The 42,724-nt window shown below is 71.4% G+C and carries 38 protein-coding genes, 2 tRNA genes, 1 other RNA gene and 4 pseudogenes; 20 read left to right on the top strand and 25 right to left on the bottom strand.

Going from position 1 to position 42,724, the window contains the following annotated elements; translation table 11 throughout:
* Both ABD350_RS28530 and ABD350_RS28525 read left to right on the top strand, forming a co-directional pair.
* A partial coding sequence (locus ABD350_RS28530; RefSeq protein ID WP_344351517.1) for an NUDIX domain-containing protein occupies positions 1 to 455 on the top strand: 455 nt, incomplete at its 5' end.
* Positions 456 to 860: 405 nt separating this feature from the next.
* Positions 861 to 3,083: an nSTAND3 domain-containing NTPase gene (locus ABD350_RS28525; RefSeq protein ID WP_344351516.1), complete on the top strand. Its 2,223-nt coding sequence runs from the start codon at positions 861 to 863 to the stop codon at positions 3,081 to 3,083.
* 411 nt (positions 3,084 to 3,494) lie between these two features.
* Here the strand turns inward: ABD350_RS28525 and ABD350_RS28520 are convergent, their stop codons facing one another.
* The 3 genes and pseudogenes from ABD350_RS28520 to ABD350_RS28510 form a co-directional block, all read right to left on the bottom strand.
* A complete protein-coding gene (locus ABD350_RS28520) occupies positions 3,495 to 3,776 on the bottom strand; it encodes a site-specific integrase (RefSeq protein ID WP_344351520.1) in 282 nt (93 codons plus the stop codon).
* A gap of 350 nt (positions 3,777 to 4,126) precedes the next feature.
* Positions 4,127 to 4,333: pseudogene (locus tag ABD350_RS28515) on the bottom strand (DUF2637 domain-containing protein); the annotation flags it as partial.
* 89 nt (positions 4,334 to 4,422) lie between these two features.
* Positions 4,423 to 5,412, bottom strand: coding sequence for a cell division protein FtsK (locus tag ABD350_RS28510; RefSeq protein ID WP_344351515.1), 990 nt, complete (start codon positions 5,410 to 5,412; stop codon positions 4,423 to 4,425).
* Positions 5,413 to 5,903: 491 nt separating this feature from the next.
* Here ABD350_RS28510 and ABD350_RS28505 point away from each other — a divergent pair, with 491 nt between their 5' ends.
* Together ABD350_RS28505 and ABD350_RS28500 are read left to right on the top strand one after the other, a co-directional pair.
* Positions 5,904 to 6,590: a hypothetical protein gene (locus tag ABD350_RS28505; RefSeq protein WP_344351514.1), complete on the top strand. Its 687-nt coding sequence runs from the start codon at positions 5,904 to 5,906 to the stop codon at positions 6,588 to 6,590.
* A gap of 76 nt (positions 6,591 to 6,666) precedes the next feature.
* Positions 6,667 to 7,122, top strand: coding sequence for a hypothetical protein (locus tag ABD350_RS28500; protein ID WP_344351513.1), 456 nt, complete (start codon positions 6,667 to 6,669; stop codon positions 7,120 to 7,122).
* Between the two features lie 130 nt (positions 7,123 to 7,252).
* On the opposite strand, the pseudogene ABD350_RS28495 reads toward ABD350_RS28500, so the two are convergent.
* Positions 7,253 to 7,471: pseudogene (locus tag ABD350_RS28495) on the bottom strand (hypothetical protein); the annotation flags it as partial.
* Between the two features lie 71 nt (positions 7,472 to 7,542).
* Here ABD350_RS28495 and ABD350_RS28490 point away from each other — a divergent pair.
* The 8 genes and pseudogenes from ABD350_RS28490 to ABD350_RS28455 form a co-directional block, all read left to right on the top strand.
* Positions 7,543 to 7,764, top strand: a pseudogene (locus tag ABD350_RS28490) (NUDIX hydrolase); the annotation flags it as partial.
* Between the two features lie 198 nt (positions 7,765 to 7,962).
* Entirely contained in the window at positions 7,963 to 8,835 is an 873-nt protein-coding gene (locus tag ABD350_RS28485) for a DUF2797 domain-containing protein (RefSeq protein ID WP_344351512.1), read from the top strand.
* A gap of 107 nt (positions 8,836 to 8,942) precedes the next feature.
* Complete coding sequence (locus ABD350_RS28480; RefSeq protein WP_344351511.1) at positions 8,943 to 9,683, top strand: response regulator transcription factor; 741 nt, start codon at positions 8,943 to 8,945, stop codon at positions 9,681 to 9,683.
* Between the two features lie 95 nt (positions 9,684 to 9,778).
* Positions 9,779 to 11,401 (top strand): ATP-binding protein, encoded by a 1,623-nt coding sequence (locus tag ABD350_RS28475; protein WP_382467000.1) that lies wholly within the window; start codon positions 9,779 to 9,781, stop codon positions 11,399 to 11,401.
* A 277-nt stretch (positions 11,402 to 11,678) separates the two neighbouring features.
* A complete protein-coding gene (locus ABD350_RS28470) occupies positions 11,679 to 13,235 on the top strand; it encodes a bifunctional glycosyltransferase family 2/GtrA family protein (RefSeq protein ID WP_344351509.1) in 1,557 nt (518 codons plus the stop codon).
* Positions 13,232 to 15,415 carry a glycosyltransferase family 39 protein gene (locus ABD350_RS28465; RefSeq protein WP_344351508.1) on the top strand — a complete coding sequence of 728 codons (2,184 nt, stop codon included), beginning with the start codon at positions 13,232 to 13,234 and terminating at the stop codon, positions 15,413 to 15,415. Before ABD350_RS28470 ends, ABD350_RS28465 begins: the two co-directional genes overlap by 4 nt.
* Before the next feature lie 127 nt (positions 15,416 to 15,542).
* Positions 15,543 to 16,928, top strand: a complete 1,386-nt coding sequence (locus tag ABD350_RS28460; RefSeq protein WP_344351507.1) for an MFS transporter — start codon at positions 15,543 to 15,545, stop codon at positions 16,926 to 16,928.
* Positions 16,929 to 17,031: 103 nt separating this feature from the next.
* Positions 17,032 to 17,790 carry a TetR/AcrR family transcriptional regulator gene (locus ABD350_RS28455; RefSeq protein WP_344351506.1) on the top strand — a complete coding sequence of 253 codons (759 nt, stop codon included), beginning with the start codon at positions 17,032 to 17,034 and terminating at the stop codon, positions 17,788 to 17,790.
* A 51-nt stretch (positions 17,791 to 17,841) separates the two neighbouring features.
* On the opposite strand, the gene ABD350_RS28450 is transcribed toward ABD350_RS28455, so the two are convergent.
* The 4 genes from ABD350_RS28450 to ABD350_RS28435 form a co-directional block, all read right to left on the bottom strand.
* The gene (locus ABD350_RS28450) at positions 17,842 to 18,312 is read right to left on the bottom strand and encodes a PPOX class F420-dependent oxidoreductase (RefSeq protein ID WP_344351505.1); all 471 of its coding nucleotides are present in this window, start codon (positions 18,310 to 18,312) and stop codon (positions 17,842 to 17,844) included.
* Between the two features lie 49 nt (positions 18,313 to 18,361).
* Positions 18,362 to 19,183, bottom strand: coding sequence for a YceI family protein (locus ABD350_RS28445; RefSeq protein ID WP_344351504.1), 822 nt, complete (start codon positions 19,181 to 19,183; stop codon positions 18,362 to 18,364).
* Between the two features lie 103 nt (positions 19,184 to 19,286).
* Positions 19,287 to 21,746, bottom strand: coding sequence for an MFS transporter (locus ABD350_RS28440; protein ID WP_465270423.1), 2,460 nt, complete (start codon positions 21,744 to 21,746; stop codon positions 19,287 to 19,289).
* An 82-nt stretch (positions 21,747 to 21,828) separates the two neighbouring features.
* Complete coding sequence (locus tag ABD350_RS28435; RefSeq protein ID WP_030618503.1) at positions 21,829 to 22,323, bottom strand: MarR family winged helix-turn-helix transcriptional regulator; 495 nt, start codon at positions 22,321 to 22,323, stop codon at positions 21,829 to 21,831.
* Positions 22,324 to 22,528: 205 nt separating this feature from the next.
* On the opposite strand from ABD350_RS28435, the gene ABD350_RS28430 reads away from it, so the two are divergent.
* Positions 22,529 to 22,723 carry a hypothetical protein gene (locus ABD350_RS28430; RefSeq protein ID WP_344351502.1) on the top strand — a complete coding sequence of 65 codons (195 nt, stop codon included), beginning with the start codon at positions 22,529 to 22,531 and terminating at the stop codon, positions 22,721 to 22,723.
* Positions 22,724 to 23,223: 500 nt separating this feature from the next.
* On the opposite strand, the gene ABD350_RS28425 is transcribed toward ABD350_RS28430, so the two are convergent.
* The 8 genes from ABD350_RS28425 to ABD350_RS28390 form a co-directional block, all read right to left on the bottom strand.
* Positions 23,224 to 24,201, bottom strand: a complete 978-nt coding sequence (locus ABD350_RS28425) for an RNA polymerase sigma factor SigF (RefSeq protein WP_344351501.1) — start codon at positions 24,199 to 24,201, stop codon at positions 23,224 to 23,226.
* Positions 24,202 to 24,570: 369 nt separating this feature from the next.
* Positions 24,571 to 25,407 carry an RNA polymerase sigma factor SigF gene (locus ABD350_RS28420; protein ID WP_189995297.1) on the bottom strand — a complete coding sequence of 279 codons (837 nt, stop codon included), beginning with the start codon at positions 25,405 to 25,407 and terminating at the stop codon, positions 24,571 to 24,573.
* A 183-nt stretch (positions 25,408 to 25,590) separates the two neighbouring features.
* Positions 25,591 to 25,884: a Dabb family protein gene (locus ABD350_RS28415; RefSeq protein WP_344351500.1), complete on the bottom strand. Its 294-nt coding sequence runs from the start codon at positions 25,882 to 25,884 to the stop codon at positions 25,591 to 25,593.
* A 9-nt stretch (positions 25,885 to 25,893) separates the two neighbouring features.
* Positions 25,894 to 26,073 (bottom strand): hypothetical protein, encoded by a 180-nt coding sequence (locus tag ABD350_RS28410; RefSeq protein ID WP_344351499.1) that lies wholly within the window; start codon positions 26,071 to 26,073, stop codon positions 25,894 to 25,896.
* Positions 26,074 to 26,227: 154 nt separating this feature from the next.
* Positions 26,228 to 26,312 (bottom strand) — tRNA-Ser (locus tag ABD350_RS28405).
* A gap of 69 nt (positions 26,313 to 26,381) precedes the next feature.
* Complete coding sequence (gene tadA / locus ABD350_RS28400; RefSeq protein ID WP_344351498.1) at positions 26,382 to 26,843, bottom strand: tRNA adenosine(34) deaminase TadA; 462 nt, start codon at positions 26,841 to 26,843, stop codon at positions 26,382 to 26,384.
* A gap of 89 nt (positions 26,844 to 26,932) precedes the next feature.
* Entirely contained in the window at positions 26,933 to 27,460 is a 528-nt protein-coding gene (locus tag ABD350_RS28395) for a tRNA adenosine deaminase-associated protein (RefSeq protein WP_344351519.1), read from the bottom strand.
* A 302-nt stretch (positions 27,461 to 27,762) separates the two neighbouring features.
* Positions 27,763 to 27,957 carry a hypothetical protein gene (locus tag ABD350_RS28390; protein ID WP_037656004.1) on the bottom strand — a complete coding sequence of 65 codons (195 nt, stop codon included), beginning with the start codon at positions 27,955 to 27,957 and terminating at the stop codon, positions 27,763 to 27,765.
* An 80-nt stretch (positions 27,958 to 28,037) separates the two neighbouring features.
* Here ABD350_RS28390 and upp point away from each other — a divergent pair, with 80 nt between their 5' ends.
* Complete coding sequence (gene upp, locus ABD350_RS28385; RefSeq protein ID WP_344351497.1) at positions 28,038 to 28,673, top strand: uracil phosphoribosyltransferase; 636 nt, start codon at positions 28,038 to 28,040, stop codon at positions 28,671 to 28,673.
* Positions 28,674 to 28,698: 25 nt separating this feature from the next.
* Here upp and ABD350_RS28380 read toward each other — a convergent pair whose 3' ends face one another.
* From ABD350_RS28380 to ABD350_RS28350, 7 genes are all read right to left on the bottom strand, one after another.
* A complete protein-coding gene (locus ABD350_RS28380) occupies positions 28,699 to 29,355 on the bottom strand; it encodes a LytR C-terminal domain-containing protein (RefSeq protein ID WP_344351496.1) in 657 nt (218 codons plus the stop codon).
* A 97-nt stretch (positions 29,356 to 29,452) separates the two neighbouring features.
* A complete protein-coding gene (locus tag ABD350_RS28375) occupies positions 29,453 to 29,749 on the bottom strand; it encodes a type II toxin-antitoxin system VapB family antitoxin (RefSeq protein WP_004943146.1) in 297 nt (98 codons plus the stop codon).
* Positions 29,750 to 29,986: 237 nt separating this feature from the next.
* Complete coding sequence (locus tag ABD350_RS28370; protein ID WP_344351495.1) at positions 29,987 to 30,115, bottom strand: hypothetical protein; 129 nt, start codon at positions 30,113 to 30,115, stop codon at positions 29,987 to 29,989.
* Between the two features lie 54 nt (positions 30,116 to 30,169).
* A complete protein-coding gene (locus ABD350_RS28365; RefSeq protein ID WP_344351494.1) occupies positions 30,170 to 30,496 on the bottom strand; it encodes a hypothetical protein in 327 nt (108 codons plus the stop codon).
* A gap of 94 nt (positions 30,497 to 30,590) precedes the next feature.
* Positions 30,591 to 31,286 (bottom strand): HdeD family acid-resistance protein, encoded by a 696-nt coding sequence (locus ABD350_RS28360; RefSeq protein ID WP_344351493.1) that lies wholly within the window; start codon positions 31,284 to 31,286, stop codon positions 30,591 to 30,593.
* A gap of 82 nt (positions 31,287 to 31,368) precedes the next feature.
* Complete coding sequence (locus ABD350_RS28355) at positions 31,369 to 31,956, bottom strand: HhH-GPD-type base excision DNA repair protein (protein ID WP_344351492.1); 588 nt, start codon at positions 31,954 to 31,956, stop codon at positions 31,369 to 31,371.
* Between the two features lie 37 nt (positions 31,957 to 31,993).
* Positions 31,994 to 32,737, bottom strand: coding sequence for a siderophore-interacting protein (locus ABD350_RS28350; protein ID WP_344351491.1), 744 nt, complete (start codon positions 32,735 to 32,737; stop codon positions 31,994 to 31,996).
* A gap of 81 nt (positions 32,738 to 32,818) precedes the next feature.
* On the opposite strand from ABD350_RS28350, the gene ABD350_RS28345 reads away from it, so the two are divergent.
* The 4 genes from ABD350_RS28345 to ABD350_RS28330 all read left to right on the top strand — a co-directional run bounded on the left by ABD350_RS28345 (position 32,819) and on the right by ABD350_RS28330 (position 39,239).
* Positions 32,819 to 35,674: a GNAT family N-acetyltransferase gene (locus ABD350_RS28345; protein ID WP_344351490.1), complete on the top strand. Its 2,856-nt coding sequence runs from the start codon at positions 32,819 to 32,821 to the stop codon at positions 35,672 to 35,674.
* A complete protein-coding gene (locus ABD350_RS28340; protein WP_344351489.1) occupies positions 35,671 to 36,147 on the top strand; it encodes a cupin domain-containing protein in 477 nt (158 codons plus the stop codon). Before ABD350_RS28345 ends, ABD350_RS28340 begins: the two co-directional genes overlap by 4 nt.
* Before the next feature lie 37 nt (positions 36,148 to 36,184).
* Complete coding sequence (locus ABD350_RS28335; RefSeq protein WP_344351488.1) at positions 36,185 to 36,958, top strand: SDR family NAD(P)-dependent oxidoreductase; 774 nt, start codon at positions 36,185 to 36,187, stop codon at positions 36,956 to 36,958.
* A gap of 547 nt (positions 36,959 to 37,505) precedes the next feature.
* Complete coding sequence (locus tag ABD350_RS28330; RefSeq protein WP_344351518.1) at positions 37,506 to 39,239, top strand: copper resistance CopC/CopD family protein; 1,734 nt, start codon at positions 37,506 to 37,508, stop codon at positions 39,237 to 39,239.
* On the opposite strand, the pseudogene ABD350_RS28325 reads toward ABD350_RS28330, so the two are convergent.
* Both ABD350_RS28325 and ABD350_RS28320 read right to left on the bottom strand, forming a co-directional pair.
* Positions 39,222 to 39,407: pseudogene (locus ABD350_RS28325) on the bottom strand (AraC family transcriptional regulator); the annotation flags it as partial. The gene ABD350_RS28330 and the pseudogene ABD350_RS28325 overlap by 18 nt on opposite strands.
* Positions 39,408 to 39,508: 101 nt before the next feature.
* A tRNA-Ser gene (locus tag ABD350_RS28320) sits at positions 39,509 to 39,596 on the bottom strand.
* Positions 39,597 to 39,714: 118 nt separating this feature from the next.
* Between ABD350_RS28320 and ffs the strand changes: the two genes are divergently transcribed.
* Together ffs and ABD350_RS28310 are read left to right on the top strand one after the other, a co-directional pair.
* Positions 39,715 to 39,813, top strand: an RNA gene (gene ffs, locus ABD350_RS28315) — signal recognition particle sRNA small type.
* Between the two features lie 66 nt (positions 39,814 to 39,879).
* Positions 39,880 to 42,372 carry a DNA polymerase III subunit gamma and tau gene (locus tag ABD350_RS28310; RefSeq protein WP_344351487.1) on the top strand — a complete coding sequence of 831 codons (2,493 nt, stop codon included), beginning with the start codon at positions 39,880 to 39,882 and terminating at the stop codon, positions 42,370 to 42,372.
* The last annotated feature ends 352 nt before the right edge of the window (positions 42,373 to 42,724 follow it).

Below are 42,724 nucleotides of genomic sequence, written 5' to 3'. Positions count from 1 at the left end.
ACTACGACGACCCGGCGGCACCGGAGCCGAACAGCATGGTGGTCGCCGCGTCCGCCGTGGTGACTGACGACGAAGGACGCATTCTCCTCCAGCGCCGGCGGGACAACGATCTCTGGGCTCTGCCAGGGGGCGGTATGGAGATGACCGACTCACTCCCGGGAACAGCCGTCCGCGAGGTGAAGGAGGAAACGGGTCTGGACGTGGAGATCACCGGGCTCGTGGGCACGTACACCGACCCTCGCCACATCATCGCCTACTCGGACGGTGAGGTGCGCAGGCAGTTCAACGTCTGCTTCACGGCCCGTGTGGTCGGGGGCCGGCTCGCAATCTCGGACGAGTCCACGGAGTTGCGGTTCGCCCGGCCGGAGGAGATCGATCAGCTGCCGATGCACCACACGCAGCGGCTGCGGATCCGTCACTTTCTAGAACACCGTGAGCGGCCCTACCTCGGCTGATCGCATTCGCGGAGCGGCTTTAGAAGTTCATCCGACGCTCCCTGCTGGTCTGCTTGGCGCATCACCTGCGGAACCCTGAGGCCAGTTCTCCAGGCTTGGGCATGGTGGTCCTGGCGTCACAGATCGACGTGGGTGACCTGTGACTGGTGTTCGCTACAACCGTCGCTTGGTCGTCGCCGGTCGCCGGTGAGCGGTCTCTGACGGCCCAGACGATGATCACTCGTGGGCTAACCGCTTCTGGTCGAGCGGGGCCCTGACTTGGTGGTTGTGGGGTGCCCTAACACCCCCAATCCGGCTGTCGGCAGGAGCGGCATGTCAAGGTGAGTGAGCATGTTCCCCCACTCGAAGCGGTAGTGAAGGACTACGATCTTCCTTCGCAGTGCGGGACACCTTGGGGGGTGGGGCGTGGACTTGCTCGATCTGCAAAAGTTGTCTGACCTGGACTTCGAAGGTCTCTGCAAAGACATACTTGAGCGCCTACTAGGCGTGAGGCTTGAGATATTCTCAAGCGGGCCGGATGGCGGCATCGACCTACGATATTATGCCCCGAATCGGACAATCGTCATCCAATGCAAGCACTGGATGAAAAGCGGGCGCGCAAAACTTATTGCACACCTGTTTGACAGTGAACTCCCCAAACTGGATCGCATGCGCCCAAGGCCAATGCGTTACATTTTGGTTACCTCGGCCGGATTGACGCCAGCCGCCAAGGAAAAGATCTTTGACGGATTTCGGCCCTATATTCAAAGCACCGGGGACATCTACGGGCTAGCCGAGATCACGTCGTTTCTGCAGAATAACCCCGAAGTTGTTCGCAAGAACATGAGGCTATGGCTTAATGATGCCACGATCCTTGAGGCTATGATCTCGAAGAATGTGATCCAGCGTTCGCTGCATCTCGCCGATGACATCAAAGAAACATTGCGCACGTACGTGCCGAGTGCTAATTTGCGCAAAGCAATGAACCTCGTGGAGAAGAATCACGTGGTTTTGGTGTCAGGGCCACCGGGTGTAGGCAAGACGACATTGGCCCAGGTGATTTGCGCTCACTACGCGGATCGCGGATTCGAAGTCGTCGAAGTATCTGAAAATGTGGAAGACGTTTTTCGGGTCTGGCATGACGGAGAACCGCAGATTTTCATCTACGACGATTTTCTTGGTCAGACGTCACTAGATGACAAGTTGCACAAAAATGAAGACAGTAGACTTTTGTCCTTGATTCGACGCATCCGCAAGGATTCGACTAAAAGGTTCGTTTGCACAACGCGCGAATACGTTCTCCAGCAGGCGCGGCAAAGGTACGAGCGCATGGATCGAGCGGATCTCGATCCCCTCACGTTCACGGTCGATATAGATGTTCTCGGGCGGGAAGAGCGGGCCCAGATACTTTACAATCATGTCTACTGGTCTGAATGGCCGACGTCCGCAAAGCGAAATTTCTCTCATCCGGACGTATATCGTCCGATCATTAGGCATCGCAACTTCAATCCAAGGGCTATCGCAGACCTCCTATCTGCACCATTCGAGCCCGACTTGGGGGAACCCGGTACTCAAGTCGTAGCAGCCCTTGACGACCCTATGGGGTTGTGGAGGCACGTGTTTGACCACCAGTTGAAAGAGAGCGACAGAGACGTCCTCCGTCTCCTCTTCACCTTCGGTGGCAAGGTTGATCTCTCAGTTCTAGGGAAAGCATATCTAGCATTTGCTAATCGTGGCTCGTCTCATTTCAAAGCCAGTTTGAGAATCCTGAATGGCACACTCGTCCGGCTATTTGATGAAGGCGCTCATAGTTACGTAGAATTCAGTAACCCTTCCGTGAACGACTTCATGCTGATGAAGTTTTCGGAAGAGAGTGACCTCATCGTTAGGGTGCTGAAGAACCCGTATTCCTTCGACCAAGTGGCGCTTCTCTGGTCCTACCATGACGCACCAGCGGACGCGGGGTTGCCCGCTCGATTGAACCTCACTCCTTTTCGGGCGGAAGTTGAGGAGGCCGCAATGGCGACATTGGATTGCCATGAGACGGCCACACACTCCAAGGCAGGCAGAGCTGCGATCTGCCTGAACATCGCAGGATCAATGCACGTACCGAGTGTTGAGAATTGGGCAGTGCGAAGGCTGAAGCAACCAGGGTTCGTTTACGGAGGGTCGACTGGCGACATCATCTCGCTGATTCGAATCACGGACGTATCCGCCAATCGCAGGATTAGGCAGCTTCACGATTCAGTGAGGCTGGAAGGGCTCACTTCTCTGTTCAACAGGGATCGCGGTGACCATGGCCTGTTCATAGCAGCTAGCCATGCGATGGATCTCGCGGAATTCGTGGACGACGGAATTAGGGAGGACCTGTGCGGGCAAGCCGATGAAATGTTTGAAGCGCTGCTGGAGCAGTACTCTCGTGACCCTGACGGCGTGGACCCGGAGATGATCGATAGCGGCCTTGACTACATACTACGATATGACGATCTATGGCAACATAAGTGGCCGAGTGCCGCGACCTTGCTGGAAAGTTGGCTCCCGGAAGAGGCAGAGAGTTTGGAAGGGAGTGAAGAAGAGTCTGATATAGATCCAGAATATATTGACGGCGATGCTTATCTCACTATGAATTCCCTCAGTTTCCTGGAGTGATGGGTCGATGGTGGTGTCTCCACCCGCCCCAACACGACGGCGTTCTGACCCACCGCTTGGCCGTCCTGTCTCTGCGCCTACTCGGTGGCCCCCGGTGGGCGACCAACCGGCGCCGCCGCGCTGTGCGCGGCATGCTGCATGTCAGATCGGACGCTGCGAGCCGGTGCCATCGTTCAGAGGGCTGACGGCAACGCTGACGGCAACCACGGCACTCGGAGACCGACGATCACGCGCGTCAGCGATCAGTCCGACAGGAGGCGGGGCCTCCGCCCAACACGCTGCCCGATCCTACGGATCAGAAGGTTGCAGGTTCGAATCCTGCCGAGTGCACAGCAAACCAGAGGCCCTGTGGAGTGATCCACAGGGCCTCTGGCTTTTGCTTCGAGTGCGCCCGCCGTGCCGTCGTCATCGTCAATCGAAGGCGGAGCGCTGGGAGTAGAGCCGTACGAAGGTGTATATGTCCATGGTCACGCGCATGGAGCTGTGACCGAGGGCTTCCATGATCGTGTGGGCATCCGCGCCCTGTTCGGGGAGCAGGGATGCGCAGGTGTGGAGGGCTGCGTGGAGGGCGGTGGCCATCGGGAGCCCGATGCCGAGTCGCCTCTTGGGCTGGACCGCTGTGATGGGTTCGCCGTGCTCGGCGTGGTGGGACGCGGCGATGGAGCGTGCTTCGGCGAGCAGCGGCTCAGGCACCTTGACCCCAGGCACAGGCACAGACACAGGTGAGGGCATGGGTGCCGTGGCGGTGGGCGGAGCGAGTGGAGCCGGAGCGGGAACCGGTTCGGGCGTGATGGCCGGGGACGAGATCGAGGCGGGCACCGGATCTGCGGAGGAGCAGGGGTTTCGGCCGGTTCGGTCTCGGCGGCCGGTGTCGGGGTGATCGCGTCGACAGTGGCCCCGTGGAAGGAGCGCAGGAGCTGGGGGCCGACCGCTCCCCAGCCGAGGAGCAGCAGGGGTGCCACGGCGTCCACGGCGGCGCGGCCGTAGTGCCCGGCGACGATGGGTTCGGCGATGTTGAGGGCCAGGGTCAGCAGGCCGGAGACGTGCATCAGCCGGGTGGCCGCCGTCATCTGCTCGGGCGGGACGCCGCGCAGGGAGAGATAGCGCAGGGCGACCAGGAGACCGACCACGGACAGGTCGACCATGGGAGCGATCAGGGGCGCGATGGAGGCGGGGACGCCCAGGCGCAGGGCCAGGGTCCATACGTTGCCGAAGGAGAAGACGAACGCGAGCGCGGCGATGATGCCCATGACCACGGTCACGGTGCGCTGAGTGATCCGGTCCTCTGTCATGTGTATTCACCTCCCGGGTCTGACGGTGAGCGGTCGGGGCCAGCGGATCACGCGGCAAGCGGCGGAATGGCGTCGTCGTCCGAGTCGTCCTTCATGAGGTCGATACCGGGGAGCTGGGCGGCGAGCAGGTCAGCCGGGGCAGCGGTGAGGTGAGCGGTCCGAGCGGCGATGCCGGCGGAATCGGCTTCGCTGACGTACGGCGTCCGCACGCGGGTGAAACCTTTCTGCCCCTGGGTCTTCATGACCGCGACGCCCACGTACGCCGGTTCCTGCAACACGGTCGGGTTGGCGTCGGGCCACAGCCTGATGTCGTCGCCGCGGGCGTTCTTAGCCGCCAGGGCAGCGAGCTGCTTCGACTCCTTGTCGGAACCCTTGTGATCGCGGACGAAGGTGTGCGCCTCATCCACGATCAGCACCACCCACGGCCAGTCTGCGGACGGTCCGCCGTGCCACATGTCCTTACGGCCAAGGACCGTCTTGATCACGGAGGACCGGGCACGCCGCAACCTGACCAGCTTCCGGAACAGGGCGTTGGCTTCCGTCAGGTCGCTTCCGGTGAAGGCGAACAACCCCCCCATGAGGTCGGCGTAGTCACCCTCGTGGGCACCCAACACCTTGCCGTCCGCCACTGCGAACTGCACCGCGGGGGAGGGCGCGAAGTCACAGATGAAGCGGTTGATCAGGGAGGTCTTGCCGAAGCCGGGAAGGCCGGCCACGGTCACGCCCGGCACTTCGGCCAGATTCACGCTCACCGGCTGGGCGTACTCGTCCACGCCGACGTCCCACACGGCCATGCTCGCGGGGACCTTGCCCGTCGGCGTGTGCTCGGTCTTGGTGATCAGCGGATCCACCCGCACGCCACGGATGAGGACCTGTCCGGGCTTGTCCTGAGAGACCGCTACCCGTGTGCACCGCCAGGCATCGGCGATGTAGGGCGCGGCCTTCTGGAACTCCTCCTGCCCTACCTTCGGCAGGAAACCGGCCCTGGCGACGACGCCGAACCGGTCCGGCTTGACCTTCGGCGCGGGCGTCAGCACCCGAGGCTTGGGCGGCTTGCGGCCCGTCTTGGACAGTGACTCCGGGCGAGTTGGGCGTGCTTCACCCGTTTGTTGTGCTCGTGGAGGTGGCTCGTACCTTCGTGGTCGTTTGTTGGAGGTCCAGGAGGTGCGGCCCTTGAACCGGTCTGCGGAAGCTGCCTCCGTATCGGACAACCATCACCGGACCAAACGCGCATTTGCGAGGCCCGGCTGATACCTCCATGCAGGCGACCGGCTGTCCACAGTGTGGGTGGTTTTATGGAAAGGGGAACCCGTCCGCCCCCGTCATCCTCTATGTCAATACTCTTTCCTGCCTTGTTTGCGATGCGTCAGGTGCTCGCTCAGATGTTGCTCAACTCTCGTGATCGCTGACCATGGACATGATGTGCTTCACCTCAAATGCCAACTGTCCTTCACTGAGTTGGCGGAACTGAGGGGGATTCATGCAGAGAAGATCCAGCGTGCTCGTAGGCGTCACTGGGCTGCTCCTGATGGCAACTGCCGTGCCGGCCTTCGCCGCCGATGAGCCCACGGCCGGGACCAGCCGTGTGGCACCGCCTGTGGTCACGGACGATGCGCCTGTCGAGCCGGGGAGTGTGACCGGCAATCCGAGTGCAGGAGCGGTGACCGGATCGGACGCCAGCGGAGCGCTTGAGGAAGACGCCCCGATTCCGGGCGAGACCGAAGAGGTCATCGAGACCACTGATCCCGTATTTCCGGGCAAGCCCGGCGACGAGCTGTTCCCTGACGGACTAGTCTGCGAGAGGGAACGATTTGTGCACGTCACCAACAACACGCAGAACACGATGTCGGTCAAGTACAAGACCTTCGTGAAGAACGACCTGTCCTACTCGGTCGACTTCAAGTTCACGTCCAAGAAGTCGGGCACGACGACCATGGGTGCGTCGGTCACCGTCAGCGGTGAGATCAAGGTGTTGTGGCTCGGCAAGCTGAAGGTCGACGTCAACGGCAACGTCAGTAAGAGTTGGACATCTGAGCTCGGCATCGAGACCGGCGGCAAGGTGAAGGCCCACTCAACGGTCAAGGGTGACTACGGCATCATGAAGGAGAACGTGTACGGCTACGTCGCGACGCAGTACAGCAACTGCAAAATCGGCGACAAGCAATACATGAACGTATGGGCTCCGTATCGCGAGGGTTGGCGCATCTACAGCTGAACCGCACACCGCGATAGAGCGCCTCATTGTGACCGTTGGTACCGGGGCGCGCCCACTTACCTCAAGGAGTCATCGCATGCGCCGACATGTTGCCGCGCCGGTCCTGCTGGTCTTTCTGGTCTCGGCGTGCGCCGCCGCTAACAATAACGACGTCGGTTCGCAGGCCCCGGCCTCTTCGCCGTCGAGCGCTACAGCGGCGAACCCCAGCAAGGCCCCCCGAGGTCCGCTGGCCCTACCGGAGAAGCCTGATTTCCTGCTTCCGGTGACCAATGGTACGGACAGCCGAACCTTGCCGGTGTTCACACCGACCGAGAAGGTCTACACCGTCCACGCCCTCTGTACGGGCAGGGGCACCATGACGATCCAGTACGGACCCAAGGATTCAGACCCTTCCGAGATCACGTGCGATGACCCGGTGACCATCGGCCGCGTCTATACCGCCCCCGGCGAAGAGAAACACTTGTCCGTAAAGGTCAACGGCACCGATGTGCACTGGTCCATGGCCATCCTGTCTGGCACTCATGCCATGTGATGACCGGAGACGGTACTGCTCCGGGTGACGGCAACGCTGACGGCAACGACGGCACACGGTCGCTGACGCTCACGAGCGTCAGCGACCAGCCCGGAAGGGAGCGGAACCATCGCCTAACAGCTGCCCGATCCTACGGATCTTGCGTTTCAGGGGCGTACAGCAGCGAAGTACAGCAACCCTCGCTGGCTCCGGCGTAGATCTCCGTCGTCATGGCGATCCGGGAGTGCCGCAGGATTCGTTGGGCGACCTTCGGGTGCACCTTCAGGGCGCCGAGGAGCGAGCTGCACGTGTGGCGGGTGTTGCGGAGCGGGATCACCCGGACGCCGGCGCGGCGGGCGCGCAGCGCCCGAAGGAGGAACTCGGGGAGTGGAAGGAAGTCGTCGGACTCCTCGGCCTTGGTCCCCCGGTGGAGGATCTGTCGCGACCCTGACCGGCGTCTACGAGAACACGAAGGGCCTGATCGTCCAGCTGGTCTTCCGCTGCGAAGCCGCCGACGACGTGCCCACCACCGGCGTGGAGACCCGCACACTGCGCTGGGTCACCCATGAAAAGGTCATCGAGCTTGCCGACGAGGCATACGCGATACGCGTGCTCGACGCACTCGACGCGCAGGTCGGGAGTCACCCTCTCATGCCCTGCTGAGTTGACCTCCCGTTCCCTGGTGGCCGTCGCACGGCTCGCCGGCGGGGGTCAGCAGTCCTTGAACGCGGCTGCCCGGCTGGTGACCGGATACCGGGCTTCGCCCCGGAAGCGGTCGCACGAGTCTGTACGACGAGCCGCGGCCCCCGGGAAAAGCCGGGACCCGGCCGTTGTCAGACCCGGCCCTTACGCTCACAAGTGATGGCACGGGTCTGGAAATGCACGGGGCTGCGCTGGTCGCCGGACGGTCCGGTGCTGGTGTGGGACGGTGGGCGGCGCAGCGCGCTGTCCTGGGGGAAGCGGATCGCCTTCGCCGTGCCGGAGGGGGGTGTGCGGGCATGTGCGGGAGCGCGGGGGAACGACTGTCCGGTGTGGGCCGTCGTGCCGGGACGGAGTACGGGCGGCCGGTGCGAGGAGTGCGCGCGGCTGGAGCGGGCGCACTCGGTGGCCGCCGACACGATCGCGGACGACCCCCGGCCGTACCGGGTCTACCTGGCCTGGTTCGGGCCGGGAAGGGTGAAGGCCGGCATCACCGCCGTAGAACGGGGGCCGGCCCGGCTGCTCGAACAGGGCGCCGTCTGTTTCAGCTGGCTCGGCACCGGGCCGTTGATGGCCGCGCGGCGCGCCGAGGAGCTGCTGCGGGCCGCGCTGGGCGTGCCGGACCGGGTGCCGTACACCGACAAGCGGGCGGTGCGGTCGGCGCTGCCGGGCACGGAGGCGGAGCGTGCCGCCGAGGTGCGGGAGCTGCACGCGCGGGCTGTCGCGCTCCCCGGCTGGCCGGAGTCGCTACGGCCCGAACCCTGCCGTGTCGTGGACCATGTGGGGGCGTTCGGGCTCGCGGGAGCCCCGGAGGCGTTCGGTGAGGTGCTGGAACTGGTGCCGGGCGGGGCCGTGCGCGGAGAGCTGGTCGCGGCTGCCGGGCCCGATCTCCACCTGGCCGTCGGCGGGCGCGGGGCCGTCGTCCTGGACACCCGGCTGATGACGGGATGGGAGCTGGTGCCGGTCGAGCCGGCGGTGGACGGATGCGCCTTCCCCGTCCGGGAGTTCGGCAGGGAACCGGACGGGTTGTTCTGACCGGGAAGGCACCTCCGGTATCCAACTCCCGGACGCCCGGGCGTTTCTCAGAGAAATCACAGACTCTGGAAAGCCTCTTCTCAGAGCGCCCCGACAGGGTGGCCGTCATGACCACGACCTCGCCCCGGGGGCGCACCGAACTGCTGAGGCCGGACGGGAGCCCCGTCCGGGTGCTTGTGGTGGACGACGAGCTGTCGATCACCGAACTGCTGAGCATGGCCCTGCGTTACGAGGGCTGGCAGATCAGGAGCGCGGGGGACGGACAGGGCGCCATCCAGGCGGCCCGCGAGTTCCGGCCCGACGCCGTCGTGCTCGACATGATGCTGCCGGACATGGACGGCCTGTCCGTGCTCGGGCGGCTGCGGCGCGAGCTGCCGGACGTGCCCGTGCTGTTCCTGACGGCGAAGGACGCGCTGGAGGACCGTATCGCCGGGCTCACCGCCGGCGGCGACGACTACGTCACCAAGCCGTTCAGCCTGGAGGAGGTCGTCGCCCGGCTGCGCGGGCTGATCCGCCGGTCGGGCGCCGCCGACCGGCGGTCCGACTCCGTGCTCGTCGTGGGCGACCTGACCCTGGACGAGGACAGTCACGAGGTCTGCCGGGGCGGTGAGTCCATCCACCTCACCGCCACCGAGTTCGAGCTGCTGCGCTTCCTCATGCGCAACCCCCGGCGGGTGCTCAGCAAGGCGCAGATCCTGGACCGCGTGTGGTCCTACGACTTCGGCGGCCAGGCCAATGTCGTGGAGCTGTACATCTCCTACCTGCGGCGGAAGATCGACGCCGGTCGCGAGCCGATGATCCACACGCGGCGGGGGGCCGGTTATCTGATCAAGCCCGGCGTGTCGTGAGCGGGCGGCGCCGCCCGGGTCCACGACCGCGCCGCCCGGGTCCGCTACGGCGTCGGCCGGGTTCGCTATGGCGCTGGCCGGGTTCGCTACGGCGCCTGGCGGCTCAGCCGCGTACCCTGCGGACGCGGCTCGTCGTCGCCTCCGTGACGCTGATCGCGGTGGTGTGCGCGGTGATCGGGACGGTGACCACGCTGGCGCTGCGCTCACATCTGTACGGCCAACTGGACCGGCAGCTCGGTGAGGCGTCCGCGCGTGCGGCCGGTGGTTTCGCGGAGCCGCCGGACGGGCCGAGGAAGAACATCGTCCCGCCGGACCGGCAGAGCGCCCAGCCGGACGGCCGCGGCCTTCCGAAGCAGACGGACCTCACCGAGTTCGTCACCCGGGGCCCGCAGCCCAGCGGCACCATCGCCGCGAAGGTGGAGAAGGGCGTCGTCACGGACGCCAAGGCCGGTTTCAAGTCCAGGGACGACAACAACGTCCCGCAGCTGGACGCCAAGTCGTTGACCGCGGCGCAGGTCGAGGCGCTGACTGCCGTCACCAAGGACGGCGAGACGCACAGCGCCACGATTCCCGGGCTGGGCGACTACCGCGTGCGGTACGTGGACGGCAACAACGGCACCTACTACGTCGCCGTCCCCACCACCGAGGTCGACGGCACCATCAGCACCCTGATCCTCGTCGAGATCAGCGTCACCGCCGCCGGGCTCGTCGCCGCCGCCATCGCCGGCTATGTGCTCGTCGGCGTCGCCACCCGGCCCCTGCGCAGGGTCGCCGCCACCGCCACCCGGGTCTCCGAACTGCCGCTGCACACCGGCGAGGTGAACCTCAGCGAACGGGTCCCGGAGGCGGAGTGCGACCCGCATACGGAGGTCGGCCGGGTCGGCGCCGCGCTCAACCGGATGCTCGACCACGTCCACGGCGCCCTGCACGCCCGGCAGCGGAGCGAGACACGGGTACGCCGGTTCGTGGCCGACGCCAGCCATGAGCTGCGCACCCCGCTCGCCTCCATCCGCGGGTACGCCGAACTCACCCGGCGCGGTCGCGAGGAGGTCGGGCCCGACACCCGGCACGCCCTCGGGCGGATCGAGTCCGAGGCCGGGCGGATGACCCTGCTCGTGGAGGACCTGCTGCTGCTCGCCCGGCTGGACGCGGGCCGCCCGCTCCGGTGGGAGCACACCGATCTGGTTCCGCTGGTCGTCGACACGGTCAGCGACTCCCGCGCGGCCGGGCCCGGCCACACCTGGCGGCTCGACCTGCCCGACGTGCCGGCGCTGGTCTCGGCGGACCCGGACCGGATCCAGCAGGTGCTGGTCAACCTGCTGGGCAACGCCCGCAAGCACACCCCGCCCGGTACGACCGTCACCGCGCGCGTGCGCCGGCGCGGGCCGTGGGTGTGCGTGGACGTGGCGGACGACGGGCCGGGGATCCCGGCCCGGCTGCTGCCGCACGTCTTCGAGCGGTTCGCCCGGGGGGACTCCGCGCGCTCCCGCGCGACCGGGTCCACGGGTCTCGGGCTCGCCATCGTGCAGGCCGTGGCCGCCGCGCACGGGGGCACCGTGACCGTGGACAGCGTGCCCGGCCGCACCGTGTTCACCCTGCACCTCCCGGCCCTCACCACCCCGGCCGCCGCCTGCCACGCACCGGAAGCGTGTCGGCCTTCCGCCGCCGGCCAGGTGACGGAAACCCGTCGGCCGTCCGCAGCCGGTCACGTGCCGTAGGCCTGTCTGCCTTCCGCCGCCGGCCCGTCACGGGAGGCCTGTCTGCCTTCCGCCGCCGTCCACGTGCCGGGGGTCCGTCGGTCCTCCGCAGCCGGCCCGTCACCGGAAGCCCGACGTTCCTCCGCCGCCGCCCCGTCGCCGGCAGCGTGTCGGCCCCCGGCAGTCCCCCGGCCGTCCCAGCCGAATGCGTGCCGGTAACCCACCCGAAACCCCACTCACAGCCGCAGCACAGTGCCACCACATGGCTGCGACAGGGGACCTGAGGAGAGTCGGTGCCATGCGAACCGACTCTTCTCCCGGCGCCCTGCCGGCGCGGGAGCACCTCCCGGCCGGAGACGCCGGTACGCCTGTCCTGGACGTAGTGATCCCCGTCTACAACGAGGAGAAGGACCTCCCGCCGTGCGTGCGCCGGCTGCACGAGCACCTCGCGCGCACCTTCCCGTACGCGTTCCGCATCACCATCGCGGACAACGCCTCCACGGACACCACCCCCCTGGTGGCGGCACGGCTGGCGGCCGAGATTCCCGAGGTGGGCACCGTACGGATGGAGCAGAAGGGCCGGGGACGGGCGCTGCGGACCGTGTGGTCGGCCTCCGACGCCCCGGTCCTCGCCTACATGGACGTCGACCTGTCCACCGACCTCAACGCCCTGCTGCCGCTGGTGGCGCCGCTGATCTCCGGCCACTCGGACCTGGCGATCGGCTCCCGGCTGGCCCGCGCCTCCCGGGTCGTACGCGGCCCCAAGCGGGAGTTCGTCAGCCGGGCCTACAACCTGATCCTGCGCGGCTCGCTCCAGGCCCGCTTCTCGGACGCGCAGTGCGGGTTCAAGGCGATCCGCCGGGACGTGGCCCAGGCGCTGCTGCCGCTGGTGGAGGACACCGGCTGGTTCTTCGACACCGAACTGCTGGTGCTCGCCGAACGGGCGGGCCTGCGCATCCACGAGGTGCCGGTCGACTGGGTCGACGACCCCGACTCCACCGTGCACATCGTCAGGACGGCCGCCGACGACCTCAAGGGCGTGTGGCGGGTCGGCAAGGCCCTGGCCACCGGTTCGCTGCCGCTGGACCGGCTGGCCCGGCCCTTCGGTGACGACCCGCGCGACCGCGAGCTGACCGACGTGCCGCACGGCCTGGCCCGTCAGCTCGTCGGCTTCTGCGTGGTCGGCGGCCTGTCCACCCTCTTCTACCTGGTGCTGTACAGCGCCTTCCGGCAGGCCGTCGGCCCCCAGACCGCCAACGCGCTCGCGCTGCTGGTCTCCGCCGTGGCCAACACGGCCGCCAACCGCCGGCTCACCTTCGGGGTGCGGGGCCGGGGCGGCGCGGTCCGGCACCAGGCGCAGGGCCTGGTCGTCTTCGGCATCGGTCTCGCCCTGACCAGCGGCTCGCTCGCCGCGCTGAACGCGGCCGGCGACAGCCCGGCGCACTCCACCGAACTGGCGGTGCTCGTCGCCGCGAACCTCGCCGCGACCGTGCTGCGGTTCCTGCTCTTCCGCGCCTGGGTCTTCCCGGACGGGGCGGGGACCGGCCCGGTCACCTCGGCCGCCACGGGACCGGATGGGTCCGCCCCCGCCCCCGCCCCGTCCCCGTACGCGTGGCCGCACCAGACCACCACCAGCCACCGCGCCACCGACGCCACCGCCCACCTCCACGCCACCGACGCCACGGCCGCCTCCGCCCACCTCCACGCCACCGACGCCACCACCCGCCTCCGCCCCGCCGAGGCCGCGGACGCCACCTCGCGGCCGGAGCCGATGCACCCGGAGCCGATGCACCCGCAGCCGGCGTGCCCGCAGCCGGTGCGCCCGCACTACACCGACCCGGGGGACACCCGATGACCACCCATGACGCCCCGCCGGCGACCGCGCCCGGCGCCACGACCGTACGGGAGCCGGCCGCCGGGCCGCGGCAGCCCTTGGTACGACGGCTGTGGCGCGGCCGGCCCGAGGACCCCCGCTGGGCGCGCCCGGCCCTGCTGGTCCTGCTGGCCGCCACCCTCCTCCTCTACCTGTACGGCCTCGGCTCCTCCGGCTACGCCAACTCCTTCTACTCGGCGGCCGTCCAGGCGGGCAGCGTGTCCTGGAAGGCGTTCTTCTTCGGCTCGCTGGACGCGGGCAACGCCATCACCGTCGACAAGCCGCCGGCCGCGCTGTGGCCGATGGCGCTGTCCGTGCGCCTCTTCGGCCTGAACTCCTGGGCGATCCTGGCGCCCGAGGTGCTCATGGGCGTGGCGACCGTCGCCGTCGTCTGCGCGGCCGTACACCGCCGGTTCAGCCCGGTGGCCGGTCTGGTCGCGGGGACGGTGCTGGCGCTCACCCCGGTCGCGGCGCTGATGTTCCGGTTCAACAACCCCGACGCGCTGCTGGCCCTGCTGATGTCGGCGGCCTGCTACCTGATCATCCGCGCCCTGGAGGACGGCCGTACGAAGTGGCTGGTGTGGGCCGGCACCGCGGTCGGTTTCGCGTTCCTCGCCAAGACGCTCCAGGCGTTCCTGATCCTGCCGGCGCTGGCGGTCGTCTACGCCGTGTGCGCCCCGGTGCCGCCGCGGAAGCGTGTCGCCCAGCTGGCCGCGGCGACGCTCGCGCTGGTCGTCTCGGGCGGCTGGTGGGTCGCGGTCGTCGAGCTGTGGCCGGCCTCCTCCCGTCCGTACATCGGCGGCTCGCAGCACGACAGCTTCCTGGAGCTGACCTTCGGCTACAACGGCCTCGGCCGGCTGAACGGCGAGGAGACCGGCAGCGTCGGCGGCGGGGGCGGCCCGGGCGGGGGCGGCAGGTGGGGCGAGACCGGCTGGGACCGGATGTTCAACGCCGAGATCGGCGGCCAGATCTCCTGGCTGCTGCCCACCGCGCTGATCCTGCTCGCCGCCGGCCTGGTGGCCACGCGGAGGGCCCGCCGGACCTCGGTCACCCGCGCCTCGTTCCTGGTCTGGGGCGGCTCGCTGCTGACGACCATGGTGGTGTTCAGCTACATGGCGGGCATCTTCCACCAGTACTACACCGTGGCCCTGGCCCCCTACCTCGCGGCCGTGACCGGCATGGGCGCCGGGCTGCTGTGGGAGCGGCGGCGCGCGGGGTGGGCGGCCGTCACGCTCGCCGCGTCCCTCGTCGCGGCGGCGGCCTGGGGCTACGTCCTGCTCCACCGCACCCCCGACTACCTGCCCTGGCTGCGGTGGCTGGTCCTGGTCGGCGGGCTGGCCGCGGCGCTCGGCCTGGTCTTCGCCGGCCGGCTGCCCCGGCGGCTCGCCCGCGCGACGGCGGCCGTGGGTCTCGTGGCCGCGCTGGCCGGACCGGCCGCGTACACCCTCAGCACCGTCCGGCAGGGCCACACCGGTTCGATCGTCACGGCCGGTCCGGCGGGCGCGAGCATGATGGGCGGCCGGGGCGGCGGACCCGGCGTCGGCCGCACAGGGGAGGGCCCGCCCGGACAGGCACAGCCGAACCAACAGGGCCGGCAGGGCGGACCCGATGGCCAGGGCAACGGTTTCCCGGGCGGCGGCGGCTTCCCCGGCGGCACGCCGGGCCGGACCCCGCAGAACGGCAACGGCCGGACCCCGCAGAACGGCACCCCCCAGAACGGCACCCCCCAGAACGGCAACGGCTTCCCCGGTGGCGGCCGGGTCCGTGAGGGCGGCATGGGCGGTGCCGGCGGCCTGCTGAACGGCGCGAGCGTGCCGGCCGGGGCCAGGAAGCTGCTGGAGAAGGACGCCGGTGACTACACCTGGGTGGCCGCCTCCATCGGTTCGCAGAACGCGGCGAGCTACCAGTTGGCCACGGGCGAGGCGGTGATGGCGATCGGCGGCTTCAACGGCACCGACCCGTCACCGACGCTCGCCGAGTTCAAGAAGTACGTCGAGGACGGCAGGATCCACTACTTCATCGCGGGCGGCGGCATGGGCGGCGGCATGGGCGGCGACAGCGGCACCGCCTCCCGGATCAGCTCCTGGGTGCAAAACACGTTCACGAAGGTGACGGTGGGCTCGGCGACGTTCTACGACCTGACGCGGAAGGCGGGCGCCTGAGACCCGGCGCCTGAGACCCGGCGCCTGAGACCGGGCAACCGAGCCCGGCGATGCAGTCCGGGAGCGGACCAGAAGCCGACCGGAAAATATGTTGTACACCGTATAGCACCGCTATACGGTGTACGGCATGTCCACACCCCAAGGCCACCCCCAACGCTGGCTGATTCTCGGCGTCATCTGTCTCGCGCAGCTCACCGTGCTGCTCGACAACACCGTCCTGAACGTGGCCATCCCCTCGCTCACCCGCGAGCTGCACGCGACGACCTCCGACATCCAGTGGATGATCAACGCGTACTCGCTGGTCCAGTCCGGCCTGCTGCTCACCGCGGGCAGCGCCGCCGACCGCTACGGCCGCAAGAAGATGCTGATCACCGGCCTGGTCCTGTTCGGAGCCGGGTCGCTGGTGGCCGGCCTCGCCGACAGCACCGGCCAGCTGATCGCCGCGCGGGCCGGCATGGGCATCGGCGGCGCGCTGCTGATGACCACCACACTGGCCGTGGCGATGCAGATCTTCGCGCCCGGGGAGCAGGCGAAGGCGATCGGCATCTGGAGCGCGGTCAACGCGCTCGGGTTCGCCGGCGGCCCGCTGATCGGCGGTTTCGTGCTCGACCACTTCTGGTGGGGCGCGATCTTCCTGATCAACCTGCCGGTCGCGGCGCTGGCCGTGGTCGCGGTGGTGATCCTCGTCCCCGAGTCCAAGAACCCGCGCGGTGACCGGCCGGACCTGATCGGGGCGGTGCTGTCCACCATCGGCATGGCCTCGCTCGTCTACGCCATCATCTCCGGGCCCGGCCACGGCTGGACGTCGGCGCGGGTGCTGGTCACGGCGGCCGTCGCGGTGCTGGTGCTGGGCGCCTTCGCCTGGTGGGAGAGCCGGATCGACGACCCGATGCTCGACATCCACTTCTTCCGGGACCGGCGGTTCACGGGCGCGGTCGCCGGGGCCGTGCTCATCGTGTTCGGCATGGGCGGCGCGCTGTTCCTGCTGACCCAGCACCTCCAGTTCGTCCTCGGCTACGAGCCGCTGGAGGCCGGTCTGCGGACCGCTCCGCTGGCGCTGACCGTCGTGGCGCTCAACTTCAGCGGGCTGTCCGCGAAGTGGTCGGCGCGGCTGGGCACGCCGGCGTCGATCGCGCTGGGGATGGTGTGCATGTCCGCGGGCCTGGTGTCGATCGCGGAGGTGGACTCCGGCGGCTACGCGGGCACGCTCGTCGGGTTGCTGCTGATCGGCGCGGGCTGCGCGGTGGCCAACCCGGCGATGGCGCACGCCATCATGAGCGCCATCCCTCCGGAGAAGGCGGGGGTGGGCGCCGGGATCAACGGGACGCTGGCCGAATTCGGCAACGGTCTCGGGGTGGCCGTCCTCGGCGCCGTGCTCAGCTCTTCCGTGGCCTCGGGGGAGTCGTTGTCCGCGGGGCTGGGCACGGGGCAGTTGGTGGGCGCCGTCGCCGTGCTGGTCGGGGGATTCGTGGCGGCCGGGCTCTTGCGGCGGGCGGAGCGGGTGTCCGCCTGACAGCGCGGCGCTGACCTGCACGTCGGCGCGGCCCCGCGCCCCCGTGAGGCGGCCGCGGTCCTAGCATCTTGGCAAGCGATCCGAGTTCGAGAGAGGTGCGCCGGTGGCGAAGGCGGCAGGTCGGTCGGCGCGGGACAGTGTCTGGCGGGAGCGCGCGGTCCGGCGCGGGGGACGCGGCGGGCAGCCCTCCGGGCTGGACCGGGAGCGGATCACCGAGGCGTCGGTGCGCCTGCTGGACGCCGAGGGGCTCGCCAAGTTCTCCATGCGCCGGCTGGCCGCCGAGCTGAACGTCACCGCGATGTCCCTGTACTGGTACGTCGACACCAAGGACGACCTGCTGGAACTCGCCCTGGACGCGGTCTACGCCGAGCTGCGGCTGCCCGACCCGGACGACACCGGCGAGGACTGGCGGGAGCAGCTGCGGGGGCTGGCCACCGCCTACCGGCAGCTGCTGGTCCGCCACCCCTGGCTGTCGCCGCTGGCCGGGCGCTACCTCAACATCGGCCCGAAGTCGCTCGCGTTCGTCCGGGTGATCCAGCAGGTCGTGCGCCGGGCGGGGCTGCCCGCGCACGGGGTGACCGGGGCGATCTCGGCCGTCTTCCAGTTCGTGTACGGCTACGGCACGATCGAGAGCCACTTCCTCAGCCGGATCGCGGACACCGGGCTGTCCCCGGAGGAGTACTTCGAGCAGTCCATGTCCCTGGTGGACGAGGTCCCCGGCACCGCCGAAGTGATCAGGGAGTCGAAGAACCTGATGAAGGCGCGCGGCGGTGACACGGTGGCCGAGATGCTGGACCGCGACTTCACCTTCGCGCTGGACCTGCTGATCGCCGGCATCGAGGCGATGGTCGCCCGGGGCTGACCCGCCGCCCTGTGCCGACCACCGCGCCGTACCGACCACCGCCCGGGCCGGCTACCCCTCCTCGACCAGCCGCGCCGGGAACCCGCCGGTCGCCACCGGCCCCCACCGCTCGGGGGTCACCCGGATGATGGACTTGCCCTGCCTGATCATGGCCTGCCGGTACTCGTCCCAGTCGGGGTGCTCGCCGGCGATGTTGCGGTAGTACTCGACCAGGGGCTCGACGGAGTCCGGGGCGTCGAGGACCTCCGCCGTGCCGTCGATCTGCACCCAGGGGCCGTTCCAGTCGTCGCTGAGGACGACCAGGCCGACCCGCGGATCGCGCTTGGCGTTGCGGGTCTTGGCCCGCTCCGGGTAGGTGGACACCACGATCCGCCCGGAGTCGTCCACCCCGCAGGTCAGCGGGGATGCCTGCGGGGAGCCGTCGGCCCGGCGGGTGATCAGCAGGGCACGGTGCCGGGGGCGTACGAAGTCCAGCAACTCGTTCAGCGGTACACGGGTGGTGGTAGCGATGTTCGGTGCCATGGGGGCAGCCTAGGGGCAGCGGGTGCCCCGGTGGCTGACCCCGCTGTGCCTACGCCTGGGGGAGCGAGTCGCCCTGCACGGCCTGGATGTCCAGCTCCACCTTCAGGGTGGTGCCGATGGCGGCGATGCCCGCCTGGAGGACCTGGTTGTAGTTCATCGCGAAGTCCTCGCGGCGCAGTTCGGCGGTGGCCCGGAACGCGGCACGGGTGCCGCCCCAGGGGTCGGCGCCGGTGCCCAGGTAGGCCAGGTCCAGGTCCACCGGTCGTACGACACCGTGCAGGGACAGTTCGCCGTGCACCGTCCAGCGGTCGGAGCCGGCCTGGGTCAGGCCCGTCGAACGGTAGGTGATCTCCGGGTGCCGCTCGACGTCCAGGAAGTCCGCGGAGCGCAGGTGCGTGTCGCGCATGCCGTTGCCGGTGTCGACGGAGGCCGCCCGGATCACCGCCTCCACCCGGGACTTGGCGATGTCGTCGGGGGCGATCTCGATCGTGCCGCCGAACTCCGTGAACCGGCCGTGCACGCTGGAGATGCCCAGGTGCTGGGCGACCGCGGCGACGGAGGAGTGCGCCGGGTCGATGGTCCAGGGGCCGGGCGGCGGCAGCTCGGTGCCGCCCTGCCGGGCCAGCGTGACCGTGCCGACCTCGGCCCGGCCGCTCGCGGTGACGATCGCCGAGGAGGCCGCGGGCGCGTAGCCGACGGCCGTGACGATCACGGTGTACGCCCCCGGCGCCAGCTCGGTGGCGTCCCGTACGGCGCCCTCGTGATCCGCCTCGGCGCGCAGTACCTGCGTACCGGTCATGTCGGTCACCGTGACGACCGCGTGCGACACGGCCCACCCGTCCCGCGTACGGATCTTCGCGGTCAGTCCCATCCCGTTTCTCCCTGAAAAAGGCTCAAAAATTGCTCGTATGAGACCGGCCCGCGGCGGGCGCGCCCTCCGCTCAGGGCGCGCGCCGCCACGGGCCGGGGTGTGCCTACTCGCCGGGGTGGGCGAGTTCGATGTCGTGGCCGTCCACGCCGGGGCCGGCCACGGTCAGCGCGGTGGCCACCGGCGGGTAGCCGGTCGCGATGACGGTGTACTCGCCGCCGTCCAGGTCGGTGAAGGCGTACGCGCCGTCCGACCCGGTGGTGGCGGTGCCGACCACGTTGCCCGCCTGGTCGACCAGGGTGACCCGGGCGTCGGCCAGCGGGCCGTGCGGGGCCCGGACGACACCCTGGAGCCGGGCGCCGGCGTCCAGGTCGACCTCGATCCGGGTGACGCCGGTGGCGCCGACCTCGACCGGCAGGGCCCGCGGCCGGTATCCGCTCGCGTTGACCGCGACGGTCACCGTGCCGGGCACCAGGTCGGTGAGGGCGAAGTCGCCCTGCTCCCCGGTGGCGGCGGTGGCCAGCAGGTCACCACGCACATCGGTGACGATCACCATCGCGTCCTTGACCGGCAGCGCGCTCCCGGCGGCCCGGACCACACCGGTCAGCCCGCTGGTGCCGCTGAGCAGGATGTCGTACGACACCGGCTCCTCGCCCACCACGATGGTGGAGGCCTGCGGCTGGTAGCCGTCGGCGGAGGCGATCAGGACGTAGCTGCCGGTGCCCGGGGCGTCGAGCGCGTAGGAACCGTCGGCCTGGGCGACCGAGCGGCCCAGCTGGCGGCCGGACAGCGAGATCAGGGTGACCGCGGCCTGCGGGACCGGGGCGCTCTCGGCGTCGCGGACGAAGCCGTGCACCGGGGTGCCGCCGTGGCCGGTGCCGGGTTCGGCGACCGTGGCGACGGCCGCCATGGGCCGGGTGACGGCGGCGGTGCCGTCGGACGCGGCCGGGGTGGCCTGGGCGACCGCGGCCGGGACCGGGGCCTGGGCCGGGGCCGAAGCGGCCTCGGCGGCGGCCGGGGCGGCCTGGGCCGGGGTGTCGCCGTCGGCGGACTGCGCGAGCGCGCCCTTGGTCTTCAGCGGGACCTCCTTGATGAACAGCGTGATCAGGAAGGCGACGGCGGCGAGGCAGCCGGCGATGAAGAAGACGTCGGCGATGCCGTGGCCGTAGGCGCTCTCCATCAGCGTCCGGATGGGCGCCGGGAGCTTGTCCATGTCCGGGATGCTGTCGGTCGAGCCGGAGCCGCCGGCCAGCGCGGCCTGGGACTTGGGGTCCAGCGCGGCGACGCCGTCCTGGACGTAGTGGGTGATCCGGCGGGACATCACGGCACCGAGCGCGGAGACGCCGACCGCACCGCCGAGGGAGCGGAAGAAGGTGACCGTGGAGCTGGCCGAGCCGAGGTCGGAGGGCGCCACCTGGTTCTGCGTGGCGAGCACCAGGTTCTGCATCATCATGCCGATGCCGAGACCCAGCAGGGCCATGAAGACGGCCATCTTCCAGTAGTCCGTGTCGTACCGGATGCCGCCGAGCAGCATCAGCCCGGCCGTTACCAGCACGCCACCGCTGACCAGCCACGCCTTCCAGCGGCCGGTGCGGGTGATGAACTGACCCGAGACGGTCGAGGAGATGAACAGACCGCCGATCATCGGGATCGTCATGACGCCCGACATGGTCGGGGACTTGTCGCGGGCCAGCTGGAAGTACTGGCTGAAGAACACGGTGCCGGAGAACATCGCGATACCGACGAACAGCGAGGCGAGCGAGGCCAGCGTGATCGTGCGGTTCCGGAACAGGCGCAGCGGGATGATCGGCTCGCTCGCCTTGGACTCCGCGAGCACGAACAGCGCGCCGAGGACGATCGAACCGCCGACCATCGCGTAGGTCTGCCAGGACAGCCAGTCGTACTTGTCACCGGCGAAGGTGACCCAGACCAGCAGCAGGGAGACGGCGGCGGCGATCAGGGTGGCGCCGCCCCAGTCGACCTTGACCTGGCGCTTGACCACGGGCAGGTGCAGGGTCTTCTGCAGCACGATCAGCGCGATGATCGCGAAGGGGACGCCGACGTAGAAGCACCAGCGCCAGCCCAGCCAGGAGGTGTCGGTGATGACACCGCCGAGCAGCGGGCCGCCGACGGTGGCCACGGCGAAGGTGGCGCCGAGGTAGCCGGAGTACCGGCCGCGCTCGCGCGGGGAGATCATCGCCGCCATGACGATCTGCGCCAGGGCGGACAGACCGCCGACGCCGATGCCCTGGAACACCCGGAAGGTGATGAGCATGCCGGGGTTCTGCGACAGGCCGGCCGCCATGGAGGCGACCACGTAGATGACGAGGGCTATCTGGACGAGAGCCTTCTTGCTGTACAGGTCGGCGAGCTTGCCCCACAGGGGAGTGGCCGCGGTCATCGACAGCAGGGCGGCCGTGACCACCCAGGTGTAGGCGGACTGGCCGCCACCGAGGTCCCCGATGATCTCCGGCAGGGCGTTGGAGACGATCGTGGACGACAGGATCGCCACGAACATGCCGAGCAGCAGCCCGGACAGGGCCTCCATGATCTGCCGGTGCGTCATCGGGGCGTCGCCTTGGCCTCCCCCGTGCTTGGCGTGAGCCCGCACACCGGCTGGTGTGGTCGTTGCCATGGGCTTCCTTTACTTACGTGCTTGCGGGTGTACGGGTGGTCTCTTCGACTACGGGGGCGGGGAGCCGGACCGGGGCGGACCGGCAGTCGCCGAACGAGTCGCGCAGGCGCGTCATCAGCCGGATCAGCTGACCGACCTCGTCGTCGGTCCAGTCCGCCAGCCGCTCGGCGAGCAGATGCGTGGTCCGCCGGGACAGCTCGTCGAGCTGCTCCAGACCCTCCGGGGTCAGGCGCAGGATGCGCGACCGTTTGTCCGCGGGGTCCGGAAGCCGTTCGATCCAGCCGCGTGCCGCCACGTGCGCGACATGCCGGCTGGTGACCGACATGTCCACGGCGAGCAGTTCCGCGAGCTTGCTCATGCGCATGTCGCCGTGGCGGCCGAGCAGGGTCAGCACGGCGGCCGAGCCTGCCGGGCAGTCGGGCGGCAGGATCCGCCCCATGTCCCGTTTCACGGCTCCGACGGCACTGAGCTGACGCGCCAGCTCTTCAAACTGCGCCCGCTCGGCCATCCCACCTCCCGTATTCGTTGCTTGGGGCAACCATAAGACTGTTTGGTTGCTGAAGGCAAACAATCATGGGGGTGAGCGCGCAAAAACTTGGCAAAGGCAAGTATTGCGAACGTAAATGTGCAGGTGAGTGCGGGTGGGGTGCCCCCGTCTGTCCCGAAGGCCCCGCACTTGGGCCGGTCACCTGGATTCGCTAGGGTCTCGGGGCATGGCTAACACCCAGGGCCCCCAGGGCAATTACGACCCCGCAGGCAGCACCCAGATGTTCCGCGCCTTCGTCGACGAGGCGCCGCAGGGGCGGCGGCAGCAGGCGGCCCCCTCCGGCCCCCGGGTCGGTCTGATCGTCGGCGTCATCGTGGCGCTCGTCGTGGTGGCCGGCGTCGCCTGGCTGGCGCTGAAGTAGGCGCCGGACCACAAAGGCCCGGCCCCACTCGACCGAGACCTCACGCTCCCGAACGCCGCCGAGCCCGAACGCACCGCCGGATCACGCGAGTTACGGAGGCGAGGGTCACCTCTGGGGATCGCGTCACTCGGCCTGCCGTGCGGGACGGCCGAGGCATGCGGGGTGGCCGGGGGCGGCGGTGCCGTCGTGCGGCCACCGCGCTCGCGTGACCGGCCGGAACCTCCGTGCCCGCCGTCGAGCCGTTCGCGTGCGGGACCTCCCCTCCGCTCGCCCCGCCCGCCATGGGACCGTCCGGCGTCACCGGCTCCGCCGCCACGGCCGTCGGTCCTGCCCGTACGCGGCCACCACCGAGCCCGGGACGACGACGGCCGCCGGCGCCGCCGTGACGGCGCCCCTGCGGCCGCGTGTCCCTGCCGTGCCTTTCGTGTGCGGGTACCCCGGCAGGGCGCACTCGCACACGGTGGCTGACGGAACGTCGGGTGAGAGTGTGGCGGCAGACCTCAGTCCGAGATCAGGCCCTCGCGCAGCTGGGCCAGCGTCCGGGTCAGCAGCCGGGAGACGTGCATCTGGGAGATGCCGACCTCCTCGCCGATCTGCGACTGCGTCATGTTGGCGAAGAAGCGCAGCATGATGATCCGGCGCTCCCGGGGCGGGAGTTTGGCCAGCAGGGGCTTGAGGGACTCGCGGTACTCCACGCCCTCCAGCGCCGTGTCCTCGTAGCCGAGCCGGTCGGCCAGGGAGCCCTCGCCGCCGTCGTCCTCGGGGGCCGGGGAGTCGAGGGAGGAGGCGGTGTAGGCGTTGCCGACCGCGAGGCCGTCGACCACGTCCTCCTCGGAGACGCCGAGCACGGCGGCCAGTTCGGTGACCGTGGGCGAGCGGTCCAGCTTCTGGGACAGCTCGTCGCTGGCCTTGGTCAGGGCCAGGCGCAGCTCCTGGAGCCGGCGCGGCACCCGCACGGACCACGAGGTGTCCCGGAAGAACCGCTTGATCTCGCCGACCACGGTGGGCATCGCGAACGTCGGGAACTCCACGCCCCGCTCGCAGTCGAACCGGTCGATCGCCTTGATCAGGCCGATGGTGCCGACCTGGACGATGTCCTCCATCGGCTCGTTGCGGGAGCGGAAGCGGGCCGCCGCGTACCGGACCAGCGGGAGGTTCAGCTCGATCAGGGTGTCCCGGACGTACGCCCGCTCGGGGCTGTCCTGCTCCAGCGCGGCCAGGCGCAGGAACAGCGACCGGGACAGGGTGCGGGTGTCGAGGTTCGCCGCGGCCTGCGGGGCCGGGAGCGTCTCGGCGGCCGGGTCGACGGCCTGGGCCGGGACGGTGTCGAGGGCCGGCACGGTGTCGAGGGCCGGCACGGCATCGAGGGCCGTGACGCCCTCGAAGCCGTCGAGGACGTCGAGAGCGTCGAGCTCCTTGGGCGCTGCCTCGCACTTCGTCGGCGTCAGCACCTTCGAGCTGCCCTGGTCTGCGGACATGCCACCCCCTTTGGGTCGCGGGACGGTCGCGGCGGCGCCGTCTACGAGCAACGCAGCCTTCACCTGAATACCGGAGCCGGAGCCACGGCAAACGCGCTTCCCGCAGAATGTCACATGTCGGCAACGCGCTGTACCGACATGTCGACATGCGAGCGGCGAATCGGCCCTGGAGAGAAGGGGTCTGACGGCTTTTCGGGTCGAGTCTGTCGGCATCCGCCCTGGTGAGCGATTCGCTCCTGCCGGTTACCGATCGATCGGGTTTGCGATGCAGCGCCGTTGGTGCCGTGCTTCCGTGCGCCCGTCATGCATCAGGCGAACACCCGGCGTGCTCCGGTCCGGTGCGGTGGGGATGTGCGTACTGTTCGTGGGTTACGCGTCGATGCGGTTCGCCGAGCGCAGCCGCTGGAAGCTGCGCGCGAGCAGCCGGGAGACATGCATCTGGGAGACGCCGAGTTCGGCGCTGATCTGGGACTGGGTGAGATTGCTGTAGTAGCGCAGCAGCAGGATGCGCTGTTCCCGCTCGGGGAGCTGGACCAGGAGATGGCGGACCAGGTCGCGGTGTTCGACGCCGTCCAGGGCCGGGTCCTCGTAGCCGATCCGGTCCAGCAGGCCGGGCAGTCCGTCGCCCTCCTGGGCGGCCTCCAGCGAGGTGGCGTGGTAGGAGCGCCCTGCCTCGATGCAGCTGAGCACCTCCTCCTCGCTGATCCGGAGCCGCTCGGCGATCTCGGCGGTGCTCGGCGAGCGGCCGTAGAGCGTGGTCAGGTCCTCGGTCGCGCTGTTGACCTGGACCCACAGCTCGTGCAGGCGGCGCGGGACGTGGACGGTGCGGACGTTGTCGCGGAAGTAGCGCTTGATCTCGCCGACCACGGTGGGCATCGCGAAGGTCGGGAACTGCACGCCCCGGTCCGGGTCGAACCGGTCGATGGCGTTGATCAGGCCGATGGTGCCGACCTGGACGACGTCCTCCATCGGCTCGTTGCGGGAGCGGAAGCGGGCGGCGGCATAGCGCACGAGCGGGAGGTTCGCCTCGATCAGCGCCCCGCGCACCCGGTTGTGCTCCGGCGTGCCGGGGGTCAGCTGCTTCAGTTCGGTGAAGAGCACCTGGGTCAGGGCGCGGGTGTCCGCGCCACGGCGCTTTCCGGGGGCCGACGGGGTCGGGGACGCCGCCTCGTCCTGAGGGGGCGCAGTACTGGCCGACACGGTCAACGCCACCTCTTCGTCCGTCAATCATCCGTCAAAAGCGGTCATAGCATCACAAGACATGTGCACTGTGTGCAAGCACCTGATAACGCCGTGTTGCCGCCGGAAACCGACAAGTTGACGGGTGCGCGCCCATGCGCAAGCCCCCCGCCGGAAACGCTCGGCGGGGGGCTTGCGGGGCCGTAAGGCTCAGAACTCGTAGTCGGCGATCACCCAGGTGGCGAACTCACGCCACTGCGCGCCGGCCGCCTGGTGGGCCGGGTGCTCCAGATAGCGCTTGAGGGCGTCGGCGTCGTCGACGGCCGAGTTGATCGCGAAGTCGTAGGCGATGGGCCGGTCGCTGATGTTCCAGGCGCACTCCCAGAACCGCAGCTCCTCGATCTGCCCGCCGAGGGCCCGGAAGGCCTCGGCCCCTGCCACGACCCGCGGGTCGTCGCGCTCGACACCCTCGTTGAGCCTGAAGAGGACCAGATGGCGGATCATGGGGGTACCTCAGCTCTTTCCTCCGTTGGCGGCCCAGGTCATGAAGTCCCCGACGGCTCCGGCCGCGTCCGATATGCCTTCGAAGCCTATCTGGACGTAGTCGGCCGCCTTGGCCGGGTCCGTGATGATCACGTACAGCGCGAAGACCACCAGTACGTACACGGCGATCTTCTTGACGTTCACCGCCACCACGGCCTCCCCTGTGCCGGGCCCCGAGGCCCCTGTTGCCGGCCGCGAGTGTAACGTCCGCTCCCCGCCCACAGGGCCGACAGCCCGCCGACGCCCGCCCGTTGTGATCCGGAACACGCGAAAGACCCCGCCGTCGGCGGGGTCTTCCGGTGAGCGGTAGCGGAGGGATTTGAACCCTCGGTGACTTGCGCCACACTCGCTTTCGAGGCGAGCTCCTTCGGCCGCTCGGACACGCTACCGAGGGAGACCTTACAGCACGGGGCGGCGTGGTTCGAAATCGATATCCGGGAGCGGATCGGTGATGCCGGTCAGCGGTCCCGGAAGAACTCCGTGAGCGGCCGGGCGCACTCCGCCGCGAGGACGCCTCCGATGACCTCCGGGCGGTGGTTGAGCCGTCGGTCGCGGATCACGTCCCACAGGGAACCGGCCGCGCCCGCCTTGTCGTCCCGGGCGCCGTAGACCACCCGGTCCACCCGGGACTGGACGAGCGCGCCGGCGCACATCGTGCAGGGTTCCAGGGTCACCACGAGCGTGCAGCCGGTCAGCCGCCACTCGCGTGCCCGCCGTCCGGCGCCCGCCGCCTCGTTCAGGGTGGCCGCCGCCCGCCGGATGGCGAGGATCTCCGCGTGGGCCGTGGGATCGCCGGTGGCCTCACGCTCGTTGTGCCCGGTGCCGAGCACCGTCGTACCGTCCGGGGACAGCACGACGGCGCCGACGGGGACGTCGCCGCCCCGGACGGCCAGCCGGGCCTGGTCCAGGGCGAGCCGCATCGCCGCCCGCCAGCGGTCCCGAACCGGGTCCGGGGTGCCCTGCGGGCTCCGTACCGGGTCCGGGGTGTCCTGCGGATCCCGTGCCGTGGTCAGCGGACGGTCTCCAGCACCTCCGAGGCGCCCAGCGCCTCGGCGATCGTGCCCAGCGCGTCGTCGGCGTCCAGGGAACGCAGCTCCTTCTCGCTGATGCCCAGGTCGTCGAGGATGCCGCTGTCGCCCACCGGGCTGTGCGGCACCGCGTCGGCGGCGCTCTCCTCCTCGGCGTCCTCGGACTCGCCGTCCTCGGTGCCGTCGAGGTCCAGGTCGTCCAGGTCCGGACCGGCGTCCGCGCCGGGCTTCCGGCCGAGCAGCTCGTCGGTGAGCAGCAGCTCCCCGTACGCGCTGCGGCGGGCGGCGGCGGCGTCCGAGACGTAGATGCGAGGGTCGTCCTCGCCGTCCACGCGGACGACACCGAACCAGGAGTCCTCCTGCTCGATCAGGACGAGCACCGTGTCCTCGTCGGGAGAGGCTTCCCGGGCCAGGTCGGCCAGATCCGACAGGGTCTCCACATCGTCGAGCTCTGTGTCGCTCGCTTCCCACCCGTCTTCGGTGCGCGCGAGCAGTGCGGCGAAGTACACCGTGACTCTCCCACTGGTCATAGGCGTGCCGGTTGGGGGTCCCCCCGGCGGAGGTACTTGGGCGGAGAGAGCTGGGCTCCGAGCCCCACCCACTCGGAATCGTGGCAGAAACAAGGCGTTCAGGGGACGTCTTCGGCTCCCTGTGTCTGGCTGTTTCGATCGTGGATCCGTGATCGGCCCAGCAGCGCACTCATTGCCGCCACCTGCGGATCGTACGCGGGTTTTTCCCGCGCTCCCGCACGGCCACCTCTCCAACACCGGTGCGGGCGCCGCGCTTCCACGCCGGTCACGGTTGCGCGGGACTACCAGCGGAAGGTGCGCATCCGCAGCGCCTGGCGCAGCCGGGCGGCCTTGGTGCGCCGGGGCCGCACCCGGGCGCGCAGCTCCCGGGCCTCGGCGAGATCGCGCAGGAACCGGGCGCGCCGCCTGCGGCGTTCGGCGTCGGTCTCGGGTTTCTCGGGCTGGTCAGGCAGGTCGGACACGTCACACCACCCCACTCCGTCCTTCCCACTTTCCCCCGGACGGCCGGTTTGACGCCAGCGTGAGGGCGGCCGGAGGCGCAGGTACCGTTAGGAGCATGCGTCTCCATGTCGTCGACCACCCCCTGGTCGCTCACAAGCTCACCACGCTGCGCGACCAGCGCACCGACTCCGCGACCTTCCGGCGGCTCGCCGACGAGCTGGTCACCCTGCTCGCCTACGAGGCCACGCGGGACGTGCGCATCGAGGCCGTCGACATCCAGACACCGGTCGCCCGCACCACGGGTGTGAAGCTGGCCCGTCCCCGTCCGCTGGTGGTGCCGATCCTGCGGGCCGGTCTCGGCATGCTGGACGGCATGGTCCGGCTGCTGCCGACCGCCGAGGTGGGCTTCCTGGGCATGATCCGCAACGAGGAGACGCTGGAGGCGTCCACGTACGCCTCGCGCATGCCGGAGGACCTGTCGGGCCGCCAGGTGTACGTGCTGGACCCGATGCTGGCCACGGGCGGCACCCTGGTCGCGGCGATCCGGGAGCTGATCAAGCGCGGTGCGGACGATGTGACGGCCGTGGTGCTGCTGGCCTCCCCCGAGGGGGTCGCCGTGGTGGAGCGCGAGCTGGCGGGCACGCCGGTGACGGTGGTCACGGCGGCCGTCGACGACCACCTCGACGAGCAGGGGTACATAGTCCCGGGGCTCGGGGACGCGGGGGACCGGCTCTACGGGTCCGCGGAGTAGTTTCCCGCGCTTCTCGGTGCGCCGATCAGCAGGTCTTCTTCACGGGGGCCGTGGCGCCCGGGGCCGTCAGCGTGGTCAGGGCCTGGTCGGCCGTCCGCCGGCGGGTCAGGTCCTTGAACGCGTCGCCGATGATCAGGTCCAGGTCGGCGCTCTTGCGGGCGTCGGCGCGCCGTTCGGCGCCGGACAGCTGGGTGGCGAGCACCCGCAGCGAGGTGTCCTGGGCGGCGGGGGAACCGAGGAGCAGGCCCGTGCCCTTGACCTTCTTGTCGTAGGCCTTGGCCGCGTTGCCCACCTTGCCGATCCTGAAGCCGCGCCGGCGCAGTTCGTCCGCGGTCTTCTTGGCGAGCCCGCTGCGCGGGGTGGCGTTGTAGACGTTCACGGTGATCCGGCCGGGCGCGGGCAGGGACTTCGCCTGGGCCGCGGGGGCCAGGCCGGTGCCGGCACTCCGGGCGGCCTCGGTGCGGCAGTCCGTCGTACGGCCGGCCGCCGTGGTGCCGCCGCTGCCGCCGGTGAAGACGTCGATGAGCTGCACGGTGCCCCAGCCGAGCAGACCGAGGACGGCGACGGAGGCCACCGCCGCGGCCGCGAGCCTGCCGCGCCGGCGGGACGGACGCATGCGGGGGTACTTGTCCCCCGTGATCCGGTACTGGCCGCCCATGCCGGGGGGAGTCAGCATGCTCATGAGCGCAGCGTAGTGCGCCCGGGCGGCGATGCCTATCAGATGATCAGCCGATGGTGCCCGGCGAACCCGAAAGGGTCAACGGCCGTGTCGGACCGGGTCAGTCGAGTTCGAGCACGCGTGCGTGCAGCACCTGGCGCTGCTGGAGGGCGGCGCGGACCGCGCGGTGCAGCCCGTCCTCCAGATAGAGGTCGCCCTGCCACTTCACGACGTGCGCGAAGAGGTCGCCGTAGAACGTGGAGTCCTCCGCGAGCAGGGTCTCCAGATCGAGCTGCTGCTTGGTGGTGACGAGCTGATCGAGGCGGACCGGGCGCGGCGCGACGTCCGCCCACTGCCGGGTGCTCTCCCGGCCGTGGTCGGGGTACGGCCGGCCGTTTCCGATGCGCTTGAAGATCACACGGAAAGCCTACCGGCCCAGACGTTCCGGGCGCAGCCATGGCGGCCCGGTGCGACCCTGGAAAAGACGGTTCGAAGACAGGTGAAAGTCGGACTAAACAGGCAAATGGGCTGCTATGGCGCGCTCGACCTCGCCCGTTACGCACAGGCTGTGGACCGGGAGCCGGCGCACGAGAGGCCGAGCGCGGTCCGGCCCCGGCCCCGGGTCCTGGAAACGGCACCGGAGGCCGGGGGTGGCTCAGCGGTTGCGGTTCTCGTCCGGTGGGCGCTGGGGCCGGGGTGTGCGTCGGTCCGGCCCGGGGGCCGTTCCGCGCCGGGCCTCCGCGCGCAGCAGGGCGCGCAGGACGGCGTAGGGATCGTTGGGCATGGCTGTGCTGCTCCTTGCGTCGAGCCGGCTGACCTGCGGGGGAGCGCGGGTCCGTCAGCAGCGCAGCACCACCGTGCGTGGCAGTGGCGTGGAGCACGGCGAGGGGGACGCGTCCGGGCGCGGGCCGGCGGGTGCCGGGCCGGGCCGGGGCGCGGGGCCCCCGGGTACGCGGGTGCGGTGGCCGGGCCGGGCGGGCGGCCGTGGTGCCGTGCCGAGGGCGTCGTACTCGCCGGTCGCGGTGGCCACCGCCTCGGCGGCCACCGCGAGGTCCCAGGCGGCCTCGGCCGGCGCCTGGGCGCCGGGCAGCCACAGGGCGAGGAGCAGCACCAGGACCCGTAGCCGGTGGCGGCCCGGGGGAGTGCCGGTGCTCCCGCTGCTCATGGCACCTGTCTCCCCGGGCCGGGCGGGACGGCAGCACCCCGTCCCCCGGTTCCGCCCGCTCGGCCTACCCGCGGGGAGTGCGGTGGGCGGCGGTTCACAGCGTCCGTGGCACCCGGCGTGCCCGGCCGCGCATGCCCAGCGCGCCGAGGATCTCCACGACGCCCACCACGACCAGCCAGATCCCGCCGACGAGGGTGAGCACCGCGACCGACTCGAACGGCGAGTCGATGAGCACGATCCCGGCGACGAAGGTGAGGACCCCGAGGAGGATCTGCCAGCCCCGGGCGGGCATCCGGGGATCGTGTACGGCGGCCAGGAACTGGGTGATCCCCCGGAACAGCCAGCCGATGCCGATCCACAGGGCGAGCAGCAGGAGCGACCGCATGGGCCCGCGGAAGCAGAGCAGGCCGAGCAGGATCGACAGCGCGCCGCTGATGAAGGCCAGCACCCGCAGCGAGGTCGTCTGGTGGGTGCCGAAGGCGGCGACCAGCTGGAGGACCCCGCTGTAGAGCAGGTACAGGCCGAAGAGGACGCCGGCGGCGAGCAGGGAGGTGCCCGGCCAGACCAGCACCAGCACGCCGAGCACCAGGGAGCCGGCCCCGGTGAGCAGGACGGTCTGCCAGGCGGCCCGGGACAGGGCGTGCAGCGGGCCCTCGAACGGGGGTTCCGGCTCCGGATGGCCGCGGGCCGGTTCCGCCGCGGGGTGGCCACGGGCCGGTTCCGCCGCGTGGACGTGCCGGTCGTCGTACTCACGGTCCCCGGCGGGGCCGCCGCTCGGTGGCTCGGTCATGCTCCATGCTGGGAGCGGTCGGGGACCGGTGGCCACCGGGGTGGTCCGGACGAGGGTCCGGACGCGTCCGCTGCTTGTGCTCCTACTTCTTCTTCGCCGCCTTGGCCGCCGCCTTCATCTCCTGCTTGTGGGCGCGCACCTTGGCCAGCGACTCCGGGCCGGTGATGTCGGCGACCGACCGGAAGGAGCCGGGTTCGCCGTAGGCGCCGGCGGCCTCCCGCCAGCCCTTTGGGGTGACCCCGAGCCGCTTGCCGAGCAGGGCCAGGAAGATCTGCGCCTTCTGCTTGCCGAACCCCGGCAGGTCCTCCAGCCGGCCGAGCAGCTCCGGCCCGCTGCCGGCGTCCCGCCAGACCGCCTCGGCATCCCCGTCGTAGTGCTCGACGAGGTACTGGCACAGCTGCTGGATCCGCTTGGCCATCGAGCCCGGGTAGCGGTGCACCGCGGGCTTGTCGGAGAGCAGCGCGGCGAAGGCCTCCGGGTCCATCGCGGCGATCTCGTGGGCGTCCAGGTCCCCGGTGCCGAGCCGGTCGGCGATGGTCCGGGGGCCCTTGAACGCCCACTCCATCGGAATCTGCTGGTCCAGCAGCATCCCGGTCAGCGCGGCGAGCGGGGAACGCCCGAGCAGCGCGTCGGCCGCGGGGTCCTGGGCGAGGTGCAGGGTGACGTCCATGGGTCGATGATCCCGCGCCCCCGCCCGGCCCGCCCGCTCAGTCCGTTCCCCGGGGCGCGGGCTCCGGGCGCCAGTACCCGAGCGCGTGCACCCGCTGTTTCGGCACGCCCAGTTCCTTGCGCACGTAGCCCGCGAGGGCGCGGGTGGTCGTGGTGTCGCAGGCGATCCAGACGTACGGGTGCGGGGTGCCGGCGAGGACGGCGGGCAGCTCGGCGCGGATCCGTTCGACCAGGTGGGCCCCCGCGTCCCGGCGGGGCACCGGCCGGATCTCGTGCCGGCCGGGCTCGGCCTGGCAGGGCAGCCCCGCCGGCTCGCCCTCGAACCAGACGGTCGCCGGGGCCGGACCCAGGGCGCCGAGGAGGGAGTTGATGGCGGGCAGCGAGGCCGGGTCGCCGATCGCGACGAGGTGGGAGGGCGCGGGGTCGGGGTCCTGGAAGCCGGTGCCCTGGACGGTGGCCTCGACGGTGTCGCCGGGCCGCGCGGTCCGGGCCCAGTCGGAGGCCACGCCCGCGTGCAGGGCGAATTCGAGGCCGAAGGTGCCGGTGGCCGGGTCGGGGTCGACCAGGGTATAGGCCCGCTGGTGCGGCCGGCCGTGGTCGGAGAACCACAGCCGGACCCACATCGTCGGGTGGACACCGGTCGCGGCGAGCAGCCCGCCGTCGCTCAGCCGGAGCCGCCGGTAGTGAGGGGTCACGTCCTCGGTTTCGAGAACGGTCAGTACGAAGTCCTTGGCGCGCAGCAGTCGTAGGACCGCGCCTTCCCAGCCCCGCCCCTGTCCCATGCCCCCTCCATCGTTCGCGTACGATTCCGCCACAGAAAATACTTAGGCAAGGCTAACCTAAAATCTTCAAGGGGGTCCCTCGTGGCCATCGAGATCTACCGCGACGCCTGGGGCGTCCCCCACCTGCGCGCGTCCGACGCCCGTCAACTCGCCCACGCCCAGGGCCTGGTCACCGCGCACGACCGGGCCTGGCAACTGGAGGTCGAACGCCACCGGGCGCAGGGCACGTCCGCGTCCTTCCTCGGCGCCGAGGCCCTGTCCTGGGACATCTTCGCCCGCCGGGCGCGGCTCGCGGACACCGCCCGGCGCTGCTTCACCGCGCTGGAGCGCCGGGACCCCGAAACGGCCGACTGGGTACGGGCGTACGTCGCCGGCGTCAACGAGGGCCTCGCCGAAGGCGCCCGCCGCGCCCCCGAGTTCGCCCGCGTCCGACTGGCCCCGGGCCGCTGGCAGCCCTGGACGCCGCTCGGGGTCTGGCTCGGCACGCACGTCCTGTTCGCCGGGTTCCCCGCCAAGCTCTGGCGCGAGCAGGCGATACGGCACCTCGGCCCGGAGGCCGTCGGTCTGTTCGCCACGGACGGGACGGGCACGGCGGGCAGCAACGGCTGGCTCGTCACCGGTGAACGCACCGCCACCGGGCAGGCGCTGCTCGCGGGCGACCCGCACCGGTTCATCGAGGACCCCGGTGTCTACCAGCAGATCCGCCTGGCCTGCCCCGAGTTCGACGTCGTCGGCCTGGCCGTGCCCGGCGTGCCCGGCATCCCGCACTTCGGCCACACCGGCACGGTCGCCTGGGCGATCACCAACGCCATGGCCGACTACCAGGACCTCTACCGCGAACGGCTCCGCCGCACCGGCGCGGGCGTCGAGGCCCTCGGCCCGGACGGCACCTGGCAGCGCGCCGCCCGCCATACGGAGACCGTCCACATCGCCTCCGAACCACCGCTGGAGATAGAGCTCATCGAGACGCCCCGGGGCCCGGTGATCGCCGGGGGCCCGGAGGGCCTGGACGCGATCGTGGCGCCCGGAGCGGCGGGTTCGGGGCGCGGGCCGGAGGGGGATCGGCCGGAGGGAGAGCGGCCGGAGGAGGTGCGGCCGGTCCACGCGCCGGAACCGGAGAAGCGGGGCGCCGGCTCCGTACGGTCCGGAACCGCGCGGGGCGCCGGCTCCGCACGGGACGAAGCCGAGGCGCTCGCCCTGCGCTACCCGCCCCGCGTCACCGAAGACCTCGGTTTCAGCGCCCTCCTCCCCCTCCTGCGCGCCCGCACCGTCACCGACGTCGACCGCGCCCTGGACGCCTGGACCGAGCCGGTCAACGTCGTCCAGGCCGCCGACACCGCCGGCGGCACCCTGCACCGCGTCGCCGGAAAGGTCCCCCTCCGCGGCGAGACCAACCGCCACCACCCGGTGCCGGCCTGGCTCCCCGGCCACGACTGGTCCGGCACGCACGAGACGCCGTACGCCGACCCGCCCACCACCGACGGCATCGCCGTGATGGCCAACGCCCGCGGCCTCGCCACCCCCCTCGGCGTCGAGTTCGCCCCGCCCCACCGCGCCGCCCGTATCGGCGCCCTGCTCGACACGCGCCGTACCTGGACGGCCGACGACATGGCCGCGATCCACACCGACACCCACCTCGGCTCCGCCGCCCCGCTGCTGGAGCGCCTCACCGCCCTCACCGGACTCACCCCCGCCGCCGTGGCGCTGCGCGACCGCCTGCTCGACTGGGACCGCCGGATGGACGCGGACAGCACCGACGCGGCGGCGTTCGCCGCGCTGCGCCACGCGGTCGTACGCCGGCTCGCCGCGCACCCGGTCTTCGCCCCCCTCGCCGAGCCCCCCGCCTACCCGGACGTCCTGCTGCCCTGGCTGGCCCTCGTCCCCCGCGTCGGCCACGCCCTCGAACACCTCCTGCAAGCCAAGGAGCTGTACGACATCGACCGCACCGCGGTCGTCCGTGACGCCCTGGAGGAGGTCGCCGCCGCACCGCCGGCCCGCCCCTGGTCGGCCACCCACCGCCTGGCCCCCTGGCGGGCGCTGCCCGGGCAGCCGGCCACCGGCGACGCCGAACCCGGTCTCGGCGGCGACCACGACTGCGTGCTGTGCACCTCGGCCGTCCCCGGCGTCACCGACCGCGCCGCCCGCGGTCCGGCCGCCCGCTACGTCTGGGACCTGGCCGACCGCACGGGCAGCCGCTGGGTGGTGCCCTTCGGCGCCGACGGCGTACCCGGCAGCCCCCACCACCACGACCAGCTGCCCCTGTGGCTCAAGGGCGAACTCGCCCCCGTGGTCACCGACTGGGACCTGCTCACCCCCGAGCGAACCGCCCCCGACACCCCGAGGAACCCGATGACCGACCTGCACGTCCAGCACATCGACGGCTACGGCACCGTCCGTGTCCGCCCCGTCGACCCCGAGGGCGACGCGGAGCTGCTCCACGCCTGGGTGAGCGACGAACGCGCCGTGTTCTGGGGCATGAACGGCCTCACCAGGGACCAGGTCGCCGAGATATACGCCCACATGGCCACGCTCGACACCCACCACGCCCACCTGGTCGTCAAGGACGGCCAACCGGCGGCGCTCCTCCAGACGTACGAGCCGTCCGCCGACCGGGTCGGCGAGTGCTACGACGTCCGCCCCGGCGACATCGGCGTCCACCTCCTCCTCGCCCCCGCCGGTCCCGGCGGCGCGCACCCCGGCTGGACGTCCGGGCTGCTGAAGGCGTTGACGACGTACGTGCTGGGGGTCCTGGACCGGCAGCGGATCGTGATCGACCCGGACGTGCGCAACGCCAAGGCGATCGCCCGCTTCGAACGCCAGGGCTTCACCCGCGGCCCGGCCGTCGTGCTGCCCGAGGTCGACCTGCCCGAGGTGTACCTGCCCGAGAAGCACGCCCAACTCGCTTTTCTGGACCGGGCGGTAGCCTTCCCCGGGTGACGACGCCCGAAGAGCTGACCGCACGCTACGGCCTCGAACCCATCCCCCGCGAAGGCGGCCTGTTCCGGCGCACCTGGGCCGGGCCCGAGCGCCCGGACGGCCGCCCCGAAGGGTCGGCCATCGTGGCCCTGCTCACCGCCGACGACTTCTCCGCCCTGCACCGGCTGCCGTTCGACGAGGTCTGGCACTTCTACCTCGGCGACCCGCTCCAGATGCTGCTCCTCGCCCCCGACGGCACCACCGCCAGGCCCGTCCTGGGTCCGGACCCCGGCACGGGCCAGCACCTCCAGCTGACCGTGCCGGCCCGCACCTGGATGGGCGCGCGGGTGGCGGCGGGCGGCGCGTGGACGTTCTTCGGCTGCACGATGGCCCCCGGGTTCACCTACGCGGACTACGAACACGGGAACCCGGCCGACCTCACGGCGCGTTACCCGGCCGAGGCCGCCCTGATCACGGAGCTTTGCCGTCCATGACCCAAGCCGCGTCACCGTTCACGGAGTTCTGCCGCCCATGACCCCGACCACGCGCCTGCTCGACGGACAGACCGCGCTGGTGACCGGCGCGGGCGGTGGCATCGGCCGCGCCCTCGCCCTGCGCTTCGCGGAGCACGGCGCGGCGGTCGCCGTGCACTGCCGTACGGCGCTCACCGCCGCCACCGAGGTGGCCGACCGCATCCGGGCGGCGGGCGGCAGGGCGGTCGTGCTCCAGGCCGACCTGACCGACGAGGCCGCCTGCCACCGCCTGGTCGAGGAGACGACGGCCTGGTCCGACGGGCACCTGACCGCGCTCGTCAACAACGCGGCCGTCCAGCCCGTCCAGCCGCTCCCGGAGCTGACGGCCAAGGACTGGCGCGGGGTCGTCGACACCAACCTCACCAGCGTCTTCGCCTGCACCCAGGCCGCAGCCGCCCATATGCGCGCCCACGGCGGCGGCACCATCACCCACATCGCCTCCATCGAGGCCGCCCACCCGGCCCCCGGCCACGCCCACTACGGCGCGGCCAAGGCGGCGGTGGTCATGCACGCCCGCGCGGCGGCCCTGGAATACGGCCCCGACGGCATCCGCGTCAACACGGTCTCGCCCGGCCTGATCGACCGGCCGGGCCTGACCGAGTCCTGGCCGGACGGTGTACGCCGCTGGCTCGCCGCCGCCCCGGCCGGCCGCCTGGGCCGCCCCGAGGACGTGGCCGACGCCTGCGCCTTCCTCGCCTCCCCGCTCGCCTCCTGGATCACCGGCCACGACCTGGTGGTGGACGGCGGTGTGACGTCGCGTCCGACCTGGTGAGCACACCGGCCGTGCCCTCCGTACCTATCCCGGGGCCCGGTCAGGGGGCGCGGGCACACGAGGGGACGGACGGAGGCCGAGGGTGGGGCACGGCGCGGACGGAACACCACGACGACGCGCCCGGCGGGCCGGGGACCACGGGACGTCCCAGCAGGGCCCCACCCTCCGGCCGCGTACCCGACGGGACTTCGCGCCCCGGTCTACGACGCCCCGGTCCACGACGCTTCGGTCTACGACGCCCCGGTCCACGGCGTCCCGGTCCACGGCGCTTCGGTGCCCCGCCCGCGCACTGCCGACGTTCCGCTTCCCAGCCGTTCGGTCCGGCGTGGGCCGGTTGCCGGTCTTCCGGTTCCCGGTGCGTCGGTCTGGCTTGGGCCGGTTGTCGATCTTCCGGTTTCTGCCGCTCGGGTCCGGTGTGGACCTGTGGTCGGTCTTCCGGTTCCCGGTGTCCGGGTCAGGCGTACGCCGGTTGCCGGTCATCCGGTTCCCGGCGCTTCCGTTCGGCGTACGACGGCTGTCGGGGTTCCGTCGCCGCGCCCGCCCGCCGGTGGCCGCGCTCCTGCTCCCCGCCCTCCTGCTCCCCGTCCTCCTGTCCGGCCTGCTCCTCGGCACGGCCGCCCCCGCCTCCGCGCACGCCGTGCTGCGGGCGACGGACCCCGCCGACGGGACCGTCCTGCGTACCGCGCCCCGGCACCTGACCCTGACCTTCAGCGAGTCGGTCGGCCTGCTGAGCGACTCCTTCCGGGTCTACGACCCCGGTAACCACCGCGTCCGTACCGCCCCCGCCGGCCACGCCCCCGGCCACCCCGGCACCGCCCGGGTCACCCTGCCCGCCCGCCTCGCCCCCGGTACGTACACCGTCGCCTGGCGGGTGGTGTCGGCCGACAGCCACCCGGTGTCCGGCGCCCTCACCTTTTCGATGGGCGAACGCACGGCGGCCCCGTCGGCCCCGCTCCCGGAGCCGGCGGAACACCCGGCCACCACCGCCCTGCACACGATCGCGCGCCACCTCGCCTACCTCTCCCTGGCCCTGCTCCTCGGCACCGCCGCCTTCGTGGCGTACTGCCGTCCGCCCATGACGGCCCATCTGCGCACCCCCGCCCTGACCGCCGCCGGCACGCTGCTCGCCGCCACGGCCGCCGGCTACCTCCTGCGAGCGCCGTACGAGCAGGGCACCTCCCCGGCGACCGCCCTCACCGCCTCCGCCCTCGCCCACACGGCGACGACCCGCCCCGGCCTGCTGCTCCTGGCCCGGGTCGCACTGCTGCTCCTGGCGGCGGCCGGCGCGGCCCTGCTGCGGGGGCGCCGCGCCCGCCTCCCGCGCCGCGCCGCCGTGGCGGTGGCCGCGGTCCTCGCCGTCGCCCTGACCCTGACCTGGCCGGCCTCCGGCCACGCGGCGGCCGGCCGCCAGGCCCCGGTGGCGATCGTCTCGGCCACCCTGCACCTGCTGGCGACGGCGGCCTGGCTGGGCGGCCTGGCCGCGCTGCTGTGGACGCTGCGGCGCGTCCCCGCACCGCACGGCGTCCCCGCACCGCACGGCCTGCCCGTCTCGGTCCCGGCCCGCTTCTCCCGGCTGGCGACCGCCTCGGTGACGGTCCTGGTGCTGACCGGCACCTACCAGTCCTGGCGCGGCCTGGGCTCCTGGCACGCGTTGACCACCACCACGTACGGGCGGATCCTGCTGGCCAAACTGACGGCGGTCGGCGCCCTGCTCCTCGCGGCGGCCCGCTCCCGCACCTGGACCGCCCGCCTGGGCAAGGCGTCCACCACCCCCGACCCGCGTTCCCTGCGCCGCTCGGTCCTCGCGGAGGCGGCCGTGGCCACCGTCGTCCTCGCCCTGACCACCCTGCTGACCGGCACCGTCCCCGGCCGCGCGGCGACGGAGGCGGCGGCACCGGCGCCCGCGCCCGGCCCCGTGTCGGCGGCGGCCGGGATTCCCACGGCCTCCGTCACCACGCTCCCCTTCGACACCGGCGCCCCCGGCGGACACGGCAAGGTCCAGATCACCCTGGACCCCGGTCGGACGGGCGGGAACTCCGTCCAGGCGGTGGTCTACGGCCCCGACGGCGGCCTCTCCTCGGTCCCGGAACTCCGCGTCACCCTCACGTTGCCGGCCCAGCGCGTGGGTCCCTTGGACACCCGTGTCACGGACCGCGGCGGCTACTGGGCAGCCGACGCCTTCACCCTCCCCCTCCCCGGCACCTGGACGCTGAAGGCGACGGTCCGCGTCTCGGAGGTGGACCAGGCGACGGTGTCGGCACCGCTACACGTGACCCGCTAGGCCGCCGTCACGCCCCCGCGCCCGGCCCCCCCGCAAGGTGGCCCGGTAGGCGCTGGGCGATGTCCCCAGCGCCGCGGGGAAGCGCTGCCGCGGATTCGCGGCCGTACCCGGCCCGGCCCGCTCGGCCACCTGCTCCACCGGCAGATCCGACTCCTCCAGCAGCTCCCGGACCCGCTGACCGCTCCCCAGCGATCACGGGTCCGGAAGGGCCTGCTTGGACAGACATACGCCGAAGGGCCGGACCGCTGCTGCGGTCCGGCCCTTCGGGCTGGCGGAGGATACGAGATTCGAACTCGTGAGGGGTTGCCCCCAACACGCTTTCCAAGCGTGCGCCCTAGGCCTCTAGGCGAATCCTCCGCCGGAAACATTACATGACCGAGGGGAGTGCTCGCGAACTCGTTCCCGCAGGCCGTTCCCGGGTGCGGGGGGCGGGCGATCGGGTTCGGTCCGGGGGCCGCCATCGGGTACTGTGGGGCACAGCCCCTCACGCGGCGCTATCTGACTGAACTCCCCCAGGGCCGGAAGGCAGCAAGGGTAGGTCGGCTCTGGCGGGTGCGTGGGGGGCGCTCGCGTTCCCGGACCCGGAGTCCGGATCCGCGGGCGGAGCCTGTTGTCAGTGCGCCCCATTAACCTCGTATGCGTGTCGTCTCTCGCGCTGTACCGCCGCTATCGCCCGGAGACCTTTGCCGAGGTCATCGGGCAGGAGCATGTCACCGACCCGCTGCAGCAGGCGCTGCGGAACAACCGGGTCAATCACGCGTACCTGTTCAGCGGCCCCCGCGGATGCGGCAAGACGACCAGCGCGCGCATCCTCGCCCGCTGTCTGAACTGTGAGCAAGGTCCCACGCCGACCCCCTGCGGGGAGTGCCAGTCGTGCCGCGACCTGGCCCGGAACGGACCGGGGTCCATCGACGTCATCGAGATCGACGCGGCCTCTCACGGTGGTGTGGACGACGCCCGTGAGCTGCGCGAGAAGGCCTTCTTCGGCCCCGCGGGCAGCCGCTACAAGATCTACATCATCGACGAGGCCCACATGGTCACGTCGGCCGGCTTCAACGCGCTGCTGAAGGTCGTCGAGGAGCCGCCGGAGCACCTGAAGTTCATCTTCGCGACCACCGAGCCCGAGAAGGTCATCGGCACCATCCGGTCGCGGACCCACCACTACCCGTTCCGGCTCGTCCCCCCGGGCACCCTGCGCGAGTACCTGGGCGAGGTGTGCCGGAAGGAGGACATCCCGGTCGAGGACGGCGTGCTGCCGCTCGTCGTGCGCGCCGGCGCGGGTTCCGTGCGTGACTCCATGTCCGTCATGGACCAGCTCCTCGCCGGCGCCGGCGAGGACGGTGTGACGTATGCCATGGCCACCTCCCTCCTCGGCTACACCGACGGCTCCCTGCTCGACTCCGTCGTGGAGGCCTTCGCCACCGGTGACGGGGCCGCCGCCTTCGAGGTCGTGGACCGGGTCATCGAGGGCGGCAACGACCCGCGCCGCTTCGTCGCCGACCTGCTGGAGCGGCTGCGCGACCTGGTGATCCTCGCCGCCGTCCCGGACGCCGTGGAGAAGGGCCTCCTCGACGCTCCGGCCGACGTGCTGGAGCGGATGCAGGCCCAGGCCGAGACGTTCGGCGCCGCCGAGCTGAGCCGCGCCGCCGACCTGGTCAACGAGGGCCTGACCGAGATGCGCGGCGCCACCTCGCCCCGCCTCCAGCTGGAACTGATCTGCGCCCGTGTGCTGCTCCCCGCGGCCTATGGCGACGAGCGGTCCCTCATGGCCCGCCTCGACCGCCTGGAGCGCGGCATCGGCTTCTCGGGCGGGGGCGGCATGCCCGCCATGGGGTACGTCCCGGGTCCCGAGGCCCACGGCGGTGCCGCCGCGGCGGGGCCCGGCATGGGCGCGGGTGCGGGCGTCGCGGGTGCGTCGTCCGTGCCGCCCGGTGGAGGTCCCGCCGCGGCCCGCGCGGCCGTCCGGGCCGCGGGTGGCCCCGGTGGCCCCGGTGGCCAGGGTGGTGTGAGTGGTCCCGGTGGGCTCGGTGGTTCAGGTGTTCCGGGGGGTGCGGGGGTTCCTGCTGGTGCCGGTGCCGTGGGTGGCCCGGCTGGTGCCGGTGGCCTTGGCGGTTCCGGGGGTCCCGCTGGTTCCGGTGGTGTTTCCACGGGTCCTGGTGGCCCTGGTGGTCCTGGTGTTCCGGCGGGCCCCGGTGGTCCTGGTGGTTCGGGTGCCCCGGCAGGCCCCGGTGGGCCGGTCGAGGCCGTCGCCCCCGTCGCACCGGCGCCTTCGCCCGCCCCTGCCCCCGCCCCGGAAGCTACGGCTCCCGCAGCCGAGGCTCCGGCCACCCCGGCCGCTCCCGCCCCCGGCGCCTGGCCCACCCCAACCCCCGCCGGCAGTGGCCGGCGCCCCGGTGGCTGGCCCACGGCCGCCGCTCCGGCGAGCGGGCGGGCAGGTCAGGGTCAGGGCGCCGGTCAGCCCCAGCAGTCCCAGCAGCCGGGCCGTCAGGCACCGGCGCCCGCGCCTCAGGCACCGGCGCCCGCCCCCGCCGGTGGCCTCGACCCCCGCGCGCTCTGGCCGAACATCCTGGAGGCCGTCAAGAACCGCCGCCGCTTCACCTGGATCCTGCTCAGCCAGAACGCCCAGGTGACCGGCTTCGACGGCACCACCCTCCAGCTCGGCTTCGTCAACGCCGGTGCCCGTGACAACTTCGCCGGCAGCGGCAGCGAGGACGTACTGCGGCAGGCGCTGACCGAGCAGTTCAACGTGCAGTGGAAGATCGAGGCGGTCGTCGACCCGTCCGGCGGCGGTGCCCCGCAGGCCCCGGGCGGTGCGCCCGGCTACGGCAGCGCTGCCCCCGGTGGCTACGGCAGTGCTCCCGGCGGTGGCTACGGCGCCCCGGCCGCCGCCCGCCCGGCGGCCCCCCAGGCTGCCGCGCAGGCCCCCGCCGCCGCCCGGCACAGCGCCCCGGCCGAGCCCGCGCCCGCGCCGGCGCCGCAACCGGCCGCCGCCCCCGAGCCGCCGCCCGTCGCCCCCGAGGACGACATCCCCGAGGACGACGACCCGGATCTGGACGAGTCGGCCCTGTCCGGCCACGAGCTGATCGTGCGCGAGCTGGGCGCGACGGTCGTGGAGGAGTTCTCCAACGAGTAGCCGCCGGCGGCCGGGCCGCCCACGTGGGCGGCCCGGCCCCATCCGGCGCGCTCGAAGGAAACCCCCGCGACGGAAGCCGCGAACAACGCGGTCGCCCCTGCCCGGCACCCCTCGCCCGGTTGGTCACCTCGAACCTGCCGCCCGCCTCTACCCGGCACCTTTCGTCCGCCCGCTGCCCGGACTCTCTCGACATCAGCCGGCCCTCCGACCCGGCGCCGGGGCCCCCGCCGCCTGCCGCCCCTGCCCGGCACCCCCCGGCCCGGTCCCCCCGGCCCGGCACCCCCCGCCCGGCTTGTCCGAACCTCACGCCCGCCCCCGCCCGGAACCCCTCCCCCTCCCCGCCCCCGCCCAC

This window comes from Streptomyces nogalater (assembly GCF_039532885.1).
Taxonomy (GTDB): Bacteria; Actinomycetota; Actinomycetes; order Streptomycetales; family Streptomycetaceae; genus Streptomyces; species Streptomyces nogalater.
The sequence above is the reverse complement of the archived record's forward strand: the minus strand, read 5'-3'. Positions and strand labels throughout refer to the sequence as shown.

What these genes read in the sequence shown, in the direction of transcription:
- ABD350_RS28485 (WP_344351512.1), top strand. Translation starts at nt 7,963, where the DNA reads ATGGCACGGGTCTGGAAATGCACGGGGCTGCGCTGGTCGCCGGACGGT.
- ABD350_RS28360 (WP_344351493.1), bottom strand. Translation starts at nt 31,286, where the DNA reads ATGACCGAGCCACCGAGCGGCGGCCCCGCCGGGGACCGTGAGTACGAC.
- upp (WP_344351497.1), top strand. Translation starts at nt 28,038, where the DNA reads ATGCGTCTCCATGTCGTCGACCACCCCCTGGTCGCTCACAAGCTCACC.
- ABD350_RS28450 (WP_344351505.1), bottom strand. Translation starts at nt 18,312, where the DNA reads ATGGCACCGAACATCGCTACCACCACCCGTGTACCGCTGAACGAGTTG.
- ABD350_RS28500 (WP_344351513.1), top strand. Translation starts at nt 6,667, where the DNA reads ATGCGCCGACATGTTGCCGCGCCGGTCCTGCTGGTCTTTCTGGTCTCG.
- ABD350_RS28350 (WP_344351491.1), bottom strand. Translation starts at nt 32,737, where the DNA reads ATGGGACAGGGGCGGGGCTGGGAAGGCGCGGTCCTACGACTGCTGCGC.
- ABD350_RS28445 (WP_344351504.1), bottom strand. Translation starts at nt 19,183, where the DNA reads ATGGGACTGACCGCGAAGATCCGTACGCGGGACGGGTGGGCCGTGTCG.
- ABD350_RS28380 (WP_344351496.1), bottom strand. Translation starts at nt 29,355, where the DNA reads ATGAGCATGCTGACTCCCCCCGGCATGGGCGGCCAGTACCGGATCACG.
- ABD350_RS28470 (WP_344351509.1), top strand. Translation starts at nt 11,679, where the DNA reads ATGCGAACCGACTCTTCTCCCGGCGCCCTGCCGGCGCGGGAGCACCTC.
- ABD350_RS28460 (WP_344351507.1), top strand. Translation starts at nt 15,543, where the DNA reads ATGTCCACACCCCAAGGCCACCCCCAACGCTGGCTGATTCTCGGCGTC.
- ABD350_RS28355 (WP_344351492.1), bottom strand. Translation starts at nt 31,956, where the DNA reads ATGGACGTCACCCTGCACCTCGCCCAGGACCCCGCGGCCGACGCGCTG.
- ABD350_RS28425 (WP_344351501.1), bottom strand. Translation starts at nt 24,201, where the DNA reads ATGTCCGCAGACCAGGGCAGCTCGAAGGTGCTGACGCCGACGAAGTGC.
- ABD350_RS28505 (WP_344351514.1), top strand. Translation starts at nt 5,904, where the DNA reads ATGGCAACTGCCGTGCCGGCCTTCGCCGCCGATGAGCCCACGGCCGGG.
- ABD350_RS28335 (WP_344351488.1), top strand. Translation starts at nt 36,185, where the DNA reads ATGACCCCGACCACGCGCCTGCTCGACGGACAGACCGCGCTGGTGACC.
- tadA (WP_344351498.1), bottom strand. Translation starts at nt 26,843, where the DNA reads ATGCGGCTCGCCCTGGACCAGGCCCGGCTGGCCGTCCGGGGCGGCGAC.
- ABD350_RS28435 (WP_030618503.1), bottom strand. Translation starts at nt 22,323, where the DNA reads ATGGCCGAGCGGGCGCAGTTTGAAGAGCTGGCGCGTCAGCTCAGTGCC.
- ABD350_RS28465 (WP_344351508.1), top strand. Translation starts at nt 13,232, where the DNA reads ATGACCACCCATGACGCCCCGCCGGCGACCGCGCCCGGCGCCACGACC.
- ABD350_RS28430 (WP_344351502.1), top strand. Translation starts at nt 22,529, where the DNA reads ATGGCTAACACCCAGGGCCCCCAGGGCAATTACGACCCCGCAGGCAGC.
- ABD350_RS28370 (WP_344351495.1), bottom strand. Translation starts at nt 30,115, where the DNA reads ATGCCCAACGATCCCTACGCCGTCCTGCGCGCCCTGCTGCGCGCGGAG.
- ABD350_RS28480 (WP_344351511.1), top strand. Translation starts at nt 8,943, where the DNA reads ATGACCACGACCTCGCCCCGGGGGCGCACCGAACTGCTGAGGCCGGAC.
- ABD350_RS28415 (WP_344351500.1), bottom strand. Translation starts at nt 25,884, where the DNA reads ATGATCCGCCATCTGGTCCTCTTCAGGCTCAACGAGGGTGTCGAGCGC.
- ABD350_RS28365 (WP_344351494.1), bottom strand. Translation starts at nt 30,496, where the DNA reads ATGAGCAGCGGGAGCACCGGCACTCCCCCGGGCCGCCACCGGCTACGG.
- ABD350_RS28440 (WP_465270423.1), bottom strand. Translation starts at nt 21,746, where the DNA reads ATGACGCACCGGCAGATCATGGAGGCCCTGTCCGGGCTGCTGCTCGGC.